General features: G+C 59.5%; 56 protein-coding genes. 25 read left to right on the top strand and 31 right to left on the bottom strand.

Features of this window, described 5'->3' with window-relative positions; translation table 11 throughout:
• Positions 1–212 precede the first annotated feature (212 nt).
• Together argF and AC0J6G_RS03385 are read left to right on the top strand one after the other, a co-directional pair.
• Positions 213–1,133 carry an ornithine carbamoyltransferase gene (argF, locus tag AC0J6G_RS03390; RefSeq protein ID WP_475251294.1) on the top strand — a complete coding sequence of 307 codons (921 nt, stop codon included), beginning with the start codon at positions 213–215 and terminating at the stop codon, positions 1,131–1,133.
• Positions 1,130–2,236 (top strand): ABC transporter ATP-binding protein, encoded by a 1,107-nt coding sequence (locus AC0J6G_RS03385; protein WP_475251292.1) that lies wholly within the window; start codon positions 1,130–1,132, stop codon positions 2,234–2,236. The genes argF and AC0J6G_RS03385 overlap by 4 nt, the downstream gene beginning before the upstream one ends.
• Before the next feature lie 5 nt (positions 2,237–2,241).
• On the opposite strand, the gene AC0J6G_RS03380 is transcribed toward AC0J6G_RS03385, so the two are convergent.
• The 3 genes from AC0J6G_RS03380 to ybaK all read right to left on the bottom strand — a co-directional run bounded on the left by AC0J6G_RS03380 (position 2,242) and on the right by ybaK (position 5,166).
• Entirely contained in the window at positions 2,242–3,042 is an 801-nt protein-coding gene (locus AC0J6G_RS03380; protein WP_475251290.1) for a PhzF family phenazine biosynthesis protein, read from the bottom strand.
• 128 nt (positions 3,043–3,170) lie between these two features.
• Positions 3,171–4,658 carry a glycerol kinase GlpK gene (glpK, locus tag AC0J6G_RS03375; protein ID WP_475251288.1) on the bottom strand — a complete coding sequence of 496 codons (1,488 nt, stop codon included), beginning with the start codon at positions 4,656–4,658 and terminating at the stop codon, positions 3,171–3,173.
• A 37-nt stretch (positions 4,659–4,695) separates the two neighbouring features.
• Positions 4,696–5,166, bottom strand: coding sequence for a Cys-tRNA(Pro) deacylase (ybaK, locus tag AC0J6G_RS03370; protein WP_475251286.1), 471 nt, complete (start codon positions 5,164–5,166; stop codon positions 4,696–4,698).
• Positions 5,167–5,334: 168 nt separating this feature from the next.
• Here ybaK and AC0J6G_RS03365 point away from each other — a divergent pair, with 168 nt between their 5' ends.
• A complete protein-coding gene (locus AC0J6G_RS03365) occupies positions 5,335–6,093 on the top strand; it encodes a DeoR family transcriptional regulator (protein ID WP_475251284.1) in 759 nt (252 codons plus the stop codon).
• 165 nt (positions 6,094–6,258) lie between these two features.
• Positions 6,259–7,800, top strand: coding sequence for a glycerol-3-phosphate dehydrogenase (gene glpD, locus AC0J6G_RS03360; RefSeq protein WP_475251282.1), 1,542 nt, complete (start codon positions 6,259–6,261; stop codon positions 7,798–7,800).
• Between the two features lie 81 nt (positions 7,801–7,881).
• Here glpD and ccoM read toward each other — a convergent pair whose 3' ends face one another.
• From ccoM to AC0J6G_RS03340, 4 genes are all read right to left on the bottom strand, one after another.
• On the bottom strand, positions 7,882–7,998 hold the full coding sequence (gene ccoM / locus AC0J6G_RS03355; protein WP_475251280.1) for a cytochrome c oxidase subunit CcoM: 117 nt from the start codon (positions 7,996–7,998) through the stop codon (positions 7,882–7,884).
• Between the two features lie 155 nt (positions 7,999–8,153).
• On the bottom strand, positions 8,154–8,315 hold the full coding sequence (locus tag AC0J6G_RS03350) for a hypothetical protein (RefSeq protein WP_475251278.1): 162 nt from the start codon (positions 8,313–8,315) through the stop codon (positions 8,154–8,156).
• The gene (locus tag AC0J6G_RS03345) at positions 8,312–8,914 is read right to left on the bottom strand and encodes an alpha-ketoglutarate-dependent dioxygenase AlkB family protein (RefSeq protein ID WP_475251276.1); all 603 of its coding nucleotides are present in this window, start codon (positions 8,912–8,914) and stop codon (positions 8,312–8,314) included. Before AC0J6G_RS03345 ends, AC0J6G_RS03350 begins: the two co-directional genes overlap by 4 nt.
• 41 nt (positions 8,915–8,955) lie before the next feature.
• Entirely contained in the window at positions 8,956–9,255 is a 300-nt protein-coding gene (locus AC0J6G_RS03340) for an aspartate-semialdehyde dehydrogenase (protein ID WP_475251274.1), read from the bottom strand.
• Between the two features lie 174 nt (positions 9,256–9,429).
• On the opposite strand from AC0J6G_RS03340, the gene rapA reads away from it, so the two are divergent.
• Positions 9,430–12,273, top strand: coding sequence for an RNA polymerase-associated protein RapA (gene rapA, locus AC0J6G_RS03335; RefSeq protein ID WP_475251272.1), 2,844 nt, complete (start codon positions 9,430–9,432; stop codon positions 12,271–12,273).
• Positions 12,274–12,339: 66 nt separating this feature from the next.
• Here rapA and AC0J6G_RS03330 read toward each other — a convergent pair whose 3' ends face one another.
• Positions 12,340–13,671: a spinster family MFS transporter gene (locus tag AC0J6G_RS03330; protein WP_475251270.1), complete on the bottom strand. Its 1,332-nt coding sequence runs from the start codon at positions 13,669–13,671 to the stop codon at positions 12,340–12,342.
• A 310-nt stretch (positions 13,672–13,981) separates the two neighbouring features.
• On the opposite strand from AC0J6G_RS03330, the gene AC0J6G_RS03325 reads away from it, so the two are divergent.
• Positions 13,982–16,189, top strand: a complete 2,208-nt coding sequence (locus AC0J6G_RS03325; RefSeq protein ID WP_475251268.1) for a hypothetical protein — start codon at positions 13,982–13,984, stop codon at positions 16,187–16,189.
• A gap of 47 nt (positions 16,190–16,236) precedes the next feature.
• Here AC0J6G_RS03325 and AC0J6G_RS03320 read toward each other — a convergent pair whose 3' ends face one another.
• The 4 genes from AC0J6G_RS03320 to AC0J6G_RS03305 form a co-directional block, all read right to left on the bottom strand.
• Positions 16,237–17,019: a hydroxypyruvate isomerase family protein gene (locus tag AC0J6G_RS03320; protein ID WP_475251266.1), complete on the bottom strand. Its 783-nt coding sequence runs from the start codon at positions 17,017–17,019 to the stop codon at positions 16,237–16,239.
• On the bottom strand, positions 17,016–17,921 hold the full coding sequence (locus AC0J6G_RS03315) for an NAD(P)-dependent oxidoreductase (protein ID WP_475251264.1): 906 nt from the start codon (positions 17,919–17,921) through the stop codon (positions 17,016–17,018). Before AC0J6G_RS03315 ends, AC0J6G_RS03320 begins: the two co-directional genes overlap by 4 nt.
• Positions 17,922–18,001: 80 nt before the next feature.
• A complete protein-coding gene (locus tag AC0J6G_RS03310) occupies positions 18,002–18,370 on the bottom strand; it encodes a DUF5064 family protein (RefSeq protein ID WP_475251262.1) in 369 nt (122 codons plus the stop codon).
• A gap of 75 nt (positions 18,371–18,445) precedes the next feature.
• The gene (locus tag AC0J6G_RS03305) at positions 18,446–18,763 is read right to left on the bottom strand and encodes a DUF2288 domain-containing protein (RefSeq protein WP_475253572.1); all 318 of its coding nucleotides are present in this window, start codon (positions 18,761–18,763) and stop codon (positions 18,446–18,448) included.
• A gap of 312 nt (positions 18,764–19,075) precedes the next feature.
• Here AC0J6G_RS03305 and AC0J6G_RS03300 point away from each other — a divergent pair, with 312 nt between their 5' ends.
• From AC0J6G_RS03300 to AC0J6G_RS03250, 11 genes are all read left to right on the top strand, one after another.
• Positions 19,076–20,197 (top strand): branched-chain amino acid ABC transporter substrate-binding protein, encoded by a 1,122-nt coding sequence (locus AC0J6G_RS03300; RefSeq protein ID WP_475251260.1) that lies wholly within the window; start codon positions 19,076–19,078, stop codon positions 20,195–20,197.
• 117 nt (positions 20,198–20,314) lie between these two features.
• Positions 20,315–21,238, top strand: a complete 924-nt coding sequence (gene livH / locus AC0J6G_RS03295) for a high-affinity branched-chain amino acid ABC transporter permease LivH (RefSeq protein WP_475251258.1) — start codon at positions 20,315–20,317, stop codon at positions 21,236–21,238.
• Entirely contained in the window at positions 21,235–22,503 is a 1,269-nt protein-coding gene (locus tag AC0J6G_RS03290) for a high-affinity branched-chain amino acid ABC transporter permease LivM (protein ID WP_475251256.1), read from the top strand. Before livH ends, AC0J6G_RS03290 begins: the two co-directional genes overlap by 4 nt.
• The gene (gene livG, locus AC0J6G_RS03285) at positions 22,500–23,267 is read left to right on the top strand and encodes a high-affinity branched-chain amino acid ABC transporter ATP-binding protein LivG (RefSeq protein WP_475251254.1); all 768 of its coding nucleotides are present in this window, start codon (positions 22,500–22,502) and stop codon (positions 23,265–23,267) included. The genes AC0J6G_RS03290 and livG overlap by 4 nt, the downstream gene beginning before the upstream one ends.
• Positions 23,267–23,968: an ABC transporter ATP-binding protein gene (locus AC0J6G_RS03280; protein ID WP_475251252.1), complete on the top strand. Its 702-nt coding sequence runs from the start codon at positions 23,267–23,269 to the stop codon at positions 23,966–23,968. Before livG ends, AC0J6G_RS03280 begins: the two co-directional genes overlap by 1 nt.
• A gap of 178 nt (positions 23,969–24,146) precedes the next feature.
• On the top strand, positions 24,147–24,857 hold the full coding sequence (locus AC0J6G_RS03275) for an rRNA pseudouridine synthase (RefSeq protein WP_475251250.1): 711 nt from the start codon (positions 24,147–24,149) through the stop codon (positions 24,855–24,857).
• A 48-nt stretch (positions 24,858–24,905) separates the two neighbouring features.
• On the top strand, positions 24,906–25,370 hold the full coding sequence (locus tag AC0J6G_RS03270; RefSeq protein WP_475251248.1) for a YehS family protein: 465 nt from the start codon (positions 24,906–24,908) through the stop codon (positions 25,368–25,370).
• Between the two features lie 113 nt (positions 25,371–25,483).
• Positions 25,484–26,254, top strand: a complete 771-nt coding sequence (locus AC0J6G_RS03265; protein ID WP_475251246.1) for an SDR family oxidoreductase — start codon at positions 25,484–25,486, stop codon at positions 26,252–26,254.
• 39 nt (positions 26,255–26,293) lie between these two features.
• Positions 26,294–26,989, top strand: a complete 696-nt coding sequence (tsaA, locus tag AC0J6G_RS03260) for a tRNA (N6-threonylcarbamoyladenosine(37)-N6)-methyltransferase TrmO (RefSeq protein WP_475251244.1) — start codon at positions 26,294–26,296, stop codon at positions 26,987–26,989.
• A 109-nt stretch (positions 26,990–27,098) separates the two neighbouring features.
• A complete protein-coding gene (locus AC0J6G_RS03255; protein ID WP_475251242.1) occupies positions 27,099–27,527 on the top strand; it encodes a VOC family protein in 429 nt (142 codons plus the stop codon).
• Positions 27,528–27,696: 169 nt separating this feature from the next.
• Complete coding sequence (locus AC0J6G_RS03250) at positions 27,697–29,040, top strand: sensor domain-containing protein (RefSeq protein ID WP_475251240.1); 1,344 nt, start codon at positions 27,697–27,699, stop codon at positions 29,038–29,040.
• Between the two features lie 52 nt (positions 29,041–29,092).
• On the opposite strand, the gene fpr is transcribed toward AC0J6G_RS03250, so the two are convergent.
• Positions 29,093–29,872, bottom strand: coding sequence for a ferredoxin-NADP reductase (gene fpr / locus AC0J6G_RS03245; RefSeq protein ID WP_475251238.1), 780 nt, complete (start codon positions 29,870–29,872; stop codon positions 29,093–29,095).
• Between the two features lie 121 nt (positions 29,873–29,993).
• On the opposite strand from fpr, the gene AC0J6G_RS03240 reads away from it, so the two are divergent.
• The gene (locus AC0J6G_RS03240) at positions 29,994–30,920 is read left to right on the top strand and encodes a LysR family transcriptional regulator (protein ID WP_475251236.1); all 927 of its coding nucleotides are present in this window, start codon (positions 29,994–29,996) and stop codon (positions 30,918–30,920) included.
• Between the two features lie 10 nt (positions 30,921–30,930).
• Here the strand turns inward: AC0J6G_RS03240 and AC0J6G_RS03235 are convergent, their stop codons facing one another.
• Together AC0J6G_RS03235 and erdR are read right to left on the bottom strand one after the other, a co-directional pair.
• On the bottom strand, positions 30,931–31,302 hold the full coding sequence (locus AC0J6G_RS03235; protein WP_475253570.1) for a diacylglycerol kinase: 372 nt from the start codon (positions 31,300–31,302) through the stop codon (positions 30,931–30,933).
• A gap of 53 nt (positions 31,303–31,355) precedes the next feature.
• Positions 31,356–32,006: a response regulator transcription factor ErdR gene (gene erdR, locus AC0J6G_RS03230; RefSeq protein WP_475251234.1), complete on the bottom strand. Its 651-nt coding sequence runs from the start codon at positions 32,004–32,006 to the stop codon at positions 31,356–31,358.
• 199 nt (positions 32,007–32,205) lie between these two features.
• Here erdR and AC0J6G_RS03225 point away from each other — a divergent pair, with 199 nt between their 5' ends.
• The gene (locus AC0J6G_RS03225) at positions 32,206–33,105 is read left to right on the top strand and encodes a DMT family transporter (RefSeq protein ID WP_475251232.1); all 900 of its coding nucleotides are present in this window, start codon (positions 32,206–32,208) and stop codon (positions 33,103–33,105) included.
• Positions 33,106–33,161: 56 nt separating this feature from the next.
• On the opposite strand, the gene AC0J6G_RS03220 is transcribed toward AC0J6G_RS03225, so the two are convergent.
• A complete protein-coding gene (locus AC0J6G_RS03220; RefSeq protein ID WP_475251230.1) occupies positions 33,162–33,872 on the bottom strand; it encodes a tRNA-uridine aminocarboxypropyltransferase in 711 nt (236 codons plus the stop codon).
• Positions 33,873–34,088: 216 nt separating this feature from the next.
• Between AC0J6G_RS03220 and AC0J6G_RS03215 the strand changes: the two genes are divergently transcribed.
• Positions 34,089–34,487: a quorum-sensing-regulated virulence factor family protein gene (locus AC0J6G_RS03215; RefSeq protein ID WP_475251228.1), complete on the top strand. Its 399-nt coding sequence runs from the start codon at positions 34,089–34,091 to the stop codon at positions 34,485–34,487.
• A gap of 61 nt (positions 34,488–34,548) precedes the next feature.
• Here AC0J6G_RS03215 and AC0J6G_RS03210 read toward each other — a convergent pair whose 3' ends face one another.
• Positions 34,549–36,951: a phosphoketolase family protein gene (locus tag AC0J6G_RS03210; protein ID WP_475251226.1), complete on the bottom strand. Its 2,403-nt coding sequence runs from the start codon at positions 36,949–36,951 to the stop codon at positions 34,549–34,551.
• A 129-nt stretch (positions 36,952–37,080) separates the two neighbouring features.
• Here AC0J6G_RS03210 and AC0J6G_RS03205 point away from each other — a divergent pair, with 129 nt between their 5' ends.
• Together AC0J6G_RS03205 and AC0J6G_RS03200 are read left to right on the top strand one after the other, a co-directional pair.
• Entirely contained in the window at positions 37,081–38,484 is a 1,404-nt protein-coding gene (locus AC0J6G_RS03205) for an MBL fold metallo-hydrolase RNA specificity domain-containing protein (protein ID WP_475251224.1), read from the top strand.
• 132 nt (positions 38,485–38,616) lie between these two features.
• Entirely contained in the window at positions 38,617–39,696 is a 1,080-nt protein-coding gene (locus tag AC0J6G_RS03200; protein ID WP_475251222.1) for an LOG family protein, read from the top strand.
• Positions 39,697–39,894: 198 nt separating this feature from the next.
• Here AC0J6G_RS03200 and recX read toward each other — a convergent pair whose 3' ends face one another.
• From recX to AC0J6G_RS03185, 3 genes are all read right to left on the bottom strand, one after another.
• Positions 39,895–40,359, bottom strand: a complete 465-nt coding sequence (recX, locus tag AC0J6G_RS03195; RefSeq protein WP_475251220.1) for a recombination regulator RecX — start codon at positions 40,357–40,359, stop codon at positions 39,895–39,897.
• A gap of 11 nt (positions 40,360–40,370) precedes the next feature.
• Entirely contained in the window at positions 40,371–41,414 is a 1,044-nt protein-coding gene (gene recA, locus AC0J6G_RS03190; RefSeq protein WP_475251218.1) for a recombinase RecA, read from the bottom strand.
• A gap of 90 nt (positions 41,415–41,504) precedes the next feature.
• On the bottom strand, positions 41,505–42,017 hold the full coding sequence (locus tag AC0J6G_RS03185; protein ID WP_475251216.1) for a CinA family protein: 513 nt from the start codon (positions 42,015–42,017) through the stop codon (positions 41,505–41,507).
• Positions 42,018–42,095: 78 nt separating this feature from the next.
• On the opposite strand from AC0J6G_RS03185, the gene mutS reads away from it, so the two are divergent.
• Both mutS and fdxA read left to right on the top strand, forming a co-directional pair.
• A complete protein-coding gene (gene mutS, locus AC0J6G_RS03180) occupies positions 42,096–44,669 on the top strand; it encodes a DNA mismatch repair protein MutS (protein WP_475251214.1) in 2,574 nt (857 codons plus the stop codon).
• A gap of 138 nt (positions 44,670–44,807) precedes the next feature.
• Complete coding sequence (fdxA, locus tag AC0J6G_RS03175) at positions 44,808–45,131, top strand: ferredoxin FdxA (RefSeq protein WP_274086771.1); 324 nt, start codon at positions 44,808–44,810, stop codon at positions 45,129–45,131.
• 492 nt (positions 45,132–45,623) lie between these two features.
• On the opposite strand, the gene rpoS is transcribed toward fdxA, so the two are convergent.
• From rpoS to AC0J6G_RS03130, 9 genes are all read right to left on the bottom strand, one after another.
• Entirely contained in the window at positions 45,624–46,634 is a 1,011-nt protein-coding gene (rpoS, locus tag AC0J6G_RS03170) for an RNA polymerase sigma factor RpoS (protein ID WP_475251211.1), read from the bottom strand.
• A gap of 102 nt (positions 46,635–46,736) precedes the next feature.
• A complete protein-coding gene (locus tag AC0J6G_RS03165; protein ID WP_475251209.1) occupies positions 46,737–47,591 on the bottom strand; it encodes a peptidoglycan DD-metalloendopeptidase family protein in 855 nt (284 codons plus the stop codon).
• 56 nt (positions 47,592–47,647) lie between these two features.
• Positions 47,648–48,586 (bottom strand): polyprenyl-phosphate transporter, encoded by a 939-nt coding sequence (locus AC0J6G_RS03160; protein ID WP_475251207.1) that lies wholly within the window; start codon positions 48,584–48,586, stop codon positions 47,648–47,650.
• Positions 48,587–48,610: 24 nt separating this feature from the next.
• Positions 48,611–49,246, bottom strand: a complete 636-nt coding sequence (locus AC0J6G_RS03155) for a protein-L-isoaspartate(D-aspartate) O-methyltransferase (protein WP_475251205.1) — start codon at positions 49,244–49,246, stop codon at positions 48,611–48,613.
• A 35-nt stretch (positions 49,247–49,281) separates the two neighbouring features.
• The gene (gene surE, locus AC0J6G_RS03150; RefSeq protein ID WP_475251203.1) at positions 49,282–50,031 is read right to left on the bottom strand and encodes a 5'/3'-nucleotidase SurE; all 750 of its coding nucleotides are present in this window, start codon (positions 50,029–50,031) and stop codon (positions 49,282–49,284) included.
• Entirely contained in the window at positions 50,019–51,077 is a 1,059-nt protein-coding gene (gene truD, locus AC0J6G_RS03145; RefSeq protein ID WP_475251201.1) for a tRNA pseudouridine(13) synthase TruD, read from the bottom strand. The genes surE and truD overlap by 13 nt, the downstream gene beginning before the upstream one ends.
• A complete protein-coding gene (gene ispF, locus AC0J6G_RS03140) occupies positions 51,074–51,547 on the bottom strand; it encodes a 2-C-methyl-D-erythritol 2,4-cyclodiphosphate synthase (RefSeq protein WP_475251199.1) in 474 nt (157 codons plus the stop codon). Before ispF ends, truD begins: the two co-directional genes overlap by 4 nt.
• Positions 51,548–51,646: 99 nt before the next feature.
• The gene (fghA, locus tag AC0J6G_RS03135; protein WP_475251197.1) at positions 51,647–52,495 is read right to left on the bottom strand and encodes an S-formylglutathione hydrolase; all 849 of its coding nucleotides are present in this window, start codon (positions 52,493–52,495) and stop codon (positions 51,647–51,649) included.
• A 41-nt stretch (positions 52,496–52,536) separates the two neighbouring features.
• Complete coding sequence (locus AC0J6G_RS03130; protein WP_475251195.1) at positions 52,537–53,649, bottom strand: S-(hydroxymethyl)glutathione dehydrogenase/class III alcohol dehydrogenase; 1,113 nt, start codon at positions 53,647–53,649, stop codon at positions 52,537–52,539.
• Between the two features lie 125 nt (positions 53,650–53,774).
• Here AC0J6G_RS03130 and AC0J6G_RS03125 point away from each other — a divergent pair, with 125 nt between their 5' ends.
• On the top strand, positions 53,775–54,668 hold the full coding sequence (locus AC0J6G_RS03125) for a LysR substrate-binding domain-containing protein (RefSeq protein ID WP_475251193.1): 894 nt from the start codon (positions 53,775–53,777) through the stop codon (positions 54,666–54,668).
• 1 nt (position 54,669) lies between these two features.
• On the opposite strand, the gene ispD is transcribed toward AC0J6G_RS03125, so the two are convergent.
• Together ispD and ftsB are read right to left on the bottom strand one after the other, a co-directional pair.
• Positions 54,670–55,380 (bottom strand): 2-C-methyl-D-erythritol 4-phosphate cytidylyltransferase, encoded by a 711-nt coding sequence (gene ispD / locus AC0J6G_RS03120; RefSeq protein ID WP_475251191.1) that lies wholly within the window; start codon positions 55,378–55,380, stop codon positions 54,670–54,672.
• Entirely contained in the window at positions 55,377–55,658 is a 282-nt protein-coding gene (gene ftsB / locus AC0J6G_RS03115; protein WP_475251189.1) for a cell division protein FtsB, read from the bottom strand. The genes ispD and ftsB overlap by 4 nt, the downstream gene beginning before the upstream one ends.
• Between the last annotated feature and the right edge of the window lie 162 nt (positions 55,659–55,820).

Raw genomic sequence — 55,820 nt, 5'->3', positions numbered from 1 at the left:
GATCAACCGATATAGGCGTAAGTGTTCACCGCAGTGCCTTCACCGCCTTCCAGCGTGAAAGCGCGGGCAATTTGCGCCTGCTTGTCATTTCCTTATAAGATCGCGACTTCCCCGTTTCGTCGCATGATGCGGCCCCAAGCCGTAGGTTCTGCCGTTTCTTCAATTTAATTAGGCCATTGAACCTGCGCCCCGTTGTCAAAAGGTAGTTAACGATGAGCGCAAGACACTTTCTCTCGCTGATGGATTGCACGCCCGCTGAACTGGTGAGCCTGATCCGCCGAGGCATGGAGCTGAAGGACTTGCGTAACCGCGGCGTACTGTTTGAGCCGCTGAAAAACCGCGTATTGGGCATGATCTTCGAGAAGGCCTCAACCCGCACCCGCCTGTCGTTCGAAGCCGGCATGATCCAACTCGGCGGCCAGGCCATCTTCTTGTCGCCACGTGACACCCAGCTGGGCCGTGGCGAGCCGATTGGTGATGCTGCCATCGTCATGTCGCGCATGCTTGATGCGGTAATGATCCGCACCTTCGCCCACAGCACCCTGACTGAGTTCGCCGCCAATTCGCGCGTGCCGGTAATCAACGGCCTGTCCGATGACCTGCATCCCTGCCAACTGTTGGCTGACATGCAGACCTATCAGGAACATCGCGGCAGCATTAAAGGTAAAACCGTGGCCTGGATCGGCGACGGCAACAACATGTGCAACTCCTATATAGAAGCGGCCATCCAGTTCGACTTCCAGCTGCGCGTGGCTTGCCCCGAGGGCTACGAGCCGAACGCCCGCTTGTTGGCCCTGGCGGGCGAGCGCGTGCAGGTGCTACGTGATCCGCTGCAGGCTGTGGCCGGCGCGCACTTGGTGAGCACTGACGTCTGGGCCTCCATGGGCCAGGAAGAGGAAGCCGCCGAGCGCATGCGTCAGTTCCAGCCGTATCAGGTGACGCGCGCCCTCCTCGACGCCGCCGCCGAGGACGTGTTGTTCCTGCACTGCCTGCCGGCGCATCGCGGCGAGGAAATCAGCGTCGACCTGCTCGATGACCCTCGCTCAGTGGCGTGGGATCAGGCGGAAAACCGTCTGCACGCGCAGAAAGCGCTGCTCGAATTTTTGGTTGAACCGGCGTACCACCACGCATGAGCCAAGCCCTGCTAAACCTACGCGAACTCAGCTGCGGCTACCCGGACCACAAAGTGGTGCAGCAACTCAACCTGCACCTAAATGCGGGGGATATTGGTTGCCTACTCGGCCCTTCCGGTTGCGGCAAAACCACCACATTGCGTGCCATTGCCGGTTTTGAGCCGGTGCTGGAAGGTGAGATTCAGCTGGCCGATCAGGTGATCTCTAAGGCCGGCTTTACCCTGGCCCCGGAGAAACGTCGGATCGGCATGGTGTTTCAGGATTACGCGCTGTTTCCGCACCTGAGCGTGGCCGAGAACATCGGTTTTGGTATTCGCAAACAGCCCAACTGCGAGCGCGTCACCCAAGAGCTGATGGAGCTGGTCAAGCTCGGTCATCTGGGCAAGCGCTACCCGCACGAGCTGTCCGGCGGCCAACAGCAACGCGTGGCCCTTGCCCGTGCGCTCGCGCCGGAACCGCAACTGCTGCTGCTCGATGAACCCTTTTCCAATCTTGACGGTGAATTGCGCCGCCGCTTAAGCCATGAGGTGCGTGACATCCTCAAGGCGCGCGGCACCAGCGCGATTCTGGTCACCCATGATCAGGAAGAAGCCTTTGCTGTCAGTGATCATGTCGGTGTGTTCAAGGAAGGCAAGCTGGAGCAGTGGGACACCCCGTTTAATCTCTACCACGAGCCGCTGACCCCCTTTGTCGCCAGCTTTATCGGCCAGGGTTATTTCATTCGCGGGCAACTGCTCAGTCCGGACTCGGTGCAGACCGAACTCGGCCTGATTCGCGGCAACCGCGCCTACACCTGGCCAAGCGGCAGCGCGGTGGATGTGCTGTTGCGCCCGGACGACATCGTCTATGACCCCGACAGCCCACAAAAAGCGCTGATCGTCGGCAAGACCTTCCTCGGTGCAGCGACCCTGTATCGCCTGCAACTGCCGACTGGCAGCCAGTTGGAGTCGGTGTTCCCCAGCCACGCCGACCACCAGCCAGGCCAACAGGTCGGTATTCGCGTAGCCGCCGACCACTTGGTGGTGTTCCCGGCACTTGGAAGCATTGCCGCTCAAGTCACTCTGGGCGAGTCCGGTGTGCGCCGCTTCAGCAGCGACAGCTAATCAACTCACGGTAGTAACAGCCGGCCACTGGCGACCAACAGCGCCTGGCCGGCAATCTTTACCCGCTCGCCAGCTAACTCGCACTGCAACTCGCCGCCACGCGCTGAACACTGAAACGCGCGCAACTGGCGTTTACCCAGGCGCGCAGCCCAATAGGGCGTAAGCATGCAGTGGGCCGAGCCGGTGACGGGGTCTTCATCAATACCGATGGCTGGGGCAAAGTAACGCGAAACGAAATCATGCTGCTTACCGGGCGCGCTGATCAGCAGCCCCAGCCCTGGCAATGTTGCCACTGCCGCCAAGTCTGGCTGACAAGCACGTACCGCAGCCTCCGAAGCCAGAATAGCCAACAACTCTTGAATACCCTCAGCACCTGACCAGGCCAGTACCGCCTGCACGGGCATACCCAAGGCGCGCTCCACCTCGCCCACCAACGCATGGGGCTGCGCTAAGCGCACCGGGAAATCCAGCACCAGCTGAGCGCCCTCACGGGTAACGCGCAACGCCCCGGACAAGCAGCTGAAATCGATAATAGGACCCGGCTCGTCGTAGACCTCAAACAGCACATGCGCAGCCGCCAGCGTGGCATGGCCGCACAGCGGCACTTCGGCCGTGGGGGTAAACCAGCGGATATGCCAGGTGGCACCGTCTTTCACTACAAAGGCGGTTTCCGCCAGGTTGTGCTCGGCGGCAATCTGCTGCATCAGGGCATCGTCAAGCCAGCTGTCTAAGCGATAAACCATCGCCGGATTACCGGTAAACAGCTGCGTGGCGAAAGCATCGACCTGGTGAAATTCAAGCTGCATGGATGCCTCTCCTGATTCCTAACAGCGCGCAGCATGCCTTAGCACCCACACACTCGAACAGCTGCCGATGCCTTCGCGCATGCCGCAAAACAGCGATCAGACACAAACTCAAAGACCTCAGAGCAGCCTCACGCTTCGCTACGCACTCTTTTGACTGCATCCAGCCAACCGTCATACAAGCTGCTGCGGTGACTATCAGCCATGCGCGGATTGAAACGCTGCTGACGATGCCAGTGCAGGGCAATGCTCTGCAGGTCCTGATAAAGCCCAGCCTGCAGGCCTGCCAGGTAAGCGACGCCAAGAGCGGTGGTTTCGGTGACCTCAGGGCGCTCAACAGGCACGCCCAGAATGTCGGCAAGAAACTGCATAAGCCAATTGTTTTCCACCATGCCGCCATCCACCCGCAGCGCATTGGGCTCGGCAGCACCGTCCTGACGCATGGCTTCGAGCAGATCACGGGTCTGATAACACACCGACTGTAGGCCGGCGGTGACGATTTCCTTGATCCCGGTATCACGGGTCAGGCCGAAGATAGCGCCACGAGCTTTCGGGTCCCAGTACGGCGCACCCAGACCGGTAAACGCCGGTACCAAGTACACGCCGCAGGCATCGCCGGTTTGCTCGGCCATGGCCTCACTATCGCGGGCATGGCTTATCAGTTTGATGCCATCGCGCAGCCACTGCACAGCGGCGCCAGCGACAAAGATGCTGCCCTCAACCGCGTAGGTAACCTTACCGTTGAGGCGATAGGCGACCGTGGTCAACAAGCGATTCTTTGAGGTGACGGGGGTGCTGCCGGTGTTCTGAATCATGAAGCAACCAGTGCCATAAGTACTTTTCACCATGCCAGGAGCAAAGCACGCCTGGCCGATCAGCGCGGCTTGCTGATCACCCGCCATACCCAACACCGGAATCGATGCGCCCAACAGGCTGGCCTCGGTAACGCCAAAATCGGCGGCGCAATCGAGCACCTCCGGCAGCAGGCTCGGCGGAATGTCGAACAGCGCGAGCAACTCATCGTCCCATTGCTGGGTGTGAATATTGAACAGCGAGGTACGCGAGGCGTTGCTGGCATCGGTCTTGTGCGATTTGCCACCGGTCAGGCGCCACAACAAAAATGAGTCGACGGTACCGAAGCGCAATTCACCGCGCTCAGCCCGCTCGCGGGCACCCGGCACGTTTTCCAAAACCCAGCGCAGTTTGGTTGCGGAAAAATAGGGGTCGATCAGCAATCCAGTCTTGGCGGCCACCATCGCTTCGTGGCCTGCGGCTTTTAGCTGCGCACAGTAATCGGCGGTGCGCCGGTCCTGCCAAACAATTGCAGGGTGGATTGGCGTGCCAGTCTGCGCATCCCAGACCAGGGTGGTTTCACGCTGGTTAGTAATGCCGATCGCCGCCACGTCACTGGCACTCAAGCCAATCTGCTTGAGCGCCTCACGGCATACCTTGAGGGTGCTCAGCCACAGCTCTTCACCATCATGCTCAACCCAGCCGTCCTGGGGGAAATACTGCTTGAACTCCTGCTGTGCGCGCGCCACCGGTAAACCCTGGGCACTGAACACAATCGCCCGGCTGCTGGTGGTGCCCTGGTCGATGGCAAGCAGGTAATGAGACATGCAGATTTCCTTGTTTTTATAAGTTGTAGAGCGGCCGCTAGCCGCGACCAATAGGTGCAAACAACGCCTGCGTCAGCTGCGCCAGCACTGCGGCGTCCAACTGCACTTCCAGCCCGCGCCGCCCGGCGCTGACGTAGATATTGGGAAACTGCTGCGCCGACTCATCAATAAAAGTGCGCAGGCGCTTCTTCTGCCCCAGCGGGCTGATCCCACCTAACAGATAACCGGTGGCCCGTTGCGCCGCGGCGGGGTCAGCCATATCGGCTTTTTTCACCCCCGCAGCGTGAGCCAGGGCTTTCAAATCAAGCGTACCGGCCACCGGCACCACTGCCACCAGCAGCTCGCCTTTTTCACTGGCTGCCAGCAGCGTCTTGAACACCTGAGCAGGCTCAAGATTGAGCTTTTCCGCCGCTTCCAGGCCGTAGGAAGCGGCCTTGGGGTCGTGGTGATAACTGTGCACGTGGTGCACGGCTTTGGCTTTTTTTAGCAGGTCGATGGCTGGAGTCATGTTCGAATGTGAAAATAATCTGACAACGTTGGCGTACATTAGCCGAAAAAAACATCCGGAGCAGTTTTTAAGGTTGCCCAGCAACGCCGCGCAGGGTAGCGCCTTACGGGGCAGAGCATTATTTACCGAGTGACCGCCTATAATGAAGCTCACCTTCAAGGAGCTTCCATGACCCTGCCGCCCCGCCAACACGATATTCTTGAACTCGCCCGTGAACGCGGCTATGTCAGCATCGATGAGTTAGCCCAGGCGTTTGCCGTCACTCCGCAAACCATTCGCCGCGACATCAACCAACTTGCTGAACAGGGCCTACTACGCCGCACCCACGGTGGTGCAGCGAGTGAAAGCTCCAGCACGCAAAACACCGCCTACAGCATGCGCGCCGGGCTTATGCGTGATGAGAAGCAGCGTATCGCCACGGCAATTGCCGCGCAGATTCCCGATCACGCCTCGCTGTTTATCAACATCGGCACCACCACCGAGGCCATTGCCCGCGAACTGCTGGGGCATAAGGGCCTGAAAATCATCACCAACAACCTGCATGTGGCCGCGCAACTCAGCGCCAAGGCGGACTTTGAGGTGCTACTGGCAGGCGGCACGGTGCGCAGCGACGGCGGCATTGTGGGCCAGGCGGCAGTGGATTTTATCCAGCAATTCAAGGTCGACTTCGCCCTAGTCGGCATCAGTGGCATCGATGAAGACGGCAGCCTGCTCGACTTCGATTACCAGGAAGTACGGGTATCCCAGGCCATCATCAGCAATGCGCGCCAGGTCTTTCTGGCCGTCGACTCCAGCAAGTTCGGCCGCAATGCCGTGGTGCGCCTGGGCTCGGTTGCCCTTGTTGATCGGCTCTTCACCGATGCCGCGCCGTCCGCGGCAATCAACCGCCTACTCGCCGAGCACAAAGTACACCTCGACCTGGTGTAAGACTGTCAACACTGGCCTGGCACCTGCTTAGCCGATATCCCGTTACCCATTCCTCACAACCGCTGGGCGCGAAAGCGCACTTCGGGGTGGCGAAGCTGTGGGTATTCGACTAGCATATTTTCGAAAGTGAACATTAAAAGTTCAATACTGACTTTCGGTGCAGCCATGCCTACCCGTCCCGCCAGCAACACTCCACTCGCTGAAGTCTATGACCTTGCCGTGATCGGCGGTGGCATCAATGGTGTCGGTATCGCAGCCGATGCTGCGGGCCGGGGTTTGTCTGTGTTTCTTTGTGAAAAAGACGACCTGGCGCAACACACCTCATCGGCCAGCAGCAAGCTGATCCATGGTGGCCTGCGCTACCTGGAGCACTATGAATTCCGCCTGGTGCGTGAAGCCTTGGCTGAGCGCGAGGTGCTGCTTAGCAAAGCACCACATATCGTCAAACCCATGCGTTTTATCCTCCCCCACCGCCCGCACCTGCGGCCGGCGTGGATGATCCGCGCCGGTCTGTTTCTCTATGATCATTTGGGCAAGCGCGAGAAGCTGGCCGGTTCACGCAGCCTACGCTTCGGCGCCGGCAGCCCATTGAAAAGCGAGATCAGCCGGGGCTTCGAATACTCCGATTGCTGGGTCGATGACGCCCGCCTGGTGGTACTCAATGCCATGGCTGCCCGCGAACAAGGTGCGCACATACACAGCCGCACCCGCTGCGTCAGCGCGCGGCGCAGCAAGGGCCTGTGGCATATCCATCTGGAGCGCAGCGACGGCAGCCTGTTCTCGATTCGCGCCCGCGCCCTGGTCAATGCAGCTGGGCCTTGGGTGGCGCGGTTTATTCGCGAGGATCTGAAACAGGAATCGCCCTACGGCATCCGCCTGATTCAAGGCAGCCATATCGTTGTGCCGCGCCTGTTTGACGGCGAGCAGGCCTACATTCTGCAAAACGAAGACCGCCGTATCGTGTTCGCCATTCCTTATCAGGAACGCTTCACCCTGATCGGCACCACGGACCGCGAATACCAAGGCGACCCAGCCAAGGTGACGATCAGTGAGGAAGAAACCGATTACTTATTGAACGTAGTCAACGCTCACTTCAAAAAGCAGCTCAGCCGCAGCGACATTCTGCACAGCTACGCTGGCGTGCGGCCGCTGTGCGACGACGAGTCAGACGACCCGTCAGCAGTGACCCGTGACTACACCCTGTCTTTGTCGGGCCAACCTGGTGAAGCACCGCTGCTCTCCGTGTTCGGCGGCAAGCTCACCACCTACCGCAAGCTCGCCGAGTCGGCGCTGGCGCAACTGGCGCCCTTCTTCCCCAAGATGGGCCCAAGCTGGACCGCCAGCAGTCTGCTGCCCGGCGCCGAGCAACTGGACAGCCAGAACGCGCTGATTGAAGCCCTGTGCGCCCGCTATGGCTGGCTGCCCACCTCACTGGCGCGGCGCTGGGCCAGCAGCTACGGCAGCCGCAGCTGGTTGATGCTCAAAGGCGTGAGCAGCCTCAGCGACCTGGGCGAACACCTCGGCGCTGGCCTGTACACCCGTGAAGTCGATTACTTGTGCCAGGAAGAATGGGCCATGCAGGCGGACGACATTCTCTGGCGCCGCAGCAAGCTCGGCCTGTTCACCACCCCGGCGCAGCAAGCCAAGCTCGACAGTTACCTGCGCATCGGATCACCGCGCAGCCCGGAAGATGCACACGCGGCGTGAGCACTTTAAGTGGTCACATTCCAGACATAAAAAAGGGCGACCTAAGTCGCCCAAATTGCCTTGCGTGCCCCTAAAACAGAATCAGCCCTGCTTGCGCTTGTGCGAATCCTGCCAGATGAAGTAACCGACACCGGCGAAGAAGGCGAGCATTAGACCGACGGTGCCGATACCGGCGAGAACTACGACATCGATAAACATGGTTGCCTCCTGCGTGAAGCCTGTGTGGGTATGGCTTCAAGTTAGCAGGGGCCGCTGAAGTGCTATTGATCCAGATCAACAAGCGTCAGGCACTTACCAGACAAGGCAGTGCTTAGCTGATCCAGATCAACAAATCAGCCTATCAAGGAGCCGCCTCAAGGCTTTTTCGGTTTGCCCTTGGGCTTTTTCTTGCCTTTGGGCAGCGGCAGGGCCTGTTCGAAGGCATCACGCATTTCATTGAGTTTTTTGTCGCGCAGGTCATGGATGCGCTTGTCGCGCTCAGCCGCGAAATCAATCAGCTTGTTGTCTTTGCTCATGGAGTTGGCTTGATCAATCGAAAGGTCAGGTTCAGACGTGGCGCACAGGGGCTGCGCGTTTTCGCCACTTGGTGTTGCCAATGATGCTGGGTTGGCCCGCGCATGACCAGCAGCGAACCATGCTGCAGCAGCAGTGAATGCTCGATACGACCCTGCCCTTTGCGGCGCAGGTCGAAGCGGCGAGTACCACCTAAATTTAGCGAGGCGATCAACGGATTAGCCCCCAGCTCAGCCTCATCATCGCTGTGCCAGCCCATAGAATCCTGACCGTCGCGGTAATAGTTGATTAACACGCCATTTAGCGGCTGCCCAACCGCTGCAGCCACTTGCGCGCGAATTTGCGCCAGCAGTGGTGTCCAGGGCAGTGGCTGATGGGTCAAGCCGGAGTAGCGGTAACGGGCCTCGGCATCGCCATACCAGGCCACCAGACGCGGCACCGGCAGTTGCCGGCCATAAATCTGCACCTGTGGCTGCTGCCAGGGCGTCTGCGTGGTTAACTCAGCCAGCCAGCGATCCGCGGTTACCGCGTCCAGCCACTGCGCATGTAACTCAAGCTCGGCGTTGGCCAGCCGCAATTGATGGTCGTCGAATAGATCCACAGGGCAACACTCACAAGGTGATGCCAGTAAGTGTGCACGCCTCAGACCTCCACATCCACCCATAGACCTTGACGCGGCAGCTCCTCCAACGCGGCTTCATCCGCTTCAGCCACCTCGCCCTCGGCAAGTTCCTGAGGCGTATAGCCGTGTCGACGCTGGCGGCGGCGCTGCTCCTCGCGTAGCAACACCTGTGCTTCCTGCGGATGCCGCTTATCCAGGCTAACACCGCTTTCCTTGGCGCTTTCGGCGGACGCCGTCACCGGCGGTATCTCCGGCCGTGGCTTGACCACGTCCTGCTGGACGGTCACGGGTACCAGGCTATGGGGGATTGGCGGCAGCATCTATTAAGCCCTCCTTTGGTCAGACTGTCGGCCAGCCTGGCCACGACTTGAGCACGACCTCACTACACTTTCGATCCACCTAACCACACAAAGTGCCCGATGCGCTGCAATGCGCCTTGGGCCTTAACCCAGGGTTCCGTTACCATAGTCGGCTTTTTCACGCGGGAGACAAGCATGGCGCAGTATGAACCGGGGCAACGCTGGATCAGTGACAGCGAAGCAGAGCTGGGTTTGGGAACCGTTTTGATGCAGGACGGCCGCATGCTCACCGTGCTCTACCCGGCCACCGGCGAAACGCGCCAGTATGCCCTGCGCAATGCGCCGTTGACCCGCGTACGCTTCTCGCCGGGCGATGAAATCACCCACTTTGAAGGCTGGAAGCTGACCGTGCAGGAAGTCGACGATGTCGACGGTCTGCTGGTCTATCACGGCCTCAATGCCCAGCATGAAAGCGTCACCCTGCCGGAAACCCAGCTGTCGAACTTTATCCAGTTCCGCCTGGCCAGCGATCGCCTGTTCGCCGGGCAGATCGACCCGCTACCTTGGTTCGCCCTGCGCTACCACACCTTGGATTACACCAGCCGTCAGTTGCAGTCCACGCTGTGGGGCCTGGGCGGCGTGCGGGCGCAACCGATTGCGCATCAGCTGCATATCGCTCGCGAAGTCGCCGACCGTATCGCCCCGCGCGTACTACTGGCCGACGAAGTGGGCCTGGGTAAAACCATCGAAGCCGGCCTGGTCATTCATCGCCAGTTGCTCTCTGGGCGCGTCAACCGCGTATTGATCCTGGTACCGGAAAATCTCCAGCACCAGTGGCTGGTGGAAATGCGCCGCCGCTTCAACCTGGATGTGGCGTTGTTTGATGAAGAGCGCTTTATCGAAAGCGATGCCGGCAACCCGTTCGAAGACTGCCAACTGGCGCTGGTTGCGCTGGAGTGGCTGTGCGAAGACGAGAAAGCCCAGGACGCCCTGTTTGCCGCCGGCTGGGACCTTTTGGTAGTCGACGAGGCGCACCACCTGGTTTGGCACCCAGAACATGCCAGCGCTGAATACGCGCTGGTTGAACAGCTCGCCGAAGTTATCCCCGGCGTACTGCTGCTAACGGCCACCCCGGAACAACTCGGCCAGGACAGCCACTTCGCTCGCCTGCGCCTGCTCGACCCGAATCGCTTCCATGATCTGGCCGCCTTCCGCGCCGAAAGCGAGCACTACAAACCGATTGCCGAAGCCGTACAGGAGCTGCTTGATAAAGGCCGCTTGTCCGATGCCGCGCACAAAACCATCCATGACTTCCTCGGCGAAAGCGGCGAAGAACTGCTCAGCGCCGTTAATGCGGGAGACAGCGATGCCTCCGCGCGCCTGGTGCGCGAGCTACTTGACCGCCATGGCACCGGCCGCCTGCTGTTTCGCAACACCCGCGCCGCCGTGCAGGGTTTCCCCGACCGTGAGCTGCACCCCTACCCGCTGTCCAGCCCTGACGAGTACATGGAGCTGCCCATCGGCGAGCATGCCGACCTATACCCGGAAGTTAGCTACCAGGCGCAGCCGGATGTCGATGAAGACCTGCGCTGGTGGAAGTTTGACCCGCGCGTTGAGTGGCTGATCGACACCCTGAAGATGCTCAAGAAGTTCAAGGTGCTGGTGATCTGCGCCCACGCCGAAACCGCGATGGATTTGGAAGACGCCCTGCGTGTGCGCAAAGGCATCCCGGCCACCGTGTTCCATGAAGGTATGAGCATCCTTGAGCGCGACCGCGCGGCGGCCTACTTCGCCGACGAAGAGTTCGGCGCCCAAGTGCTGATCTGCTCGGAAATCGGCTCGGAAGGCCGCAACTTCCAGTTTGCCCACCACCTGGTGCTATTCGATCTGCCAGCGCACCCCGACCTGCTTGAGCAGCGCATCGGCCGCCTCGACCGTATCGGCCAGAAGCACCGTATTCAGCTGCACGTGCCTTATCTGGAAAACAGCCCGCAAGAGCGCCTGTTCCAGTGGTATCACCACGCGCTGAATGCCTTCCTCGCCACCTGCCCAACCGGCAACGCCCTGCAGCACCAGTTTGGCAGCCGCCTGCTGCCGCTGCTGGAAAGCGGCGATGACGGCGAGTGGCAAACATTGGTCGATGAAGCCAAGGCCGAACGCATTCGCCTGGAAGGTGAGCTGCACGCCGGTCGTGACCGCCTGCTGGAACTCAACTCCGGCGGTGCTGGCGAAGGTGAGGCCCTGGTTGAGGCGATTCTTGAGCAGGATGACCAATTCGCCCTGCCAATCTACATGGAGCAGCTGTTCGACGCCTTCGGCATCGACAGTGAAGACCACTCCGACAACGCTCTGATCCTGCGGCCCAGCGAGAAAATGCTGGACGCCAGCTTCCCGCTTGGCGACGACGAAGGTGTCACCATCACCTACGACCGTGACATGGCGTTGGCCCGCGAGGACATGCAGTTCCTCACCTGGGAACACCCCATGGTGCAAGGCGGTATGGACCTGGTGCGCTCCGGTTCAATGGGTAATACCGGCGTCGCGCTGATCAAAAACAAGGCCCTGAAACCCGGTACCGTGCTGCTGGAAATGCTCTACGTCAGCGAAGTAGTCGCCCCACGCGCGCTGCAACTGGGTCGTTACCTGCCGCCTATCGCCTTGCGCTGCCTGCTCGATGCCAACGGCAACGACCTGGCGCATAAGGTGGCTTTCGTCACCCTCAACGAACAATTGGAAAGCGTGCCACGCGCCAGCGCCAACAAGTTCGTCCAGGCCCAGCGCGACAGCCTCAACCCGCTGATCAATGCCGGCGAAAGCAAGGTTGCACCGCGCCATAACGAACGCGTTGCAGAAGCCAAGCGCCGCCTGGCCGCCGAAACAGACGAGGAACTGGCGCGTTTGATCGCGTTGCAAGCGGTCAACCCCAGCGTACGCGACAGCGAACTCAACGCCCTGCGCCAGCTACGTGAGCAAGGCTTGGCCATGCTCGACAAAGCGGCGCTGCGCCTGGAAGCCATCCGCGTGCTGGTCGCGGGTTAACGGTTAGGTTTGCCCACCCAACAAAAGGCCCGCAATTGCGGGCCTTTTGTTGGGTGGCATGTGTACTTAGCCGGGCTCAACCTCGCTCATGCCCCGTTGCATGTGCGCCGCATCAGTCACAAAGCAGCGCGACGCTTGCAGCAGCGCCAGCATGGTCAGGAACAAGGCAACCGGAATCAAGTACATGGCGTTGTGCAGCCCCACAGCCTTGAAGGTTTCGTTCATTTCACTGGCTCCGGCTGCAAGCATCGCCGCATTGGAGTAGTAGTCTGACAACATGCCCACCGCCAATGGGCCAAGGCCACCACCCAGCAGGTACAAGCCGGCAAAGAACAATGCCATAGCGGTAGCACGCAGACGTGGCTCGATTACATCCTGAATCGCGGTGTAGACGCAGGTGTAGAAGTTATACGCAAACAGCCAGCCGATGCTGAACAAGGCCACAAATACGGCAATCTCGACGCGCCCAGCCAGCAAGGCATAGCCGGTGGCCACGGCAGCAATCAACATGCTCACTGCTGCAAACAGCAGACGCCCGGTCTGCCAACGCTGGTGGATCTTGTCCGCCAGCCAGCCGCCCAGGGTCAGGCCGACCAACCCGGTTAAGCCGACAATCACCCCGGTGGCCATCGCCGCTTGCTCCAGCGGCATCAGAAAGTAGCGCTGCAGCATCGGCACCATGAATGAGTTACAGGCATAGGTGGCGAAGTTGAAGGCCAGGCCAGCCATCACCAGCCACCAGAAGGTGCGAATCGCCAGCACCTTGCGCAGGGGTTTTTCCACCGCCGTGGTGCGCGACTGCACGCTCTCAGCCGCGCCACGCTCGGGTTCTTTGATAAAGAACATAAACAGCGCGAGGATCAGCCCCGGCACCGCCGCAATAAAGAACGGTGCACGCCAGCTGTCGAACGCTTTAACCATCGCACCGATGGTGAAGAACGCCAGCAGCAGGCCAATCGGCAAACCGAGCATAAAGATGCCCATGGCGCGCGCACGCTTGTGCGCCGGGAACAGATCACCGATCAGTGAGTTGGCCGCCGGCGCATAGCTGGCTTCGCCAATGCCCACGCCCATACGAATCAGCAGGAAGCTCCAGAAATTCCAGGCCAAGCCGTTGACTGCGGTCAGACCGCTCCAGGCTGCTAACCCCCAGCCCATGATCTTGCGCCGCGCGCCGGTATCGGCCATGCGCCCCAGCGGAACGCCGGCAATCGCATAAACGATGGTAAAGGCGGTACCGATCAAGCCCAGCTGCAGGTCGCTCAGATCCCATTCCATGCGGATCGGCTCAATGATGATCGCCGGAATGGTGCGGTCAAAAAAGTTGAACAGGTTGGCGAGAAAAAGCAGGAACAGAATGCGCCAGGCATTCGCCGCTTGTAGGGATTGCTGCTGCATGGAATCCATCTCTATTTGTTGTTATCGAAGCAGGTCGGTGACACGTGGCCAGCCGCCATATACAGCATGTGCAGGCTCAATCTAGAGCCTTGCGCCAAGGCTGTCAGTGACTATTTGTTGCGTGTATGCCGGGTAATGGCCGCCTAGGCCAGCATGTAAGTCACAAAACGCCTCAAAAAAACGCTGGATAAGCCTCAGTAAAAGCGCGTGCAACAGCGAGATCTTCTATTTTTCATGCTACAAACAAGCGTGTTGAGCGCAATGTGGCCATTTGCCCACCTAACCCAGTTAGCCGCCGGACTGTCTCTAAATGAAAACAAAAAAAGACGCTGTGACCTCCCCCGCGACCGAAGCCACCCTGGCTGACCTGGCTGACCTGGCTGATACCCTGCTCGCCCCACTCGAACCCGCAGCCCCGCAGCAACCGCCCATGCGGCTGGACAGCAGCGGCGAGCAGTACATGTATTTCACCGAGCGCGACATTGATCGCATCCTCGATAACCTCGACGGTCTGCGCAGCCTGGTATTCCCGCCTGCGCCGCAGGATGACGACCACGATCGGAGCGGGCAGCACTTCCCCTCGGTGTGCCTGATCGGCCTCGGCCGCTGTGGCTCGAACATCGCCCTGGATGTTGCCTCACTGGTATACAACGCCCGGCAGTTTTACCTGAGCGAGTTCAACAACGAAGAAAAGACCGTAGCCGAGCAGGATTTTCGCCCCACGCGCTGGATTCGCAGCAACCTGTTGCGCGCACCGAGCAAGGACAGCAAGCCAGTTTTCCTGATAGAACCCCTGGTGATGCTCGGCGACCTGGATAAAGACATCGAGGGACGCATCCGCTTTTCGCGTAAAGGTGAAACCAGCGGTTTTTTAAGCGACTACAGCAAAATGAAAATCATGGACCTGTCCGAGGTGCATGCTGGCGGTGCCGGTAATGCGCCAATTCTCGGGCAGTATCTGGCCAAGATCATTCTGAACAAGGACACCCAGCGCTTCACCAACGAAGACTGGAAGTTCATCCACAGCTATTTGATTGACTCCTGCGGGATCAAGGCCAACCAATCGCGTTTGTATTTCTACATTTTTAGCGCCGGCGGCGGTACCGGCTCGGGTATGGCGTCGGAATTCGGCCTGGCCCAGCAGTTTGCCTACATGAGCAAAACCTTCGACACCAAGAGCTTCGAAGAAACCCCGGAGAACCGCGATCACAGCTTCGTCTTCGAACCCATTTTCACCAGCGGTATCTGCATCCTGCCGAACATCTCTGACCAACGCAGCGAAATGTCCGAGGCCCTGCACATCAACGCCGGCCGCCTACTGTGTAAATACCTCGCCGAAGAATGGGACTTCTCCTACAACTTCGATAACGAAGAGAACAGCGAAGCCAGCGTGATGCGTCGCATCCGCCCGTGGAACGCGATGATGCTGATCTCCAACGACATCATGCGCTACGCCGAAGAGAGCGACGACGGCAATATCCAGAACATCGACGTCAACGCCATGGAGCGTCACGCCAACCAGTACATCTCGCAGCAGATTTTCAACATCCTCACCGCCCAGGCGGTGACCACCGATTACGACCAGAACTACTTCCGCCGTGCCGGCATTGATATTGGCGAAACCATCCGCCTGGACGCCAACGACCTGTTTATGAGCCTCGCCGGCCCGGTGGCCGTGGCCTATGCCGAATCAGTTGTGCCCGAGCAGAGCGCAGCGGTGTTGGACAAGTTCCGCGTACTGGAAAAAGAGCCGTCGCGGCTGAATATTGACGACCTGTTCTTCCGCTCCATCGACCTGCCGCACTTCAACAAGGTCACTCAGGCCATTGAAGGCATCAGCCTGCTGCCGATCGAGTCCAAGCGTTACCGCGAAGCGCTGGATGAGTACAAAAAATCCAATTTCAACGCCGCCAAACTCAGCGACCTGCACTTCTTCAAGAACTGCTCCTCGGTGGTGTCGATCGTCTCGCTGCCAAAGGACTACAAGCTGTCCTATATGGACCTGAACCGGCTCAAGACCCACCTCAACAGCCTGTTCCCCAACACCACGCTGAAGCGCTATGCGCTGGTGATCGGCGCCTCGGCCAACCTGTCGCTAACCACCCTAATCGCCAAGAGCCCGTGCCTGTCGGATGATTTTCTGACCCTGATCGTGGCCTTTATCAAACGCTGCTTCGCCCGCGACCCGCACCGCTTCGATGAGAGCCTGGACAACGCCATTCTCGATTTCATCATGAGCGATGAGTTCGACGAGGTACGCGTTGACGCCATGCTCAACGAGTTTGAGAACCCGGCGAAAATCCTCGACACCAACTGGTATGCGATCAAGCCGATGTACGAAAAGAAGTACCGCGAGCTGATTCATGATCAGAGCAAGTTCGTCTCGATCAACGACATTCGCCTGTCACGCGACAGCGTAAAAAAAGCCATCAAGTACCTGCGCGAGATCTACCGCCACCGCATTGGCAAGACCCGGGTTATCTCGCTCAACAAGTACGCCGAAGACAAGCCCGAGTAAGCCACTGCAACCTGCAACCCGAGATCAATCGGATTGCAGGTAGGTGCTTAGCTCTCGCGCCATTTACTCAACCAGCCAAGGCTGGCCTGGGTGCCGGCTTCGCCCGGTCGATATTCGGCCGCCAACCAGCCCTGATAGCCACTGTCACGCAGCGCCGTCAGCAGCGGCGCGAACTGCAGCTCGCCAGTGCCCGGCGCACCGCGCCCCGGGTAATCGGCAAACTGCACATGACCGATATTCCCGGCCAGCAGAGCGATACCCGCCTGTATATCCAGTTTCTGGCGCGCCATGTGGTAAAGGTCGTACTGCGCCGTCAGGTTAGGGTGAGCCACGGCCTTGAGCAGCGCATCCAACTGCGCCGGGGTATTGATCAGAAAGCCCTGCATATCCAGCGGATTGATCGCCTCCACCACCACGCCAATACCTAATAACTGAAAAGCCTCGGCGGCCTGGCGCAAGTTAGCCACCAGGCAGGCATGCGCCTGCTCTTGATCAAGCCCTGGCGCCAAACGTCCCGGCAGCACATTAACCAACGCCGGACGCACCATCGCCGCATAACTCAGGGCCTCCTGCAACGCGGCATCAAACTCGCCCTGACGCGCAGGCACCACGGCCAAGCCTGGGCCGCCGCTCATCAAATCACCGGTAGGCAGGTTGATCAGGCGCAGCGGCATGCCTGCAGCGGCCAGCGCTTCTTTCAAGCGAATGGCCGGCAACTCATAGGGAAACTGGATTTCCACGCCATCAAAGCCAGCAGCGGCGGCAGCCACCACTCGGTCAATCAGCGGCAACTCGGTAAAGAGTAGCGACAGGTTGGCGGCGATCTTCATGCCTGTGGCTCTTGCGGCTGTGGCTTGCGGTACAGCTGCACCAGCGTCGCTGGGTCGCGCTCCAAATTGCCCTGGCTGCCATGTTGGCGCATTAGCTGCGCGGCCAGGCCACTGAGCGGCGTGGCCGAACCGATCTGTTGCGACAGTTTGACTGCCGTATCCAGATCCTTAAGTAGGGTACGCACATGCCATTTGACCGGCTCGAACTGGCTCTCGGCCATCTGCGGTGTAAGAATCTGCAGCGGCTTGGAATCAGCGAAACCACCGGCCAGCGCTGGCGCGATCAAGCTGGCATCAACCCCAGCCTGTTCTGCCAGGGCCACTACTTCAGCGATCACTAGGGCGTTACAGGCGACGATCATCTGGTTGCACACCTTGGTCACCTGGCCCGCGCCGACGTCGCCCATGCGCGTCAGGCGTTGCCCAAGGTGCGCGAGGATCGGCCGCACCCGCCCGATGTCCTCGACCCGACCACCGGCCATAATCGCCAGTGTGCCGTTGGCTGCGCCGGGTGTGCCACCGGACACAGGCGCATCAACCCAATGCATGCCGCAGCGGGCGTGCAGCTCAGCGGCCATTTCGCGGGTGGCCGCAGGCTCTAAGCTGGAAAAATCCACCAGTACCTGTCCAGGCTTGGCCGTTTCAGCAATGCCGCCGGGGCCAAATACCACCTCACGCACCACCTCAGTGTTTGCCAAACAGAGCATGACGATATCGGCCTGAGCACAGAGCTGCCCGGGGCTCGCCATAACCTGCGCGCCCAACGCGTGCAGTGGCGCGCACTTATCAGGGGAACGGTTCCAAACGCTCAGCGGATAACCGGCAGCAAGTAGCCGCTGGGTCATGGGCAGCCCCATTAGACCGATACCCGCAAATGCCAATGTAGGAAGGGATGTGGGCATAGACAGACTCCGACTCATTGATGGCCACTATCTTAACGTAGCCTGCGCCAGAGCCTGCCTCATCAGCGCCGCGAACGGGCTTACAGGCCGTCTTTTTCCAGGTGATCCAGGTTGACCGGCTCGCCGCTGTGCGCATTGAGCTTGGCGCGAATGTCCTCAAACATCAGGTCGTATTCGGCATGGTTACGCATGATCAGGCCACGGTTGGTCGGCACGCCATGTTTACGCGCCAAACGGGTGGCCACACTGGCGAAGTTGAAGGCCGTGTCGCGGTGCAGCTCGAAAACCTCTTCAAAGACCTTGCCGTCCACCTGCCCTTGCATACGCATGTGCAACATCGGACCTTCATTCGGGTCTAGGCGCACGTCGTAGTACAGGTCAACGCTGAACAATGGTGACCCGGCCGTGGCCACGGTGTTGGCGCGATGTAGATGCCCTGGTTCAAACATGTCGACAGCTCCTGTAATCCGTTCGCGGTGCTGCCCGCATAGTGGCTCAAAATGAGAAGTGACGCATGCGCCAGATCAGTGCAGCGGCGCGGGTTTAATACGCTCCTGCGCCAGCACCCAGGGCGCCACGACCACCGCCCACAGCTCTGGCTCGCGGCTTAGCAGGTCTTCAGCGCGGCTGTCGTCAACCTTACTCAACACACCTGCGGCCAGCCAGGCGGCCACTTTAACCTGGTCATTCTGCGCCAAGGCCTGCGCAACTTCGATCAAATCGTGCGTAGCGTCGACCCACAACAACGCGCCACGGGCGAAGGTCGGCTGCAGCTCCTGCCAGGTGATAGCGGCCGTTTCGCCAAGCAGCTTGGCATAGAGGGTGCTAGGTTGTTCTGCGATGAGACGCTCAGACATACATTGCCCTGTTAGTGATGGCCGTATTAGGAATCGGCCGCCATGATAGCGTCGCCCCAGCAGCTGGCAAATTCGCGACGTCATCAACGGCGAGAAAGACACGCCGTTTTTCTATACATTCATTGCGTTAACGCGACATCCCGAGGTTTTGCCCCCAGCAAGTCGCTTTTCAAGCCGCGAAGCAGCGCTCTACACTGCACCGGTACAGTTGCCGGGGGGATGGCCGGGGAAACAACCCGGTTCTGCAGCTTTGGCCGCCAGAACTACAATAATCAAAACCAATAAGAGTGGAGCATTATGAACAAGGCTACTAAGCAGATTTCCAAACTGTTTGCCGCCATGGCCATGGCTGGCGTTGCCAGCTACTCGGTTGCAGCAGACACCATCAAAATTGGCCTGGCAGGCCCTGTCACCGGCGCAGTCGCGCAGTACGGTGAAATGCAGTTCATCGGTGCCAAAATGGCCATCGAGCAGATCAACAAAGCCGGCGGGGTTAACGGCGCCATGCTCGAAGGCGTGGTGTATGACGACGCCTGCGATCCGAAACAAGCGGTTGCTGTCGCCAACAAGATCGTCAACGACGAAGTTAAATTCGTTGTTGGTCACCTCTGCTCCAGCTCCACTCAGCCAGCGTCCGATATTTATGAAGACGAAGGCATCCTGATGATTACCGCGGCATCCACCAGCCCGGACATCACCTCACGCGGCTATGAACTGGTGTTTCGCACCATCGGCCTGGACAGCCTGCAAGGCCCAACCGCCGGTAACTTCATTGCTGACAACGTCAAGCCGCAAGCGGTTGCTGTTATCCACGACAAGCAACAATACGGTGAAGGCATCGCCACTGCTGTCAAGCAGACCCTGGAAAGCAAAGGCACCAAGGTTGTTCTGTTCGAAGGCATTAACGCCGGCGACAAAGACTTCTCCTCAATGATCTCCAAGCTCAAGCAAGCCGGTGTTGATTTCGTTTACTACGGCGGCTACCACCCTGAGTTGGGCCTGCTGCTGCGCCAAGCGTCCGAGAAAGGCCTGAAGGTCAAGTTCATGGGCCCAGAAGGCGTGGGCAACAAGGAAATCTCGGCCATCGCCGGCCCGGCTTCCGAAGGCATGTTGGTAACCCTGCCGAAGTCGTTCGATCAGGACCCACGCAACCAGGCACTGGTTGATGCATTCAAGGCCAAGAACGAAGACCCAAGCGGCCCGTTTGTATTCCCGGCCTATGCCGCTGTTCAGGTGATTGCTGAAGGCATCACTAAAGCAGGCGATACCGACACCGCTAAAGTGGCCGCAGCCCTGCGCGCCAACAGCTTCGACACCCCGACAGGCAACCTGAGCTTCGATGAAAAGGGTGACCTGAAGGATTTCAGCTTCGTGGTTTACGAATGGCACCAGGACGGCACCAAGACCGAAGCCAAGTAAGCCTCCCCGCCTGAACCCAAAGCCCACTGCACCTGCCGTGGGCTTTGCTTATTAGAAGAATTCCGGTTGCATGCTGCGCCACTGGCGCTGCCTTGCGTGCCACCCAGGAGTTAGGCAATGCCTGATCTGTATCACTACCTGCAACAGCTGGTTAACGGTCTGACCGTTGGCAGCACTTACGCCCTGATAGCCATCGGCTACACCATGGTTTACGGCATTATCGGCATGATCAACTTCGCCCACGGCGAGGTTTACATGATCGGCTCCTATGTCGCCTTTATCGTGATTGCCGGCTTGACCCTGATGGGCCTGGACAGCCTGCCGCTGTTGATGATCGCCGCCTTCGCCGGCAGCATCATTATTGCCAGCGCCTACGGCTACAGCATCGAACGGGTCGCCTACCGCCCCTTGCGTGGTGGTAACCGTTTGATCCCGCTGATCTCCGCCATCGGTATGTCGATTTTCCTGCAAAACGAAATACTGCTGGCTCAGGACTCAAAAGACAAAGCCATCCCCAACCTGCTGCCTGGCAACTTTGTGCTGGGTGAAAGTGCGATGAATGGCGTGGTGATTTCCTACATGCAGGTGCTGATCTTCGTCGTCACCTTCGTGGTGATGCTGGCGCTGACCGCGTTCATTTCGCGCTCACGCCTGGGCCGCGCCTGCCGCGCCTGTGCCGAAGACATCAAGATGGCTAACCTGTTGGGCATCAACACCAACAACATCATTGCCCTGACCTTTGTCATCGGTGCGGCACTGGCCGGTGTTGCCGCTGTGTTGCTGGGCATGCAATACGGCGTAATCAACCCACACTTGGGCTTCCTCGCCGGGATCAAGGCCTTCACCGCCGCAGTTCTGGGCGGAATTGGCAGCATTCCAGGCGCAGTACTGGGCGGGCTGTTGCTGGGCCTGGCCGAAGCATTCGGTGCCGACATCTTCGGTGATCAATACAAGGACGTGGTGGCCTTCAGCCTGTTGATTCTGGTTTTGCTGTTCCGCCCGACAGGCATCCTCGGTCGTCCGGAGGTTGAAAAAGTATGAGTACCTCCATCGCAAAAAACCTCAAGACCGCGATTTTCAGTGCCCTGCTGGTGTTGGCTGTGGCCTATCCGGTGCTTGGCCTGAAGCTGACGACCGTGGGGATCAAGCTTGAAGTGCAAGGTGCCAGCCCAGCCATTGTCTGGACCATTATCGGTTGCGCCATCGCCATGTTCTTTTGGCAGTTGTTCCGCAGCCAACTGAGTGCGGCCTGGGGCCAGGTACCCAGCCTGCCCAGCGTCCCGAGCAAGGCGAGTAACTTCCTCACCCTGCCCTCGACACAGCGCTGGATTATCCTCGGTCTGATCATGGTCGCCCTCGCCTGGCCGTTCTTTGGTTCGCGCGGCGCGGTGGACATCGCCACACTGATCCTGATCTACGTGATGCTCGGCCTCGGCCTGAACATCGTGGTCGGCCTGGCTGGCTTGCTTGATCTGGGTTACGTCGGGTTCTACGCGGTCGGAGCCTACAGCTACGCGCTGCTGTCGCACTATTACGGCCTGGGCTTCTGGGTATGCCTACCGATTGCCGGCCTGATGGCGGCGTTCTTCGGTTTTATCCTGGGCTTTCCGGTGCTGCGCCTGCGTGGTGACTATTTGGCCATTGTGACCCTCGGCTTTGGCGAAATCATCCGCATCCTGCTGCGTAACATGACCGACCTCACAGGCGGCCCTAACGGCATCAGCAACATCGACAAACCGACGTTGTTCGGCCTGTCGTTCGAGCGCCGCGCGGCCGAAGGTATGCAAACCTTCCACGAGTATTTCGGCATCGCCTACAACTCGATCAACAAGGTGATCTTCCTCTACCTGATCGCACTGTTGCTGGTGTTGCTGACCCTGTTCGTAATCAATCGCCTGCTGCGCATGCCGATTGGCCGGGCCTGGGAAGCACTGCGTGAGGACGAAATCGCCTGCCGCGCGCTGGGCATGAACCCAACCGTGATCAAACTCTCGGCTTTTACCCTGGGGGCGACCTTCGCCGGTTTCGCCGGCAGCTTCTTCGCCGCGCGCCAAGGTCTGGTGACACCGGAGTCGTTCACCTTTATCGAGTCAGCGATCATTCTGGCCATCGTGGTACTGGGCGGCATGGGCTCGCAACTCGGCATTATTCTCGCTGCGGTGGTGATGATCCTGCTGCCTGAGTTGATGCGTGAGTTCAGCGAGTACCGCATGCTGATGTTCGGCGCGCTGATGGTATTCATGATGATCTGGCGTCCGCAGGGTTTGCTGCCCATGCAACGTCCGCACTTGGAGCTGAAACGATGAGCCGCGCGATTCTAGAAGTAAGCGGCCTGTCCATGCGCTTCGGCGGCCTGCTGGCCGTCAATGGAGTGGGCTTATCCGTGCAAGAGAAACAAGTGGTGTCGATGATCGGCCCGAATGGGGCCGGCAAGACCACCGTCTTCAACTGCCTGACCGGTTTCTACCAGCCTACGTCCGGCAGTATCAGCCTGGATGGTGAGCACATCGAAGGCCTGCCGGGCCACAAGATCGCCCGTAAAGGCGTGGTGCGCACCTTCCAGAACGTGCGCCTGTTCAAGGACATGACTGCGGTGGAGAACTTGCTGGTGGCGCAACATCGCCACCTCAACACCAACTTCCTCTCCGGGCTGTTCAAGACCCCAGCGTTTCGCAAAAGCGAGCACGAGGCCATGGACTACGCCGCGCATTGGCTGGATCAGGTCAACCTGACCGAATTCGCCAACCGCCCGGCCGGCACCCTCGCCTACGGTCAGCAACGCCGCCTGGAAATTGCCCGCTGCATGATGACGCGTCCGCGCATCCTTATGCTCGACGAACCCGCTGCCGGTCTCAACCCGCGCGAGACCGACGACCTTAAGGCACTGATCGGCATGTTGCGTGATCAGCACAACGTAACGGTGCTGCTAATCGAGCACGACATGAAGCTGGTCATGAGCATTTCCGACCACATTTACGTGATCAACCAGGGCACGCCCCTGGCGGACGGTACGCCGGAGCAGATCCGCGAAAACCCGGACGTGATCAAAGCCTACCTGGGGGAAGCGTGATGCTGTATTTCGAGAACGTTTCCACCTTCTACGGCAAGATCCAGGCACTGCACGACGTTAACGTTGAAGTGCGTCAGGGTGAGATCGTCACCCTGATCGGTGCCAACGGGGCCGGTAAATCAACCCTGCTGATGACTCTCTGCGGCTCGCCCCAGGCAAGCAGCGGCAGCATCCGCTACCAAGGTGAAGAGCTGATCGGCCAGGACACCCCGAGCATCATGCGCAAGAGCATTGCCGTGGTGCCGGAGGGTCGCCGGGTGTTCTCCCGCCTGACCGTGGAAGAAAACCTGGTGATGGGCGGCTTCTTCGGCAGCAAGGCCGATAATCAGGAACAGCTGGACAAGGTGTTGCACCTGTTCCCGCGCCTGAAAGAGCGCTTTGCCCAGCGTGCAGGCACCATGTCCGGCGGTGAGCAGCAGATGCTCGCCATCGGTCGCGCGCTGATGAGCAAGCCCAAACTGCTGCTACTTGATGAGCCGTCGCTGGGCCTGGCTCCGATCATCATTCAGCAGATCTTCGACATCATCGAACAGCTGCGCAGGGACGGGGTAACGGTGTTCCTGGTCGAGCAAAACGCCAACCAGGCGCTCAAACTGGCCGACCGTGGCTATGTGCTGGAGAACGGCCGGATCGTTATGCAGGGCAGCGGCCATGAGCTGCTGAATGACCCGAAGGTGCGCGACGCTTACTTGGGTGGCTAACCATCCCTGCGATAAAAAACCGCTCTTATGGGCGGTTTTTTATGGGTGAATACACGGCAACGTTCGGCATAAGCTGCAATTGTCGGCAGATTTATCGCCGCCGTCCGCCTGATCTTCCGTGCATAGCCGCGCCGGGCAGTTACAATGGCGGCCCTTTGTTTATTGATGACTGCTTTTTATGACCGAGCCTGTTCGCCTGTCCAAACGCCTGATCGAAGTGGTTGGCTGTTCGCGCCGTGAGGCCGAGCTGTATATCGAGGGCGGTTGGGTAACAGTGGATGGTGTGGTTGTCGAAGAGCCGCAGTTCAAAGTCGGCGAACAGCGCGTCGAACTGCTGGCAGATGCCGTATTGACGCCCGTCGAACCAGTAACGCTGCTGCTGCATGTGCCTGCCGGACACTACCCCGATCGTGCAATCGAGAGCATCAGCGCAGCCACTCACCGGGCGGATGACGCCTGCGGCATTCGCCCATTGAAAAGCCACTTCGCCCGCCTGATTAGCTGCGCACCGCTGCAAACCGGCGCCGACGGCCTGCATGTGCTGACCCAGGACTGGCGCATCGAGCGCAAGCTTAAAGAAGACCTGAACAAGCTTGAGCAGGAATATGTGGTTGAGGTCATCGGTACCTTAAGCAATAGCCAGCTCAAACGCTTGGCTCACGGCCTGACCTTCAATGGCGTGGCCTTGCCTCCGTGCAAAGTCAGCTGGCAGAACGAAACCCGCCTGCGCTTCGCCCTCAAGAACCCCCTGCCTGGGCAGATCGTGTTTATGTGCAACAGCGTCGACCTCAAGGTGCTGGGCATGAAGCGCATCCGTATCGGCGGCGTGTCGATGGGCAAAGTAATGCCCGGGCAATGGCGCTACCTGGCTGGCAAAGAACGCTTCTAATTTTTTAGCTGATGCGCTTTGTGCATCAGCCCTTTTCAGGACCGCACCATGCTTAATAACGACGTACTGCGCAGCCTGCGCTACACCCTCAACATCAGCGACGCGCAGTTGGCCGAGATCATCCAGCTGAGCGGTAAAAAAATCACCGTCGACGAACTGATCCCGTTGTTGAAGAAGGAAGACGAAGAAGGTTTCGTACCTTGCGATGACGAGCTGATGGCGCATTTTCTTGACGGCTTGGTGTACTTCAAGCGCGGTAAAGACGACAGCCGCCCTGCCCTGCCGATAGAAGTGCCCGTCACCAATAACATGGTACTGAAGAAACTGCGTGTGGCCTTCGAGCTGAAAGAGGACGACATGCACGCGATCATGAACAGCGTCGACTGCCCGGTTTCCAAACCGGAGATGAGCGCCTTGTTCCGCAAGTTCGGCCACAGCAACTACCGCACCTGTGGTGATCAATTCCTGCGTAACTTCCTCAAGGGCCTGACCCTGCGAGTACGCGGCGAATAAGCCTCGCCTGCACCATGCGCCCTGCATGGCCGTGTATTTCCAAGGGCAATAGTGCCTGCCGCCTGGCAGGCACACGATTAGGCTAATGGCATCCATCCCCCTGAGGATTTGCCATGCACCCCTACTTTTCCCTGCAAGGTCGCACCGCCCTGGTGACCGGCGGCACCCGTGGTATTGGCAAGATGATTGCCAAAGCCTTTGTTGAAGCGGGCGCCACGGTATATGTCTGCGCCCGTGATGGCGAGGCCTGCGCACAAACCGCTGCCGAGCTCTCAGCCTTTGGCACCTGCCACGGTATCGCGGCTAACCTGGCTAGCGAGGAAGGCGTGCACGTCTTGGCTGAGCAACTGGCTAGCACAATCGACCACCTGGATATTCTGGTCAATAACGCCGGCACCACCTGGGGCGCGCCGCTGGAAAGCTACCCAGCCAAGGGCTGGGAAAAAGTCATGCAGCTCAACGTGACCTCGGTATTCAACTGCATCCAGCAGCTGCTGCCGCTGCTGCGCAAAGCCGGCAGCGCGGCGAACCCGGCGCGGGTGATCAACATCGGCTCGGTGGCCGGCATCACCTCCCACGGTGAAAACGCCTACGCCTATGGCCCGAGCAAGGCGGCGCTGCATCAGCTGTCGCGCATGCTCGCCCGTGAACTGGTTGGCCAACATATCAACGTCAACGTAATCGCGCCGGGGCGCTTCCCGAGCAAGATGACCCAGCATATCGCCACCGACGAAGCTGCCATGGCCGAAGACACCGCGCTGATCCCCATGCAGCGTTGGGGCCGTGAAGCGGAAATGGCCGCCCTGGCGATCAGCCTGGCCAGCACCGCCGGGGCTTACATGACCGGCGCGATCATCCCTATCGACGGCGGTTTTCACCTCTAGTCAGGTACTATGGCGGCGTTTTCACTCGATCACGCCGCCATGCCCTACTCCGTATCCCCCATCGGCTTTGTCCGCTCCTGTTTCAAGGAGAAATTCGCCATCCCCCGTCAGCCGCAATTGGCACCGGCCGCCCGTGGTGTATTGGAGCTGCTCGCGCCGTTCGATAACGGCGATGCGGTGCAGGGGTTGGAGCGGGTCAGCCATGTCTGGCTGCTGTTTCTGTTTCACCAAACGCTGGAAGACAAGCCGCGCTTGAAAGTGCGTCCGCCGCGCCTGGGCGGCAATCAATCGGTCGGCGTATTCAGCACCCGCGCCACGCACCGGCCCAATGGCATCGGCCAGTCGGTGGTCAAGCTGGATAAAGTCGAGCCAGGCAAACTCTGGCTCTCCGGCATTGACTTGCTCGACGGCACCCCGGTGCTGGATATCAAACCTTACGTGCCCTACGCCGATAGCGTGCCGGGTGCCTACAACCTTATTGCTGACAGCGCGCCGGCGCAGATCAAGGTCACGTGGCAAGCGCACGCGCGCGTTCAGGCCACTCACCACGCACAGCGCTTGAACGAGCCATTGCTTGAGCTGATCGAGCAGTGCCTGGCTCAGGACCCGCGCCCGGCCTACCAGCAGCCCAGCCCTGAGCGCCGCTACGGGGTGCGCTTCTGGGATGTCGATGTGCACTGGCACTACCCGCAGCCCGGCACCATCTGCGTGCTGGATGTGTTGCTGACCGGCTGACACCGCCAGCCTGGGCAGGGAATCTGCACGCGTACTGAACCCGCCAGACACAGCGCCTTATTTTGTCTTATATTTATAAGATAAATGTATACAAAACAAGGATCACCCCATGCTCGCACGCCCCGGTCGCCTCAACGGCTTACGTCACCTCGCTCTACTGGTTAGCAATCTGGAAGCCTGTGAACGCTTTTACGTGGATATTCTTGGCATGCAGGTGCTGCACCGCGCCAACGAAGACCTGGTCTACCTGACGTGTGGCAATGACAATTTGTCCTTGGGCCGCGCGGTTGTGCCCAGCAGTGGTGAGCAGGCCGTGGATCACTATGGTTTTATCGTCGACAGCATTGAAGAGCTGCACGCCTGGCACCAATACCTCAGCGCGCAGGGCGTGACCCTGCTCGACCAACCTTTCGCCCATGGCGATGGGGCGTACAGCTTTCACCTGCTCGACCCTGCCGGCAACAAGGTCCAGCCGATCTACCACCCTGCCGTTTCCGGGCAACGTTTTAATCCTGTTGCTGAGCTAAACAACGCCTAAATGGCTGGAGCACCGCAGCGTTCACCCATACGCGGCGGTGCTGTTACAGGTAAACAAGCGTTCACTGTTTAGCGCCTTGCGGGTATCGTGGTGGGGCAGCGCGTGCTGCCAAATAGCCAGCATTCAACTTGCGCCACCTGGCCACCCTGCACAAACGCACAGTGAACCAATGAAACTCAGCCGCTACGTACCCAGCGAAAACCTCGTAGACCTGCTCCTCGACGCCATCTGTGTTGTCGACAAAAGCGGGCACTTCGTTTTTGTCAGCGCGGCCTGCCAACGTATTTTTGGCTACAGCGCGGATGAGATGATCGGCAAGCGCATGATCGAAATGGTGCACCCCGCAGACCGAGCAAAAACCCTACAGGCCGCCGCAGAAATCATGGCGGGGGTAAACAAACCGCACTTCGAGAACCGCTACCTGCATAAAGATGGGCGAACAGTGCACATCCTCTGGTCAGCACGCTGGTCAGATAATGATCAGGTCCGCATTGCGGTCGCCCATGACATCACTGCCCGTAAGCGCAGCGAGGCCATCCAGGCAGCGCTGTATGGCATCGCGGAGGTCGCACACTCAACAAAAAACTTGCTGGCACTGTTTCAGCAAGTGCACTTGATCATTGATGAGCTGTTACCGGCGATTAACTTCTTCGTCACACTCTACGATGAACAGCGGGATGCTCTGACATTCCCCTACCCTGCTCAGCCTGATGCGCAGCAAACCGATTGCGCCCACCCACATGTCGCCACGCTCAGCACTGAAGTGATACACAGCGGCCAAACCCTGTCACGCACATCCGCCACCCAAGAGCCCGCAGGCCACTCACTGACGCATTGCTGGCTAGGCGTGCCGCTGCAATCGCATAAAGGCGTAATGGGCGCCCTGATCGTGCGCAATACCGCACTCGGCATGGGCTACAACGAAGACGAGCACGAGCTGCTGCAGTTCGTTTCCACCCAGGTGGCAACCGCCATCGAGCGCCAGCAGATGCTCAGCCGCCTCCAGTTTATGGCCCAGTACGACTCGCTCACTCAGTTGCCCAATCGCGAGCTACTGCGCGACCGCTTACAGACCGCTCTGGCTCGCGCCCGCCGTGAACAGTCGCTGGTGGCCTTGCTGTTTCTTGACCTGGACAAGTTCAAGCAGGTCAACGACACCCTTGGCCACAGCGCGGGCGACCTGCTGCTCCAAGGCGTCGCCCAGCGCATTCGCCAATGCCTGCGTGAAGTCGACACCGTGGCCCGCTTTGCCGGCGATGAATTCGTCGTGCTGCTGGAGGACTTTCAGTCGGCCGAGCACGCCAAAGGCGTCGCCGAGAAGATCCGCCAGAGCCTTAACCAACCCTTCGAACTGCGTGAACAGCGCCAAATCATTCAGCCGAGTATCGGCATTGCCCTCTACCCTCTGCACGCCCGAGATGAGCAGCAATTGCTCCAGCATGCTGACAACGCCATGTACCTGGCCAAGCAGAGCGGTGGCAACCGCTCGCATAGCGCCCTTGAACTTGAATAAACGCGCATAAAAAACCCGCCAATGGGCGGGTTTTCGATCATCACGGCGCTGCTTACTTCTCGACGAAGGCGCGCTCAATCAGGTAATCACCCGGTTCGCGCATCCGCGGCGAGACCTGCAAGCCAAACTCGTTGAGCACTTCACTGGTTTCGTCGAGCATGCTCGGGCTGCCGCAGATCATTGCGCGGTCGTCTTGCGGGTTAATCGGTGGCAGGCCGATGTCTTGAAACAGCTTGCCGCTGCGCATCAAATCAGTCAGGCGGCCCTGATTCTCGAAGGGCTCGCGGGTTACTGTGGGGTAGTAGATCAACTTGTTTTTCAGCGCATCACCAAAAAACTCATTCTGCGGCAGGTGCTCGGTGATGAACTCGCGGTAAGCCACTTCGTTCACATAGCGCACGCCGTGAACCAGAATCACCTTCTCAAAACGCTCGTAGGTCTCCGGGTCCTGAATCACGCTCATAAACGGTGCCAGGCCCGTACCCGTGCTGAGCAAATACAGGTGCTTACCGGGCTTGAGGTCATCCAGCACCAGGGTGCCGGTGGGCTTCTTGCTGATAATGATCTCGTCGCCTTCCTTGAGGTGCTGCAGCTGCGAGGTCAACGGGCCGTCCGGCACCTTGATGCTGAAAAACTCCAGATGCTCTTCCCAGTTCGGGCTGGCGATCGAGTAGGCGCGCATCAACGGACGCCCGCTGTCCTGCTGCAGGCCGATCATCACGAACTGGCCATTTTCGAAACGCAAACCCGGGTCACGGGTGCACTTGAAGCTGAACAACGTGTCGTTCCAATGGTGCACGCTCAGAATGCGCTCGGCGTTAAGGTTGCTCATGCTCGGGGCTCCGCAGAAGTAATGTCGTCAGCGCGGTTGGGCGCAATTGCACGGCATTGTAATGAGCGGCGCAATATCTGTTAACTTGATTATCAAGATATAGGTTATCGGTTATATAGATATGCGATTTACCCTCAGACAACTGCAAGTCTTCGTCGCCGTGGCCCAACAAGAAAGCGTGTCCCGCGCGGCTCACTCCTTGGCCCTGTCACAATCAGCGACCAGCACCTCCATCAGCGAACTGGAGCGCCAATCCGACTGCCAGCTGTTTGACCGTGCCGGCAAACGCCTGAGCCTGAACGCCCTCGGCTTGCAACTGCTGCCGCAAGCGGTTGCCTTGCTCGACCAGGCCAAAGAAATTGAACGCCTGCTGGGCGGCAAGAGCGGCTTCGGCTCGCTGAATGTCGGCGCCACCCTGACCGTCGGCAATTACCTGGCCACCTTGCTGATCGGTAATTTCATGCAGCGCCACCCTGAATGCAGGGTCAAACTGCAGGTGCACAACACCGCTTACGTGGTGCAGCAGATCGCTCACTACGAGTTAGACATGGGCATGATTGAAGGCGATTGCCAGCACCCGGATATCGAGGTGCAACCCTGGGTTGAAGACGAACTGGTGGTGTTCTGCGCGCCGCAGCATGCCCTGGCCCAACGCCGTGAGGCGAGCCTGCAAGAGCTGACGCACGAAGCGTGGATTTTACGTGAGCAAGGCTCCGGCACGCGTCTGACCTTCGACCAAGCCATGCGCCACCAGCGCGCCAGCCTGAATATCCGCCTGGAGCTGGAACACACCGAGGCAATCAAACGAGCGGTGGAGTCGGGCCTGGGAATTGGCTGCATTTCCCGTCTGGCGCTGCGCGATGCGTTTCGCCGTGGCAGCCTGGTGGCGGTGGAAACGCCAGAGCTGGATCTGCGCCGGCAGTTCTACTTTATCTGGCACAAGCAGAAGTACCAGACCGCCGCCATGCGTGAATTTATCGAGCTGTGCCGTGCATTGACCGCCGGTGTGACGCGCAGCGATCAGATCATTCTGCCGTCTATTGCCTGAAAACGGCGGATTAACCGAGCAGAATAATTGCCCACACCAGGCCAATCAGACTGAGGGCGATAAATTGCGCGGCGCTGCCCATGTCTTTGGCGTTTTTCGACAGGGGGTGCAACTCCAGGGAGATACGGTCAATGGCCGCTTCCACGGCTGAGTTGAGCAACTCAACAATGAGCGCCAGCAGACACACCGCGACCATCATTGCGCGTTCAACGCGGCTGACATCCAGGTAGAACGCCAAGGGCACGAGCAACAGGTTGATCATCACCAGCTGGCGAAAGGCGGCTTCGCCGGTAAACGCTGCGCGTAGACCGGCCAGCGAATAACCCGTGGCATTAAAGATACGTTTAAGGCCGGTTTGACCTTTGAATGGCGACATCATCACGACCATATACAAGAAAGCCCGGCAGGCTACGCCAAGCCTTAGAGAAAAGCACTTCAGTTAGAAGGAATGGATTCCAACTGCTGCAACAGCAAGGCCGCCTGCGTACGCGTGCGCACCCCCAGTTTGCGGAAAATCGCCGTGACATGGGCTTTTACCGTGGCTTCGGAGACGGTCAGCTCGTAGGCAATCTGCTTATTCAGCAAGCCGTCGCAGACCATGGTCAACACCCGGAACTGCTGTGGCGTCAGGCTAGCCAAACCGGCACTGGCGGCTTTGGCCTCGGCCGACAAGGCAATTGCTTCCTGGCTCTGTTGTGGCCACCAGACTTCACCGTCGAGCACCAAACGCACCGCCTGCTGAATGGTTTCCAACGGGCTGGATTTGGGGATAAAGCCACTGGCGCCAAACTCACGCGAGCGCGCGACGATGGCGGGGTCTTCCTGGGCAGAAATCATCACCACCGGAATATGCGGGTATTGCCCACGCAGCAGCACCAGGCCGGAAAAACCATAAGCCCCGGGCATGTTGAGGTCGAGCAGCACCAAATCCCAGTCCGTTTTCTCAGCCAGGTAGCCTTCCAGCTCGGCAATGCTGGCCGCCTCAACCAGCCGCGCGTCCGGCCCCAAGCCCATGGTCAAGGCCTGCTGCAAGGCACTGCGAAACAAAGGGTGATCATCAGCAATGAGGATTTCAAATGCGGCCATGGTGAATCCTATTTTTGTTATGTGAAAACCCGCCAGCGGGCAGTGGCCAGGCAAGGTAGGCAGTGCATGTGGGGCGCAAGATCGCCGCGCAACTGAACCTAACCACGCAGAAAGGCGCACAAGCATGCCGAGCGTTGACGGGGTGGTCAAGCATGACGCTTTACGGCACAGTTCGCAGCTTTGCCGACGAGAGCCTGAAATGCGAAGCCACGCCCTACGCGCCGACCTGTTGATGCTGCTGACCGCCATGATCTGGGGCTCTTCGTTTGTCGCCCAACGCTTGGGGATGGACTCCATCGGGCCACTTCTTTATAGCGGCTTGCGCTTCGGCCTTGCCGCGCTGATTTTACTGCCCGTGCTGCGCCTGCTTGAGGGCCGCACCAGCAGTGCGGCAGTGGTGCCGTTGAACCGCCAGTTGCTGCGCGGTGGTGTGTTGATGGGCCTGGCGCTGGCCTTGGGTATTAACCTGCAACAGATCGGTCTGCTGTTCACCAGCGTGACCAACTCCGGTTTTATCACCGGCTTGTACGTGATTATCGTGCCGCTGCTGGGCCTGTTTATAGGCCACAAAACAGGCCTGGGCATCTGGCTGGGCGCTAGCCTGGCGGTGGTCGGCATGTTCTTGCTCAGTGTGGGCGAAGGTTTTCACGTGGCCTCCGGCGACTGGCTGCAACTGGCCGGCGCCTTTGTCTGGGGCGTGCATGTGCTGCTAGTCGGGTTCTTTGCCGGCCGGCATGACCCGCTGCGCCTGGCCCTGGTGCAGTTCATCACCTGCGCAGTGATCAGCCTAGTGCTGGCAGTGATCTTTGAGGAAATCCAACTGCAAGCGATCATCGCGGCCGCACCGGCGATTCTTTACGGCGGCGTCGTGGGCGTGGCCATCGGTTTTACCCTGCAAGTGGTGGCGCAAAAAGACGCCATCGCCTCCCACGCCGCGATCATCCTCTCACTGGAGGCGGTATTCGCCGCCATTGCGGGCGCCTGGCTGTTGGGTGAGTCGCTAGAGTTACGCGGCTATTTCGGCTGTGCGCTGATGTTTGCCGGCATGCTGCTGGCGCAGCTGTGGCCGAAAAAACTGGTCGCCCCTCAGGCCGTTTAAACCTGCGAGCGGGCTCTTAACCCAGGCTCGCACCCCTGCATGTGCTCAGCGTAGGGCTAGAGAAACTCGCGCAAACGCGCATGCAGCGGATCATCCAGCGGTACCGTGCGCGGCGCCTTGGCGGCCAGGTAGTGCTGACTGAAAACATCCAGGTAGGCATTCAAGCCATCGGCTGCACGCTGATCGCCGGCCAGTTCCAAGCACAGGGCGGCGACTTCAGCGGTGCAGAAATGGTCGTCGCGCTTGGAGCGGCGCAGTTTGTAGCGTGACAACTGCTCGGCCTGCAGGCTGAGTACCGGCAAGCTGTCGAGATAAGGGCTCTTGCGAAACATCTTGCGTGCCTCGCTCCAGGTGGCATCCAGCAGCACAAATAACGGCCGTTTGCCTGGTGCCGGCTGCACCTCACTGACCACCCGTTCGGCAGCCGCATACTCACCCGGAAACACCAGATACGGTTGCCACTGCGGATTGCGGAGCAACGCCGGTAGCCCGGCATCCACTTCCACCCGCGACCAGCCAAACGCTGAGGTATCGGCCAGCACATCAGCAATCAACCAACCGGTATTACTCGGCTTGAGCGCCTCGACATCATGCATCAGCAGACACACCGCTGAGGTTGCGGCAATACGTGGGCGCCAGGCGCACAGACAGTGGCTCATCACCAAGCGGCAATCATCGCAGCGCACCGAGCGGCTGCCGCGGGCAAGAAAAGGTTTGGCGCTGCGGGCAATCCGCGCTGCCCGCAAACGTGCGACAGCGTGGCTCATCAAGTATTCACCTGACAAAAGAGAAAGAACGGCATAGGTGATCCTGAGTCGACAAGCGAGGCAGTTTAACAAAGCCGGCCACGGCTTATTCGACCATGCGTCTTAGGCAGCTATGCGTGGCCACTGCGCAAGTGGAGGCGGACAGGTAATATAGAGCGCACTGAACCTCTACCCGGCACTGCCGGTCAGAGGAGCGAATCGACTTTGGAGAACTCCATGCTGCGTTTGACCAGCCTGACCCTGGCCTTGAGCCTGCCCTTATTTGCCCATGCCGCGACCCTGAAAGACTTCGAACTGAGCAAAACCCTGGAAAAAGTCGCACGTGAAAGCAGCGTGGGCACGCCACGGGCAATCAATGAAGACATTCTGGATCAAGGCTATACCGTCGAAGGCAACGAGCTGATCAACCACCTCAGCGTGCGCAGCGAGCATGCGGCAAAAATGCGCGGCAACCCGGACGTGGTTCGCGCGCAGCTGGCCAATAGCGTGTGCCGCAATGGCGGTTATCGCCAGCTACTGATGCGCAATGCCGTGTTGCGCTATCAGTTCAGCGAATACAAAAGTAATCGCCCAGTGGCTACCGAGCGTTTCAGCAAAGCCGATTGCGGCCTGTAACGCCTAATCGCTGCTGTGTTGGCGCTGCTAATCAGCGCCAACACAGCAGAACAGCCCGCCGTTAACGCAGGCTGCGCGGGTCTCCCCGGCCTTGCACAGCGGCGTGCTCTTCAGCACTGAGCAGCTCGTCCAGCGGCTTATCCAGCAACAGGGCAACGGCCTCCAGCACGTGCGCCCAGGTCGCCTGATTAGCGAACAACATACCGGCCTCATCCAAGGTGCCACCGCGGTTGCGGTAACCTAGCACGCGTGATTGCTGAGCATCCCCCAGCAGCGGCCACAAATGACCGCGCGCCACTTCCGCCCGCATGTGCGTCAACAGCACACGGCGCGTGTATGCCGCAGGGAATAGCCGCTCAACCTGCTCGGTGCTGGCAATACCGGCCTCTTCCCACGGGTCGCGCGGTGCGCGAAAGCGTCCCGGCTCCTGCAGATAGACCAAACGCCAGGCGCATCCTGCCTCGCTCAAGCGACGGGCCGCACGTTGCATGTGCGCCAACTGATAGCTGCCGGTGGCAATCAGCAGCACAGGCTGCGCACCGGGCTGTTCGGCCAGCACAAGGGCACCCTCCTGCGCCAGCTGCTCGGCCTGTTCGCGCTTAAATACGCAGGGCTGCTCGCGCTTGGCAATCACCATGCAAGCGAGCTGGCCGCGCGCCTGGTAGATGCCCGGCAGCAGCGCCAATACCGAGTTGTGATCGGCAGGAAACAGCACCCGCACCATGTCGCTCATTTCACCGAGCAACGCTTCACAAAAAGTGGTGTCTTGGTGCGACTGCTGATTCTTGCCGTTTTCCCAGGTGTGTGATGTCGCCACCAGCGGCCAGCCAAGCCAGCCTGCAGGCCGCCCCGCCTCCTTCTGCTGGCGGGCAAAGATGATGCGTTGGCGCACCGCGCCGAGCATCTTCACGCAGAAGGCTTCATAGCTCGCCACCAGATTCAGACCGCCCTGATTGGCCAGGCAGGCGGACACCACCGCCTCTTCGTTGAGCGCGGTGATGATGGCACCATCAATCGCTTCCAACTCGCTCTCCGGCGCAGTCACCCGGTGTTTGAGCGCCTTGAGCACACCGCCCAAGCGATTGCTGGCCAGCTCATCGGGGTTACCGACGCGCGGACGCAGCTGCGGATTGGCTTGCACTAGGTCAACAAAGAAACGGTCCAACGCCAGCATCGGCGAGCAAGCGCTGTCTTGATACTGCAGCTCAGGCAGTTTTGGCAGCGCGGGATGGCGCAGCGCTAACGGGTTATCGCGCTCCAGTGCACGCGCGCCCCGGTCCGCAAACAGCGCGCAGGCGGTGCTCAGCTCATCCGGGGCGACCCAGAGCTGCGCCGCATGTTGGTTGAACAGCTCGCGGGCGGCCTCATCGGTATGCGGGTTGGCCGGCAATGGCAGGTTATGCGCCGCATTACTGCCAGCGCCATAGAAGCCGAAGCCCTTGAGCGTTTCGGCAATACCGTAGGGCATCGGCAGCGGATAGTTCAGCACACCACCCTGCAGTTCCTGCACGCGGCGGCCCATGCGCTGCTCCATGTCCCACAGCGCACAAACAAAAGCCGCCGGGTCGCGGCCGTCGAAACTTACGGGGTCAAAGCCGCAGTGACGTAGGTGCTCGCGGAAGTTATCCAGGCCCGCGGGCGTGGCCAACTCGGTACGCTGTTCGATGCGCCGACCGTTGGCAATCATCAACGGTAACGCCACGCCGCAATCTTCGGCGCGCCACCAGCGCGGCATCCAGTCACTGCCGCGTTGCTCCTCGGCCGCGCCATCGGAGAGAAACGCCACCAGCTTCTCGCCGGGTAACGGCAGGTGGGCATATTGCAGCTCGGCAAAGCCCAGATAACCGCCTTCGGCAATCCCGCCAGCCGTATGCGGATTGACATGACTGCCCAGCGGCGCGCTGACCTGGCCGGCAGCGTTCTGCACATAGCTGTAGAAGTCCGCTACCAGCTGGCTCATTCCCGCCTCGTCACAGGGGTAGCACTCAGCCTGTTCGGGGTGCTGATTGGCTGTCAGCAGGTTGAGCGCTTCGATGGCGGCCACGCAGTGGCCCTGACCCATCAACCAGCCACGGGTTTCCCCAGTCAGGTTATTCAGCGCCAGGTAGCCGGCATAGGCCGGCACCATGTTCAGCGCGCCGCCGGTGTGCCCTTCCGGCGACGCTTTGAAATCCTCTGCCGCGAGCGCCACCCCATCAAGGCGCACACGTTGGGCATAGGTCATGTGCACCACCAACCACAGCCCTGCGGCCGTCAGCCGATCCAGCGAGTGAAAGTGCCGGTAGACACTCGGCAGATCCGCCTGTACGCCGGCCTGCACCAACTGATGGGCCATACGGTAGACCGCAGCGCAAGTCTGCGGGCTATGCTGCAAAGGGCCATAACCGCGCTGCCAGGTGGCAAAAGTCGGTTCAAGGCGCGCGTGCTCGGCCAACTCGCTGGCGCTGGGAAATAGCTGGGTCATATGCCGCTCCGATCGTTTTAATCAGCTTAGAGCGAGGGATACAGGCGGATGCTGACCTGCATCAAAACCCCCGGTTGCCTGATACGACAGCCTTAAGCCCCACCCATTCAACTTGTTCAAGGATTAGCCATGGCCCTGCTCAACTTCCTCGGCGCAATTCAACAAGTCACCGGCTCCTGTTACCTGATCGAAAGTCGCGACGGCGCACGGGTATTGCTCGACTGCGGCATGCGCCAAGGCCGCCGCGAAGAGGAAGACGGCAACCGCGCGCCGTTTGCCTTTGACCCGCACAGCCTGGACGCAGTGGTGATCTCCCACGCGCACATTGACCACACCGGCCTGCTGCCCAAGCTCACGGCAGCCGGCTATCGCGGGCCGATCTTCGCCACCGATGCGACCTGTGAACTGATGGAGCTGATGCTGCTCGACGCCGCTTTTCTCCAGGAAAAAGACGCCGAATGGGAAAATAAATGGCGCGCACGCCGCGGCGAGCCACCCATCAGCCCGCTGTACACCACGGCTGATGCCGAGCAGGCACTGAGCCAACGCCGGCCGCTGCTGTATGGCGAAAGCCACGAAGTGGCCAAGGGCGTACAGGTCACCTTTCACGATGCCGGTCATATCCTGGGCTCGGCGATTGTCGAACTCGAAGTGCAGGACCATCACCTGACCCGACGCTTGGTGTTCTCTGGCGATCTGGGCAATACCTGCTCGCCGTTGATGCAAGACCCCAGCACGCTGAGCAATGCCGATGTGGTACTGCTGGAGTCAACCTACGGCGACCGTGATCACCGTTGCAGCGAGGACACCCTGGAGGAGCTGGCGGATATTCTGCAGCAGGCCCATCGCGACGGCGGCAACGTACTGATCCCCTCCTTCGCCGTTGGCCGCACCCAGGACCTGATCTACTACCTTGGGCGCTTTTATCACGAAGGGCGGTTGCCGCAGCAGGCGGTGTTTCTCGACAGCCCCATGGCGATTCGCGCTAACGCCATCTACTCGCGCTTCCAGGACCAGTTTTCACCCGAAGACCGCGCGGCCTTCCAGGCGCGCGGCAACAAACGCATCGAAGACTGGCTACCGATCCTGCGCTGCACGCCCAGCCCGGAAGAGTCGATGGCAATCAACCGAATCAAGAGCGGCGCGATCATCATCGCCGGCAGCGGCATGTGTACCGGCGGGCGCATCGTCCATCACTTCAAACACAACCTCTGGCGCGAAGACTGCCACCTGATCTTTCCTGGGTTCCAGGCCAAGGGCACGCTGGGACGCAACATTGTCGACGGCGCCGAAAGCGTCAAAGTGCTCCACCAGCGCATCGCGGTAAAAGCCAAGGTGCACACCCTCGGTGGCTTCTCCGCGCATGCAGGGCAGTCGCAGCTGCTCGACTGGGTCAGCCACTTCGAACACCATCCCGAGCTTTACTTGGTGCATGGCGAGCTGGAGAAGATGCACGCGCTGCAACTGGCCTTACGCGAGCGCCTTAACTGGATCGCCAACATCCCAGAACCCGGTGAGCAAATCGCCCTCTGATGCAGCCCTGGCATGAGTCGTCGGTTACCACGCGAGGGCATGCTTGGCCCAAACCGGCGGCCTGCAGGCATACTCAGGCCAAGGCCGGCGTGGTGATAGGCTGCTCGGCCGGCAACCAGAAGGAGGAGTTGTATGCCCTATGAATCGGACGATTACCTGTCCCGCCATTTTCAGATCAGCAGCGTCGACCTGAACAGTAAAGTGGAAGAACTGAGTAACCTGGCAGCCCCACCCAACAGCCCCAATATCAAGCTCTACCAAGCCATGCTCAACACGGTGGTGCGCATGGCGCAGGCGGATCGCAATCGCTGGGATGCTAAGATCATGCTGCAAACCCTGCGCGAAATGGAGCATGCCTTCAGTGCGCTTGAGCAGTTCAAACGGCGGCGCAAAGTAACCGTGTTCGGCTCAGCACGCACCCCAGCGAACCACCCGATTTACAGCCTGGCCCGTGAACTCGGCGTGACCTTGGCCAAGCACAACTTGATGGTTATAACCGGCGCGGGCGGCGGCATCATGGCGGCGGCCCACGAAGGTGCAGGTCTGGAAAACAGCTTGGGCTTTAACATCACCCTGCCCTTTGAACAGAGCGCTAATGCCACGGTGCAGGGCAGCAATAACTTGCTGTCGTTCCACTTCTTTTTTCTACGCAAGCTGTTCTTCGTCAAAGAAGCCGATGGCCTGGTGCTCTGCCCAGGAGGCTTCGGCACCCTCGATGAAGCGCTGGAAGTGCTGACCCTGATCCAGACCGGCAAAAGCCCACTGGTGCCCGTGGTATTACTCGATCAACCGGGCGGCACCTTTTGGACCAGCGCCCTGACGTTTATCCGTGAACAACTGCAGGAAAACGGATACATCCTGCCCAGCGACATGCACTTGGTGCGGCTGGTGCATAGCGCCGAAGAGGCCGCCGAGGAGATCGCCCAGTTCTACCGCAACTTCCACTCCAGCCGCTGGCTCAAGGAGCGCTTCGTTATCCGCCTCAACCACCCGTTAAACGAAGCGGCCATGCAGCAACTCAACGATGAATTCCGCGACTTATGTACGCACGGCGACTTCCAGCAACAAGCACGTTGTGACTCCGAGCAGGACGAACCGGAGCTGTGCCATATGACGCGCTTGGCTTTCGCCTTTAACGGCCGCAGCCACGGCCGTTTGCGTGAATTGCTGGATCTGGTCAATCAGTCGCACAACTGGGCGGAAAACGGCTGATGTATCGCCCAACCGATAGCCTGCTTGCGGGCTATCGGTAATCGTGGCTCAGCTGGTCAACAAGAAAAGATCAGCCACACGCATTTCAGTATGGGAAGCATCGGCTTCCAGTACTGCTGCAGTATCGGCGTGTGGGAGTAGGTAACGGGGAGAACGGAGGGGACGGATACAACTGGTCGGCGAATAACTAGCTTCGGTTTAATCGTCCAACGCACCGCGCAGCAAGCGCCCGATCAGCTCAGGCGGATAACCCCGATAGCTAAGAAAGCGCCCCTGCTGAGCGCGTTCGCGGGCATCGCGGGGCAGCTCACCGGCAAACTTGCGTTGCCAGGTTTCCTGCAGGTGTTCACGCCAATCGATGCCGCTATCACGCAACGCCTGCTCAACATCGCCACGCGCAAGGCCGCGCTGGGTTAGCTCTTCACGAATGCGCAACGGGCCATAGCCTGCGCGTGCACGGTAGCTGACAAAGGCCTCCAGATAACGTGCTTCAGACAGCAAACCTTCTTCGGCGAGGCGATCAAGTGCGGCTTCGATTAAGTCATCGGTTGCGCCACGGCTACGCAGCTTGCGCGTCAGCTCGACCCGGCCATGTTCGCGCCGGGCCAGCAAATCCATGGCTGCCCGCCGCACCGCGACGGGGTTATCCAGAGCAATGGACATAGGCAGGCCAATCAGACGTCGGCGTCAGCCAGGTCATCAGCCGTGGCACCGGCCTTGGCGACAGGAGCAGCCACCAGCAGCTTTTCACGGATCAGCCCTTCAACGGTGCGTGCAATTTCCGGGTTGTCTTCCAGGTACTTAGCCGAGTTGGCCTTACCTTGACCGATCTTGCTGCCCTGGTAGCTGTACCAGGCGCCGGATTTTTCCAGCAAACCAAGCTGCACGCCCAGATCAATGATCTCGCCGTTACGGTAGATGCCCTTGCCATAGAGAATCTGGAATTCTGCCTGACGGAAAGGCGGCGCCACCTTGTTCTTCACCACTTTGACGCGGGTTTCACTGCCCACTACTTCGTCGCCTTCTTTCACCGCACCTGTACGGCGAATGTCCAAACGTACCGAGGCGTAGAACTTCAGTGCGTTACCACCTGTAGTGGTTTCCGGGGAGCCGAACATCACGCCGATTTTCATACGGATCTGGTTGATGAAGATCACCAAGCAGTTGGCGTTCTTAATGTTGCCAGTGATTTTGCGCAGCGCCTGGCTCATCAAGCGAGCCTGCAGACCCACGTGCATGTCGCCCATTTCGCCTTCAATTTCGGCTTTCGGCACCAGCGCCGCTACGGAATCGATCACGATCACGTCAACGGCATTGGAGCGCACCAACATGTCAGTGATTTCCAGGGCTTGCTCACCGGTATCCGGCTGCGACACCAGCAGGTCATCGACGTTGACACCGAGCTTACCGGCGTATTCAGGGTCAAGCGCATGCTCAGCATCGACGAAAGCGCAGGTGGCCCCCATCTTTTGGGCTTCAGCGATAACCGACAACGTCAGGGTGGTTTTACCGGAGGACTCAGGGCCGTAAATTTCAACAATTCGGCCTTTCGGCAAACCGCCAATGCCCAGCGCGATATCCAACCCGAGCGAGCCGGTAGAAATGGCCGGAATCGCCTGGCGATCTTGGTCGCCCATACGCATCACCGCACCTTTGCCGAATTGCTTTTCAATCTGGCCTAGGGCAGCCGCCAAAGCGCGCTTCTTATTCTCGTCCATTTGAGTCCTCACGTAATCAAGAAGGGCCTGCTAGCGGCCACCAACAACTGTATAAGTAGACAGTATTATTCCACAGGGCAAGTCGCCCGCCTACCCCGCGTTTGGATTTTCTTGCTCCAGCAGCCGCAACAGCCCAGCCAGCGCGGCCTCGACCGTTTGTCGACGAACCTCACTGCGATCACCAGAAAACTGACGACGCACGCTGTGCAACTGCTCACCGTTCCCCCACGCCAACCACACCGTGCCCACCGGCTTCTGCGCGGAACCGCCATCAGGTCCCGCTACACCACTGACTGCCACGGCATAACGCGCTCCGCTAGCGGCCTGCGCACCCCGCACCATGGCCTCAACCACGTCCTGACTCACGGCGCCAACGGTATCAAACAGCCCTGCCGGGACATCGAGTTGCCGACTCTTCTGCTTGTTGGAGTAAGTCACGAAGCCGGCCTCAAACCAGGCTGAGCTGCCAGGGATTCGGGTAATGGCTTCAGCGATACCGCCGCCGGTGCAGGATTCTGCGGTTGTGACCTGAGCCTTGGCGTTTATCAACTGCACACCCAGTTCAGCAGCCAGTAGCGTCAAGGCGTGATCATTGCTAGTCATCTGCACTCCGGGGTTAAAGCCAGCCAGGCCGATACCGTACACTAAGCGCTTTTGCGATTCAGCCGGACAGTTAAAACGATGAGCCAAAGCGACCTCAGTTCTCACACGCCGATGATGCAGCAGTATTGGCGGCTAAAAAATCAGCACCCTGACGAGCTGATGTTTTACCGCATGGGCGACTTTTACGAGATCTTCTACGAGGACGCGAAAAAAGCGGCCAAGCTGCTGGACATCACCCTTACCGCGCGCGGCCAATCAGCAGGTCAGGCGATTCCCATGTGCGGGATACCCTACCACTCGCTAGAAGGTTATCTGGCCAAGCTGGTCAAACTGGGCGAGTCCGTGGTGATCTGCGAGCAAGTCGGCGACCCAGCCACCAGCAAGGGCCCAGTGGAACGCCAGGTGGTACGCATCATCACCCCTGGCACCATCAGTGACGAGGCGCTCCTTGATGAGCGACGCGACAACTTGTTGGCTGCGGTGCTGGGCGATGAGCGCCTGTTTGGTTTATCCGTGCTGGATATCACCAGCGGTCGTTTCAGCGTCTTGGAGATTAAAGGCTGGGAGAACCTGCTGGCTGAACTCGAGCGCCTGAATCCGGTTGAGCTGCTGATTCCGGACGACTGGCCACTGGGCTTACCTGCAGAGAAGCGCCGAGGGGCAAAACGGCGCGCGCCGTGGGACTTCGAACGCGATAGCGCACACAAAAGTCTGTGCCAGCAATTCGCTACGCAGGACCTCAAAGGCTTTGGCTGTGAAAACCTAACCCTGGCCATCGGCGCGGCCGGTTGCCTGTTGGCCTACGCCAAAGAAACCCAGCGCACGGCCCTGCCGCACCTGCGCAGCCTGCGCCATGAGCGTCTGGACGGCACGGTGATCCTCGATGGCGCCAGCCGGCGCAATCTGGAGCTGGACATCAACCTCGCCGGCGGCCGTGATAACACCCTGCAATCGGTGGTTGATCGCTGCCAAACCGCGATGGGTAGTCGCTTGCTCAGCCGCTGGCTGAACCGCCCGCTGCGCGATCAGGCCGTGCTCGAAGCGCGCCAGGAGTCGATCACGTGTTTACTGGAGCGTTATCGCTTCGAGACCCTGCAGCCGCAACTCAAGGAAATTGGCGATCTGGAGCGCATTCTGGCGCGAATTGGCCTGCGCAACGCGCGCCCACGTGACCTGGCGCGCCTGCGCGACGCCCTGGCCGCACTGCCTGACTTGCAAATGGCCATGGCCCATCTGGAAGCGCCGCATATTGCCAATCTGGCGGTGAACGTCAGCACCTACCCGGAGCTGGCCGAACTGCTGGCCCGGGCGATTATCGACAACCCACCTGCGGTGATCCGTGATGGCGGCGTGCTGAAAACCGGCTATGACAGCGAACTCGACGAACTCCAATCACTCAGCGAAAACGCCGGTCAGTACCTGATGGACCTGGAGACCCGTGAGAAAGCCCGCACCGGTCTGGCTAATCTCAAGGTCGGTTACAACCGCGTGCACGGCTACTTTATCGAGCTGCCCAGCAAGCAGGCCGAGTCGGCACCGGCCGACTATATCCGACGGCAAACGCTCAAAGGTGCCGAGCGCTTTATCACCCCCGAACTCAAGGAGTTCGAAGACAAAGCCCTGTCAGCCAAGAGCCGCGCCCTGGCCCGCGAGAAGATGCTCTATGACGAGCTGCTCGAACGGCTGATCAGCCACCTCGGCCCGCTACAGGACAGCGCCGCGGCACTGGCCGAACTGGATGTATTAAGCAACCTGGCCGAGCGCGCCCTGAATCTCGATCTCAACTGCCCGCGCTTTGTCGATGAGCCGTGCATGCGCATCGAACAGGGACGCCACCCGGTGGTTGAGCAGGTATTGACCACACCGTTTGTGGCCAACGACCTGAGCCTGGACGATGACACGCGCATGCTGATCATCACCGGGCCAAACATGGGTGGTAAATCCACATACATGCGCCAGACCGCGCTGATTGTGCTGCTTGCACACATCGGCAGCTTCGTCCCGGCGAAACGCTGCGAGCTGTCGCTGGTCGACCGTATTTTTACCCGTATTGGCTCCAGCGATGACCTGGCCGGCGGCCGCTCGACCTTTATGGTGGAGATGAGTGAAACCGCCAACATCCTGCACAACGCCAGCGAACGCAGCCTGGTGCTGATGGATGAAGTGGGCCGCGGCACCAGCACCTTCGACGGCCTGTCGCTGGCCTGGGCCGCGGCCGAACAACTGGCCAAGCTGCGCGCCTACACGCTGTTCGCCACGCATTACTTCGAGCTGACCGTGCTGCCGGAAAGCCAGCCGATCGTGGCCAACGTGCATTTGAATGCCACCGAACACAATGAGCGCATCGTATTCCTCCATCACGTGTTGCCTGGCCCTGCCAGCCAAAGCTATGGCCTGGCTGTGGCGCAACTGGCAGGCGTGCCAAACGAGGTGATCCTTCGTGCCCGCGAGCACTTGGCGCGCCTGGAGACCACCAGCCTGCCCCATGAGTTGCCAGCTACGCCACCGGGCCAAGCGGCTGTGCCCATGCAAAGCGATATGTTCGCCAGCCTGCCGCACCCTCTGCAGGAGGAATTACGTAAGATCAACCCGGATGATCTAACTCCGCGCAAAGCGCTGGAACTGTTATATGCATGGAAGACACGCTTCTAACGCTATTGCGCGCAAACTGTTAGAATCGCGCGCATTTTTATGACTGCCCGACTTAAAGCCTGAGCCGTGGCCCATACGTCTAGCCTGCTAAAGCCCGCACAGAACAGGGCAGGCTGGCGCCCGAGGAGAGAATCAGACATGACCTTCGTCGTTACCGACAACTGCGTCAAATGCAAATACACCGACTGCGTAGAAGTTTGCCCGGTGGACTGCTTCTACGAAGGCCCGAACTTCCTGGTGATTCACCCGGATGAGTGCATCGACTGCGCACTTTGTGAGCCTGAGTGCCCTGCGCAAGCCATCTTCTCTGAGGATGAAGTGCCGGAGGATCAGCAGGAGTACATCGAACTTAACGCTGACCTTGCTGAGATCTGGCCAAACATCACCGAGAAGAAAGAGTCTTTGCCAGACGCTGAAGAGTGGGACGGTGTGAAGGACAAACTGCAATATCTGGAGCGCTAGTATTCCGCTCACCTGATTGCACAAAAACCCGCCTTGCGCGGGTTTTTACTTTTCTGCAGGCAAAAAAAGGGGCGGTATAAACCGCCCACTTTTTTATCCCTAGTCCCTGTATTTCCCGCTTCATCGTCCTGATGAATCGCGTCCTGCGATGTCCTGATTGCCGTCCTAGCAACCTGTGCTTGTCCGTCAGCACAGGTGTAATACTAACGACTTACGCCTCACTGACAAGCGCTGGAAATGCCATTAACGTCGCCCCTTGCATGCATAAAATTTTATATTTATTTATATAGATCAATAACTTAGTAAAAATAAAGACCTTTGACTGATCACACCAAACGCCGATCACTTACGCACTCTGTAAGCAATGGCTTACACGCGCTCTCACAAAAAAAATCAAAAGCCCCCGCTTCTAACTCCGTACGACAGCGCTGACCATGAATAGCCGGCGTAAAAAACCCGGCATAAGCCGGGTTTAGTGTTGCTGCACAGGGCCTACTGAAACAACGAATCACTCGACAGGCCGTTCTTTTCCAGAATTTCACGCAAGCGCTTAAGCGCTTCGACCTGAATCTGCCGAACGCGCTCACGGGTCAGGCCGATTTCCTGGCCAACCTCCTCCAGCGTGCAGCTTTCATGACCACGTAAGCCAAAGCGGCGAATTACCACCTCGCGCTGCTTATCCGTCAGGTCCGACAGCCACTGGTCGATACTTTGGGACAAGTCCTCATCCTGGAGCAGCTCACAGGGATCAGTCGGGCGCTCATCAGTGAGGGTATCAAGTAGGGTTTTGTCTGAATCCTGGCCGAGTGACACGTCCACCGACGACACACGTTCGTTTAAACCAAGCATGCGTTTGACTTCACCCACCGGCTTTTCCAGCAGGTTGGCAATCTCTTCTGCAGAAGGCTCGTGATCAAGCTTCTGGGTTAACTCACGCGCCGCGCGTAGGTAAACGTTGAGTTCTTTGACCACATGGATGGGCAAGCGAATGGTACGGGTCTGATTCATGATCGCCCGCTCGATAGTCTGGCGAATCCACCAAGTGGCGTAGGTCGAAAAGCGAAAGCCGCGTTCAGGGTCAAACTTTTCGACAGCACGGATTAGACCGAGATTACCCTCTTCGATCAGATCGAGCAGCGACAAACCACGATTGACGTAACGCCGAGCGATTTTCACCACCAGGCGTAAGTTGCTTTCAATCATGCGTTTGCGACCGGCAGGATCGCCCTTCTGCGCCAGCCGAGCGAAAAACACTTCTTCTTCAGGGCTTAACAGAGGGGAGAAGCCGATCTCGTTGAGGTACAGCTGGGTGGCGTCTAGCGCGCGGGTGTAGTCGATATATTTATGCTGCTTACTACTAGCAGTGGATGCTTTGGTTTTGCTGCGGGAAAGTGGTGGCTGCGCTTCTTCGTCTGACTCGTCGTCGAGAACAATAACGGCCTCCATGAGGAGTACTTCATCATCGACGTCAAACCCCGGCGCTTCATTTTTATTAAGAGCCATTTTTGTTATTCCTTGCTGAGTTCAACAGCAAGCTCTTGCGCACCAACTCCCTGGTTGCACCCGAGCCCGTTCTCCTACATGCGGAGACAGGCTGACTCTAGGTCAACGCTTGGGCAGGTATTGCAAAGGATCTACAGGCTTTCCTTGGCGGCGAACTTCAAAATGAAGCTTCACGCGGTCAGTTCCTGTGGAACCCATTTCGGCAATTCTTTGCCCAGCTTTGACCTTTTGCCCCTCCTGCACCAAAAGCCTGCGGTTATGACCATAGGCACTCACGTAGGTGTCGCTATGCTTGATGATTACCAACTCGCCGTAGCCCCGTAAACCACTCCCGGCGTAGACCACTGAACCATCAGACGCAGCTAAAACAGGCTGTCCCAATTCTCCGGCTATATCAATGCCTTTATTCAAACTGCCGTTTGAGGAGAAACGCCCGATGACGGTACCGCTGGACGGCCACAGCCAACCTGACGCCGAGCGCTGCGTTGGCGGCAACGCGGTTACACCGGAAGTCGCTTTAACCGGAGCGGGCGGCTTGCTTTGCGTGGAGCCGGCGCTAATCGGCGCGCTAGGCCGGCTGGGCGGCGCCACAACCACGGGCGCAGTCGCCACCATAGGCGAACGGCCAGCTGACTGCCCGTCAAAGCGAATAACTTGGCCAACACGGATCAGGTAAGGCGGTGCGATACCATTGCGCGCAGCCAGCGCTTTCCAGTCCCAGCCGAAGCGGAAAGCAATGGAATAAAGCGTATCGCCACGCTGGACTTGATATTGGCCACTGCGAACGGGCTGACGCTGCGGCGCCTGACTGGCACCGCCATAATTACGATCAACTACCTTCACACCACCTGAAGGCGGGCTCGCACAGGCACTCAGCAAAGCGCCCAGGACAAGACCACTCAGCAGAACACGGGCTCTGCTGGCGTGACTCGATAATTGAATGGCTGTGAAACTCACCTGCATCTACCTCGGCTAAAACTAACTGCACTTAACAGGCGGGCATTGTGCCGCAATTATGGGTTATCACCAGCGCTTTGCAGATTACGCCCGGCGAACCACTCCAGGCTTAGTACCAATACGATGCCGGCGATGGCGAGGACGATGGCCAACAGTAGCTGCGGGTCCTGCCCACTGATCTCAGCGAAGCGCTCCGGCGAAAGGTTCGCCTGCAGCAACGGCACCTGCTCACCATGGCTATCGGCACGCCAGGTCAGGGTTTCCTTCCAGGGCCAGATTTTGTTCAGCGAACCGATCATCAAGCCGGTCAGAAATGCCAGCGTCAGGTCACGCCAGCGCGCCAGCAGCCAGCGCAGAATCCCGGCAAAGCAAACAATCCCAACCAGGCAACCGCTGGCAAAAATCAGCAGCACGCTAATATCCAGGCCCTTTACCGCGGTCAGCACGAAGCTGTACAACCCCAGCAACACCAGAATAAAGCTGCCAGAAATACCCGGCAGAATCATCGCGCAAATGGCGATAGCGCCAGCTAGGAACAGGCTCAGCGGGTCATGCCCCAACTGCAAAGGTGAAGCAACGGTAATCCAATAAGCGAATGCCGCCCCCAGCACCAAGCTGACCACCCGCGTCCAGTTCCAGCGCTGAACTTCACGCACCACCAAGTGGGTGGAAACCAAAATCAAGCCGAAAAAAAACGACCAGACCGGAATCGGCTGCTCATCCAGCAGATAGGTAATCAGCCGCGCCAGACTCAGCACACTGGTCATGATGCCCAGCAGCAGCACCAGCAGAAACGTCGCATTGGCCGCGCGCCAAGCATCGGCAATACGCCCGCGCAGCAACAAACCAAACGCCACCGGCACGCTTGCGATTGAGCGCAACAGCTCGTCATAGATACCGGTAATGAAGGCGACCGTACCGCCTGAAACGCCAGGCACTACGTCGGCAGCGCCCATGGCGATGCCTTTGGCGTAGAGCAGGAAATACTTCTTCATGGGTTTATCCGTAAACAATCGAAGTCAGGCCAGAGGCCCACTGAGCAAAGGCACAAAGCGCACAGCGTCCAACACATGCCGTGAGAAACCATCGTCTTCGCGGATGATCAGTAGCAGTTCCTGTTCGTCCCCGGCACCCACCGGAATCACCAGACGCCCACCCGGAGCCAATTGCTCCAATAAGGCTTGTGGCACATTGGCGGCAGCAGCAGTGACGATAATGCCGTTATAGGGCCCAAGGGCATTCCAGCCTTCCCAGCCGTCGCCCCAACGGAACACCACATTGCGCTGATTGAGCTGAAGCAGGCGCTCCTTGGCTTTTTCCTGCAGGCTCTGGATGCGCTCGACACTGAACACTCGTTCAACCAACTGAGCCAGAATCGCGGTTTGATAGCCCGAGCCGGTGCCGATTTCCAGCACCTTGTCCAGCGGCCCGGCGGCCAGCAGCAACTCACTCATCCGCGCAACCATATAAGGCTGCGAGATAGTCTGGTTGTTGCCAATCGGCAGGGCGGTGTCTTCATAGGCGCGATGGGCCAGGGCCTCATCAACAAACAGATGACGCGGTGTGCGGCGAATGGCTTCCAATACGTGAGCATTGGACAGACCTTCCTCATACAAGCGCTGGATCAAGCGCTCGCGGGTACGCTGTGACGTCATACCAATGCCGCGGTGCTGCAACTCATTCTGTTGGATCAAAGCAGGCCCTCCAACCAGGGTTGCAGGCTGTGGAACCCGTCGGCAAACGTACGATCCAGCTGCAGCGGCGTGACCGATACGTACCCCTGCATCACCGCATGGAAATCCGTGCCCGGACCACCGTCCTCGGCGTCACCGGCCACCGAGATCCAGTAACCCTCTTTACCACGCGGGTTGACCACCTTCACCGGCGCCGCAGCACGAGCGCGATGGCCCAGGCGGGTTAGCTGAATGCCGCGAATGTGCTCCAGCGGCAGGTTGGGGATATTCACGTTGAGTACGGTGCGCGGCGGCAGGTCGAGCTGTTCATGCGCCTCGACCAGCTTGCGGGCGAAATAAGCAGCCGTCGCCAGGTTGTCCGGCATGCGAGAGAGCAAGGAAAAAGCAAACGCCGGACGGGCCAGAAAACGCCCTTCCAAGGCCGCAGCGACGGTGCCGGAATACAGCACATCATCGCCCAGGTTTGCCCCCAGGTTGATGCCCGACACCACCAGATCCGCAACGTGCGGTAACAGGCCGTTGAGGCCCAGGTGCACGCAATCAGTCGGTGTGCCATTGAGGCTGATATAGCCATTGGCCAACGTGGTTGGGTGCAGGGGCCGATCGAGGGTCAGCGAGCTGCTGGCGCCGCTCTTGTCTTGATCGGGTGCTATCACCGTGCACTCGGCATAATCAGCCAGCGCCGCATGCAATGCAGCAAGACCCGGCGCCGCGACGCCGTCATCATTGGAAATCAGAATACGCATGGGTTGTCCGCCTGCCCTGCAGGCAAAAGATCGACAAGCTCACGCACCAATACGGTAGCGAAGCATCCAGCCGGCAGGACGAATTCCAGTTGCAGAATGTCAGGCTCGGGATAATGCCACGACAGGCCGCCAATGGGGAGGCGCAGGACCCGCCGTTCGTGCGTCATGTCCGCTTCTGCCAACCAGTCGACCAAGAGCCCCTCGCGCTCAGCCAAATCCTGCTCAAGCGCCTGGGCAATACCGGTTGCCGTGGACACACCAGCGCCCCACAACGGGCCGGTGGGATGCAGATCGAGAATGGCCAAGCGCGGATCAGAGCACTCAGCCTCGCCCGCGGCAAAGAAGCTGCGGCTGTCGGTAAAGGCCAGTAGGTCGCCGAGCAGCGCCTGATTCCAAGTGCCAGCGGCGACCCGCGCGGCCAGCACTTGATTAAACAGATAGCTGCGCGCCGCCGAGAGCACCCGCGAACGCACATTGCGCTTCTCCGGCAGGCTCTTATTCGCGGCAAAATGGCGGGCATGGGCGACATTGCCGCCTTCATAGCCGAAGCGCTGCAAACCGAAATAGTTGGGAACGCCTTGCGCAGCGATTTGCGTGAGGCGCTGATCCAGCGCCTCGCGATCCACAGCCAGCTGAGTCAGGCGCAGGGTAAAACCGTTGGCCGCATGGGCACCGCGCTGCAGCTTGCGGGTATGCCGCACCTGCTTGAGGATGCTCAGGCTGGCATCTTCAGCCGCACTTAGATCGGGGTCGACCTTGCCCGGCAGGTGCAGGCTGAACCACTGGCGGGTCAATGCTTGGCGATCCTTGAGCCCGGCATAGCTGATCAAGCGTATTGGCACGCCGGCAGCGCGAGCGATGCGTTTGGCGGCTTCTTCGGTGTTCAGCTCGCGCTTTTCCACCCATAGCCAGAGGTGTTCACCCTCGCCAGCCAGGGGGATGTCCAGCACCTCATCGACCTGAAAATCTTCCGCCACAGCCTTGAGCACCGCGGTGCCGCAGGGCTCGCCGTGGGCGCGAGGGCCCAGCAGTTGTAGTTCGTTCATCGGGCAACCAACAGCGCGATGGCATGCACGGCAATGCCTTCCTCACGCCCGGTAAAGCCGAGTTTCTCAGTGGTCGTGGCTTTGACGTTGACCTGATCCAGGCTCACCTGCAGGTCTTCGGCAATCCGTGTACGCATGGTTTCGATATGCGGGGCCATCTTTGGGGCCTGGGCGACGATGGTAGCGTCGACGTTACCGACCTGCCAGCCTTTGCCGTGAATAAGGCCGAGCACATGGCGCAGCAGCACGCGGCTATCGGCCCCCTTAAAGGTGGGGTCGGTATCGGGGAAGTGTTTACCGATATCGCCCAGCGCGGCCGCGCCGAGCAAGGCATCGCTCAAGGCATGCAGCAGCACGTCGCCGTCGGAATGGGCCAGCAGGCCAAACGTGTGGGGGATTTGTACGCCGCCCAAGGTGATAAAAGTGCCCGCAGTAAAGCGGTGCACATCGTAGCCGTGGCCAATACGCATAAGAAACAACGCCCTGAAAAAGTCAGGGCGTGATTCTAACCGGATTGATGGGTTGCCCGGATGAAATCCGGGTGACGAATTCCCCAGGCGTTATCCGGGTTACGTTTGGTGCAATGCCGCCGCATGGTGACGCAAGTGGTCATCAATAAAGCTGGCGATAAAGTAGTAGCTGTGGTCGTAGCCCGGCTGCAGGCGCAGGGTCAGCGGATGGCCTGCGGCCTGCGCAGCAGCCTTGAGGGCATCGGGCTTAAGCTGAGCTTCCAGAAAATCATCACGGTCACCCTGATCGACCAGAATCGGCAGCTTTTCCGTCGCCTCGGCAAGCAAGGCGCAAGCATCCCATTCACGCCAGCGCGAACGCTCATCACCCAGGTAGCGGGAGAAGGCCTTCTTACCCCAAGCGCAATTGCTCGGGTTGCTGATCGGGGCAAACGCCGACAACGACTGATAGCGCCCCGGATTGCGTAGTGCACACACCAGTGCGCCATGCCCGCCCATGGAGTGACCGCTGATGCCGCGCTTGTCAGACACTGGGAAGTTTGCCTCGATCAACGCCGGCAGCTCCTGCACCACGTAGTCGTACATGCGGTAATGCCGGGCCCAAGGTTCTTGGGTGGCATTCAGGTAAAAGCCGGCGCCCAGACCGAAGCCCCAGGCTTTGTCCGGATCATCTGGCACATCAGCGCCGCGCGGGCTGGTATCCGGCGCCACGATGATCATCCCCAGCTCGGCCGCCAACTTGTGCGCGCCGGCCTTCTGCATAAAGTTTTCATCGGTACAGGTCAGCCCGCTCAGCCAATACAGCACCGGCAACTTTTCGCCCTGCTCGGCCTGTGGCGGCAGGTACACGGCAAATACCATGTCGCAGCCCAGCACCGCTGAACGATGGCGATAGCGTTTATGCCAGCCACCGGCACTCTTCTGGCAGGAAATATTTTCCAAGGTCATGGATGCCTCCATTGGGCAGCTGTGACAGCCGCCCAGCGTGATCAGAAGTGGATAACGGTGCGGATACTCTTGCCTTCATGCATCAGATCGAAGGCCTTGTTGATGTCTTCGAGCGGCATGTTGTGGGTGATAAAGGTATCCAGCGGGATTTCGCCCTTCTGCGCCTTTTCCACATAGCTCGGCAGCTCGGTACGGCCTTTGACGCCGCCAAACGCTGAACCGCGCCAGACGCGACCAGTAACCAACTGGAATGGACGTGTGCTGATCTCTTGGCCGGCACCGGCCACGCCGATAATTACCGACTCGCCCCAGCCTTTGTGTGCGCATTCCAATGCGGCGCGCATCAACTGCACATTACCGACGCATTCAAAGGAGTAGTCCACGCCGCCGTCGGTCATCTCGACGATGACCTCCTGAATCGGCTTGGCGAAATCCTTCGGGTTGATAAAGTCGGTCGCACCTAGCTCGCGGGCCACGGCGAACTTGGCTGGATTGATGTCGACGGCAATGATGCGGCTAGCCTTGGCCATCTTCGCGCCAATGATTGCCGCCAGGCCGATACCACCGAGGCCGAAGATCGCCACGGTGGCGCCCTCTTCCACCTTGGCCGTGTTGAGCACCGCGCCGATGCCGGTGGTCACGCCGCAACCGAGCAGGCAGACCTTCTCCAGCGGCGCGTCCTTGGGGATCACCGCCAGGGAGACTTCCGGCAACACGGTGTATTCGGAGAAGGTCGAGCACCCCATGTAGTGGTAGATCGGCTCGCCGTTGTAGCTGAAGCGGCTGGTGCCGTCCGGCATCAAGCCTTTGCCCTGGGTGGCGCGCACCGAGCTGCACAGGTTGGTTTTGCCGGATGTGCAGAATTTGCAGGTGCGGCATTCGGCGGTGTACAGCGGAATCACGTGGTCGCCCACCTGCACCGAGGTCACCCCTTCACCGATGGCCTCGACGATGCCGCCACCTTCATGACCGAGAATGGCTGGGAATACCCCTTCGGAATCCTCACCGGACAAGGTGTAAGCATCGGTGTGGCAAACACCAGTGGCGACAATGCGCACCAACACTTCCCCGGCCTTGGGCGGCGCCACGTCGACTTCGACGATTTGCAGCGGCTGATTGGGGGCAAAGGCTACGGCAGCACGGGACTTGATCATGATCGCTCTCCAGCGGACTCAACGGTGGCGCAGAGTGTAGATCAGTGATGCAGATAGATAATCCACCAAAAAACAAAACATTCTTGCTATATAGGGATAATCAAATCGTACCAAGGACATCCGCCATGAATCGCTGGGAAGGCCTCGATGAATTTGTCGCCGTGGCTGAATGCGGCCAGTTCACGGCCGCCGCCGAACGCTTGGGCCTGTCGTCATCTCAGGTCAGCCGACAGATCGCCCGCCTGGAAGAGCGCCTGCAAACCCGCCTGTTCTACCGCAGCACCCGCCGGGTGGCACTGACCGAAGCCGGGCAAACCTTTCTGCAACATTGCCAACGCCTACAAGATGCCCGCGAGGAAGCCCTGCGTGCGGTCGGCGACCTGGGCAGCGAGCCAAAAGGGTTGCTGCGCATGACCTGCGCGGTGGCCTACGGCGAACGCTTTATCGTGCCGCTGGTGACTGATTTTATGGTGAAGCACCCGCAGTTACGGGTGGACATCGAACTGAGCAACCGCACCCTCGATCTGCTGCACGAAGGTATGGACCTGGCCATCCGTTTGGGGCGCCTGCAGGACTCCCGCTTAATCGCGACCAAATTAGCGCCTCGGCAGATGTACCTGTGTGCGGCGCCTAATTACCTACAGCGCTACGGCCGCCCGCATTCGTTATCCGAACTCACTCAGCACAACTGTTTGATCGGCAGCTCAGACCTGTGGAATTTTCAGGCCGGTAGCCGTGACACAAGCGTGCGAGTGCAGGGCAACTGGCGCTGTAACAGCGGCCAGGCGGTACTAGAAGCAGCGCTACGGGGTATTGGCCTGTGCCAGCTACCGGATTATTACGTACTGGAGCACCTGCGCAGTGGCGCACTGGTGTCGCTGCTGGACACGCAGCAACCACCCGACACCGCCGTGTGGGCGATTTATCCCCAACAGCGTCACCTGTCGCCCAAAGTGCGGCAGTTGGTGGATTTTCTGAAGCTAGGGCTTGGGCAACGCCGCGAATACCGTGCGGACTGAACTAGCGGCGATTTTGCCAAAGCAGATTGAGCGTCTGCATATCTTCCGGTCGCGTCATCTTGAGGTTGTCTGTGCGCCCCTCAATTAAACGGGGCGCGAGCCCTGCCCACTCCATGGCGGACGCCTCATCGGTGATCGCCACACCGGCAATCAACGCATCCGCCAGCGCACGCTGCAACTCACCTAGACGGAACATCTGCGGCGTAAAGGCCTGCCATATCGCTGAGCGGTCCACCGTGACCTGTATCCGTCCATCGGGGCCGGCACGCTTGAGGGTGTCACGCGCCGGTGCCGCCAACAGCCCGCCCACAGGGTCGTTGGCAAGCTGCGCGAGCAATAAGTCCAGATCAGCACGCGCCAGATTCGGCCGCGCAGCATCATGCACCAGCACCCAATCTTGCTGCTCGGCGCCCAGCTCACTCAAGCGCAGCAACCCACTCAGCACCGAGTCAGCGCGCTCAGCACCGCCCTCGGCGCGCTGGATACGCGCATCACTGGCGCATGCCAGGCTTGGCCAATAGGGGTCATCAACCGCCAGACTGACCACCACACCGCGTAGTTGCGCATGGCCAAGAAAGCACGCCAACGTATGCTCGATGATGGTTTTATCTGCCAATTGCAGGTACTGCTTAGGCCGATCGGCGCGCATCCGACTGCCGATACCCGCAGCGGGAATCAGCGCCCAAAAAGAAGGAAGTGAGGAGGTATTCATTCAGCCAACTGATAGAGCGTTTCGCCCTCTTTAAGCATGCCCAGCTCATGCCGCGCACGCTCTTCGACGGTTTCCATACCGCTTTTCAGCTCCTGCACTTCCGCTTCGAGCGTCCGATTACGCTCTTGCAGCTGCTGGTTTTCACCTTGCTGATTAGCGATCTGCTGCTGTAACTGGGTGACCTGAGCCAAACTGCCGTCCCCCACCCACAGGCGATACTGCAAGCCTGCCAGCACAGCAATCAGCACGATAAACACCCAGTAGTAATTATTGCGCATAGCGAAAAAAGCTTCCGGACGAAAAAAGGGGCGACTCGCGCCGCCCCCTTTTACCATGCCTTGAGTGATGACTGAACATATCGCGAACGAAGACTAGGGCCAAACCGGCTGATAACGGATGACGGTATTTGCCGCCTCCATGTACCACACCGGGCTCAACGC

It is taken from the genome of Pseudomonas sp. TS_SC_3 (assembly GCF_056156225.1).
This window is presented reverse-complemented; position numbering and strand designations above follow the sequence as displayed.

What these genes read in the sequence shown, in the direction of transcription:
- AC0J6G_RS03210 (WP_475251226.1), bottom strand. Translation starts at nt 36,951, where the DNA reads ATGACCCAGCTATTTCCCAGCGCCAGCGAGTTGGCCGAGCACGCGCGC.
- surE (WP_475251203.1), bottom strand. Translation starts at nt 50,031, where the DNA reads ATGCGTATTCTGATTTCCAATGATGACGGCGTCGCGGCGCCGGGTCTT.
- AC0J6G_RS03315 (WP_475251264.1), bottom strand. Translation starts at nt 17,921, where the DNA reads ATGCCCACATCCCTTCCTACATTGGCATTTGCGGGTATCGGTCTAATG.
- AC0J6G_RS03185 (WP_475251216.1), bottom strand. Translation starts at nt 42,017, where the DNA reads ATGACTAGCAATGATCACGCCTTGACGCTACTGGCTGCTGAACTGGGT.
- AC0J6G_RS03280 (WP_475251252.1), top strand. Translation starts at nt 23,267, where the DNA reads ATGCTGTATTTCGAGAACGTTTCCACCTTCTACGGCAAGATCCAGGCA.
- livH (WP_475251258.1), top strand. Translation starts at nt 20,315, where the DNA reads ATGCCTGATCTGTATCACTACCTGCAACAGCTGGTTAACGGTCTGACC.
- AC0J6G_RS03385 (WP_475251292.1), top strand. Translation starts at nt 1,130, where the DNA reads ATGAGCCAAGCCCTGCTAAACCTACGCGAACTCAGCTGCGGCTACCCG.
- AC0J6G_RS03365 (WP_475251284.1), top strand. Translation starts at nt 5,335, where the DNA reads ATGACCCTGCCGCCCCGCCAACACGATATTCTTGAACTCGCCCGTGAA.
- AC0J6G_RS03215 (WP_475251228.1), top strand. Translation starts at nt 34,089, where the DNA reads ATGCTGCGTTTGACCAGCCTGACCCTGGCCTTGAGCCTGCCCTTATTT.
- AC0J6G_RS03265 (WP_475251246.1), top strand. Translation starts at nt 25,484, where the DNA reads ATGCACCCCTACTTTTCCCTGCAAGGTCGCACCGCCCTGGTGACCGGC.
- AC0J6G_RS03300 (WP_475251260.1), top strand. Translation starts at nt 19,076, where the DNA reads ATGAACAAGGCTACTAAGCAGATTTCCAAACTGTTTGCCGCCATGGCC.
- AC0J6G_RS03330 (WP_475251270.1), bottom strand. Translation starts at nt 13,671, where the DNA reads ATGCAGCAGCAATCCCTACAAGCGGCGAATGCCTGGCGCATTCTGTTC.
- AC0J6G_RS03320 (WP_475251266.1), bottom strand. Translation starts at nt 17,019, where the DNA reads ATGAAGATCGCCGCCAACCTGTCGCTACTCTTTACCGAGTTGCCGCTG.
- fghA (WP_475251197.1), bottom strand. Translation starts at nt 52,495, where the DNA reads ATGACCTTGGAAAATATTTCCTGCCAGAAGAGTGCCGGTGGCTGGCAT.
- AC0J6G_RS03130 (WP_475251195.1), bottom strand. Translation starts at nt 53,649, where the DNA reads ATGATCAAGTCCCGTGCTGCCGTAGCCTTTGCCCCCAATCAGCCGCTG.
- fpr (WP_475251238.1), bottom strand. Translation starts at nt 29,872, where the DNA reads ATGAGCAACCTTAACGCCGAGCGCATTCTGAGCGTGCACCATTGGAAC.
- AC0J6G_RS03205 (WP_475251224.1), top strand. Translation starts at nt 37,081, where the DNA reads ATGGCCCTGCTCAACTTCCTCGGCGCAATTCAACAAGTCACCGGCTCC.
- AC0J6G_RS03225 (WP_475251232.1), top strand. Translation starts at nt 32,206, where the DNA reads ATGCGAAGCCACGCCCTACGCGCCGACCTGTTGATGCTGCTGACCGCC.
- truD (WP_475251201.1), bottom strand. Translation starts at nt 51,077, where the DNA reads ATGAACGAACTACAACTGCTGGGCCCTCGCGCCCACGGCGAGCCCTGC.
- AC0J6G_RS03125 (WP_475251193.1), top strand. Translation starts at nt 53,775, where the DNA reads ATGAATCGCTGGGAAGGCCTCGATGAATTTGTCGCCGTGGCTGAATGC.
- AC0J6G_RS03290 (WP_475251256.1), top strand. Translation starts at nt 21,235, where the DNA reads ATGAGTACCTCCATCGCAAAAAACCTCAAGACCGCGATTTTCAGTGCC.
- rpoS (WP_475251211.1), bottom strand. Translation starts at nt 46,634, where the DNA reads ATGGCTCTTAATAAAAATGAAGCGCCGGGGTTTGACGTCGATGATGAA.
- AC0J6G_RS03250 (WP_475251240.1), top strand. Translation starts at nt 27,697, where the DNA reads ATGAAACTCAGCCGCTACGTACCCAGCGAAAACCTCGTAGACCTGCTC.
- mutS (WP_475251214.1), top strand. Translation starts at nt 42,096, where the DNA reads ATGAGCCAAAGCGACCTCAGTTCTCACACGCCGATGATGCAGCAGTAT.
- recX (WP_475251220.1), bottom strand. Translation starts at nt 40,359, where the DNA reads ATGTCCATTGCTCTGGATAACCCCGTCGCGGTGCGGCGGGCAGCCATG.
- AC0J6G_RS03270 (WP_475251248.1), top strand. Translation starts at nt 24,906, where the DNA reads ATGCTTAATAACGACGTACTGCGCAGCCTGCGCTACACCCTCAACATC.
- AC0J6G_RS03155 (WP_475251205.1), bottom strand. Translation starts at nt 49,246, where the DNA reads ATGACGTCACAGCGTACCCGCGAGCGCTTGATCCAGCGCTTGTATGAG.
- ccoM (WP_475251280.1), bottom strand. Translation starts at nt 7,998, where the DNA reads ATGTTTATCGATGTCGTAGTTCTCGCCGGTATCGGCACCGTCGGTCTA.
- recA (WP_475251218.1), bottom strand. Translation starts at nt 41,414, where the DNA reads ATGGACGAGAATAAGAAGCGCGCTTTGGCGGCTGCCCTAGGCCAGATT.
- AC0J6G_RS03275 (WP_475251250.1), top strand. Translation starts at nt 24,147, where the DNA reads ATGACCGAGCCTGTTCGCCTGTCCAAACGCCTGATCGAAGTGGTTGGC.
- argF (WP_475251294.1), top strand. Translation starts at nt 213, where the DNA reads ATGAGCGCAAGACACTTTCTCTCGCTGATGGATTGCACGCCCGCTGAA.
- AC0J6G_RS03380 (WP_475251290.1), bottom strand. Translation starts at nt 3,042, where the DNA reads ATGCAGCTTGAATTTCACCAGGTCGATGCTTTCGCCACGCAGCTGTTT.
- tsaA (WP_475251244.1), top strand. Translation starts at nt 26,294, where the DNA reads ATGCCCTACTCCGTATCCCCCATCGGCTTTGTCCGCTCCTGTTTCAAG.
- ispD (WP_475251191.1), bottom strand. Translation starts at nt 55,380, where the DNA reads ATGAATACCTCCTCACTTCCTTCTTTTTGGGCGCTGATTCCCGCTGCG.
- ispF (WP_475251199.1), bottom strand. Translation starts at nt 51,547, where the DNA reads ATGCGTATTGGCCACGGCTACGATGTGCACCGCTTTACTGCGGGCACT.
- AC0J6G_RS03350 (WP_475251278.1), bottom strand. Translation starts at nt 8,315, where the DNA reads ATGAGCAAAGACAACAAGCTGATTGATTTCGCGGCTGAGCGCGACAAG.
- AC0J6G_RS03255 (WP_475251242.1), top strand. Translation starts at nt 27,099, where the DNA reads ATGCTCGCACGCCCCGGTCGCCTCAACGGCTTACGTCACCTCGCTCTA.
- AC0J6G_RS03200 (WP_475251222.1), top strand. Translation starts at nt 38,617, where the DNA reads ATGCCCTATGAATCGGACGATTACCTGTCCCGCCATTTTCAGATCAGC.
- glpK (WP_475251288.1), bottom strand. Translation starts at nt 4,658, where the DNA reads ATGTCTCATTACCTGCTTGCCATCGACCAGGGCACCACCAGCAGCCGG.
- glpD (WP_475251282.1), top strand. Translation starts at nt 6,259, where the DNA reads ATGCCTACCCGTCCCGCCAGCAACACTCCACTCGCTGAAGTCTATGAC.
- AC0J6G_RS03325 (WP_475251268.1), top strand. Translation starts at nt 13,982, where the DNA reads ATGAAAACAAAAAAAGACGCTGTGACCTCCCCCGCGACCGAAGCCACC.
- AC0J6G_RS03310 (WP_475251262.1), bottom strand. Translation starts at nt 18,370, where the DNA reads ATGTTTGAACCAGGGCATCTACATCGCGCCAACACCGTGGCCACGGCC.
- AC0J6G_RS03340 (WP_475251274.1), bottom strand. Translation starts at nt 9,255, where the DNA reads ATGCTGCCGCCAATCCCCCATAGCCTGGTACCCGTGACCGTCCAGCAG.
- erdR (WP_475251234.1), bottom strand. Translation starts at nt 32,006, where the DNA reads ATGGCCGCATTTGAAATCCTCATTGCTGATGATCACCCTTTGTTTCGC.
- AC0J6G_RS03160 (WP_475251207.1), bottom strand. Translation starts at nt 48,586, where the DNA reads ATGAAGAAGTATTTCCTGCTCTACGCCAAAGGCATCGCCATGGGCGCT.
- AC0J6G_RS03240 (WP_475251236.1), top strand. Translation starts at nt 29,994, where the DNA reads ATGCGATTTACCCTCAGACAACTGCAAGTCTTCGTCGCCGTGGCCCAA.
- ybaK (WP_475251286.1), bottom strand. Translation starts at nt 5,166, where the DNA reads ATGACTCCAGCCATCGACCTGCTAAAAAAAGCCAAAGCCGTGCACCAC.
- ftsB (WP_475251189.1), bottom strand. Translation starts at nt 55,658, where the DNA reads ATGCGCAATAATTACTACTGGGTGTTTATCGTGCTGATTGCTGTGCTG.
- rapA (WP_475251272.1), top strand. Translation starts at nt 9,430, where the DNA reads ATGGCGCAGTATGAACCGGGGCAACGCTGGATCAGTGACAGCGAAGCA.
- livG (WP_475251254.1), top strand. Translation starts at nt 22,500, where the DNA reads ATGAGCCGCGCGATTCTAGAAGTAAGCGGCCTGTCCATGCGCTTCGGC.
- AC0J6G_RS03220 (WP_475251230.1), bottom strand. Translation starts at nt 33,872, where the DNA reads ATGAGCCACGCTGTCGCACGTTTGCGGGCAGCGCGGATTGCCCGCAGC.
- fdxA (WP_274086771.1), top strand. Translation starts at nt 44,808, where the DNA reads ATGACCTTCGTCGTTACCGACAACTGCGTCAAATGCAAATACACCGAC.